Origin of the sequence: Bacillus sp. FSL K6-1338 (genome assembly GCF_038006965.1) — a bacterium.
GTDB classification, from domain to species: Bacteria; Bacillota; Bacilli; order Bacillales; family Bacillaceae_G; genus Bacillus_A; species Bacillus_A thuringiensis_S.
This window is the reverse complement of sequence record NZ_JBBOWI010000001.1, coordinates 696,199-753,869: the sequence shown is the minus strand read 5'-3', so window position 1 is coordinate 753,869 and position 57,671 is coordinate 696,199. Positions and strand designations below refer to the sequence as shown.

The window sequence follows — 57,671 nt, the reverse complement described above, 5'->3', positions numbered from 1 at the left end:
ACTAGCATAGCTACGACCAAAGCCGCAACCGCATAAAAGATACCCGTCCAAACTTTATTTACCGTTCTTGCATTCATTATTATCGCTCACCTCTTTGCCCAATCGCTCGAATTACTAAAATAAACAGGAATGAAATAACAAGTAAAATCATCGCTAAAGTCCATAGCGCATTATTCCAAGCAGTTCCGTTCAATGTATTTGTCATGTCCATTGTCAAAATACCAGTTAACGTTGCTGTCGGACTATATATTCCTTCTGGTAATTTAATCGTATTCCCGATTACCATTTGAACGGCTAGCGCTTCACCAAAAGCTCGCGCTAAACCTAAAACAACACCTGTTAAAATTCCTTTTTTCGCAGCAGGAACAATCACTCGGCTAATTGCTTGCCATTTCGTTGATCCTAGGCCATAAGAAGCTTCTAAATAATCAAATGGAACAGAGCGTATTGCATCAGAAGCGATACTAGCAATAGTAGGTAAAATCATAATACTTAATACAACGATACCCGCAATTAAACTAAAGCCCACTCCCCCGAACGAATCACGTAATAACGGAACTAAAATCGTAACCCCTAATAATCCGTATACTACTGACGGAATACCGACTAATAATTCTAAAACAGGCTTCAATACTTTATTTCCAAACTTCGGCGAAATTAAATTCATGAATATAGCCAGAGCTATAGCAATTGGTGCACTAATAATAACCGCACCTAACGAAACCACTGTTGAACCTACAATAAAAATTAAAGCCCCAAAAGATCCTTGATCAGCATTTGGATTCCATTTTGTCGATGTTAACATCTCAGTAAACGAGATACCACTTTGTGTAAAAGATTGAATTCCTTTGCCACAAATAAACGCAATAATAGCTAATGTAATTAAAACAATAAAAATACCACAAAACGTAACAAGTGATCTTCCTATATATTCACTTTTCACGTAATTAATTTGTTTTTTCCCCTTCATCACAGGACAGACCCCACTTCACAGATTGAAATGAACAGGACTGGCCTTGCAGCCAGCCCCATAAATTTGATTACTTATTTAATTTAGACATTGGAATGTAGCCCATATCTTCTACTTGCTTTTCAAAGTCTTTACCTTTTACATAATCGATGTAAGCTTTTGTTGCTTCTTTCGCTTCACCTTTTGTTACCATATACTCGTAAGACCAGAATGGATATTTACCAGACGCAATGTTTTCAACTTTTGGATCAGCACCATCAATTTTCACTGTTTGCAGTGCACCTTTTTTATCACCCACCATGTAAGACATTGCTAAATAGCTTACTGAACCTGGAGTAGAATTGATAGCTTGCTCTACTGCACCGTTAGAATCTTGTGTTGTTCCAGTTCCATCATTGATTTTTGCGTCTTTCATAATTGTTTTTTCGAATGTAGCACGTGTACCAGATGAAGCTGGACGATTAATTACGTTGATTTTTTCATCTTTTCCGCCTACTTCTTTCCAGTTTGTTACTTTTCCAGTGAAGATATCTTGTACTTGTTGCACTGTTAAGTTATCAACTTTTACATCTTTATTTACAACAAGAGCGAATGCAATACCCGCTACCTTGTTATCTACTAATTCTTTCGCCTTTTCAGCATCTTTTATTTTATCTCCGGACGGAACATCTGAATTACCAATTTGCACTGCACCAGATGCTACTTGGTTAATCCCAGTTCCACTACCGCCACCTTGAACTTGAATAGAAACTTTTGAATTTTTCTCCATGAATTTCTTTCCAGCTTCCTCCGCAAGAGGTAGAAGAGCTGTAGAACCAGCTGCTGCAATCGTACCCGATAATTCTTGTTTTGTATTATCGCTTCCTTTAGCAGTTTCTTTACTAGTTGTATCTTCTGCTTTTCCACACCCAACTAATGCTCCTGCTACCACTAAAGCTGCTAAAGAGAATTTAATACCTTTTTTCATAACCATGTCTTGTACCCCCATTTGGATTATCACTTTTCGAATTCATTTTCTTTCGAACACAAATTCATTGTAGGACAACAATATTATGTGAGTGTTAAGCAATTTTTAATTTTAAGTAAATGACGATAATAACCCTTAAAATCTATGAATCCCAACATTTACAGTTAAAGAATCCAACAAAAACCACACTAACTATGCTGTAATGTAAATTTATTCTTAACAATGTAAATTCAATGTAAATGTTTTTCTCTCTTTTTCCCTTTTAGTTAAAGTTATATTTACAATTCCGCTGTATTTTGTAACTTTTACACGCCTAATTTATGCACATTAAAAAGAATTTCAGTAATATTTTTTAGTACAACTAAATAAATTGGAACAATTCTAAAATTAAATGAATATTTTTAAAGTACTAATTGACAGCATCATCCAATGTAGTCTACTATATTACTAACAAAAAGTTTACCTAAGGAAACTTTTTAAACTAACACTAACAATATAGAGAAGAGGTAACTTTTATGGTATCGGCTAATACTAAACCCCTTTCCGATTTTAAAACAGGGGAATTTGTACAAATTGAGAAGATACAATTAGAAGGAACTATGAAACGACGTTTATTAGATTTGGGATTTATCCCTGGGGCAACGATTAAAGTATTGCAACGCAGTCCACTTGGAGATCCGGTCGCCTATCAAGTGAGCAACACAACTATTGCACTGCGAAAAGAAGAAAGTTCCCTTATTTTCGGGGTATTAATAGGAGATGATTTCAGATGAGCAAACATCGTATTGCTTTAGCTGGCAACCCGAATACCGGGAAAAGTACATTATTTAATACTTTGACAGGTTTAAAACAACATACTGGAAATTGGACAGGAAAAACTGTTTTAAAAGCTGAAGGAGAATATGAACATAACGGAAGTACTTATACATTAATAGATTTACCTGGAACTTACTCATTATACTCAAATTCCGCGGACGAAGAAGTGGCGAGGGATTATATTATATTTGAAAAACCAGAAGTAACTGTAGTTGTCCTAGACGCAACTGCTATGGAAAGAAATTTAAATTTAGCACTCCAAGTGATGGAAATGACAAACAACGTAGTCATTTGCATTAACTTAATTGATGAAGCCGAGAAAAAAGGTATTGTTATTGATGAAAAAAAATTAGCAAAATCACTTGGTGTACCTGTAGTTAAAATTTCAGCACGTAACCGAGTAGGCATTGGTCATTTACTAAATGTTATTGCAAAAGTATCAAATAAAAAACTAATTCCAACACCAATTAAAATTACTTACAGCGAAAAAGTCGAAAATATGATTCAAGAATTAGAACCACAAATTTATAAGGTGTTCGGTGATACGTATCCAGCACGTTGGATTGCGTTACGTATATTGGATGGAGATAAAAATTTCTTAACTACACTTCAAAAACACCATAATGAACCACTTGTAAGGGAGGTCATAATTAATGGAATCTCACTCAGCCAGTAAAGCTCTTCCATTAGACTATATTATTCAACATGCACAAACACTTTCAAATGAAGATATACGAGATGATATAGTCGGAGATATTTACCGAACATCTGCAAGCATATGTAAAGAATCCGTCCAATATACAAATACTGATAAATTATATCGTTCCGAAAAACTAGATAAAATTTTCACATCTCCAATCTGGGGATTCCCAATTATGCTCGGTATTTTATCTATTATTTTTTATCTTACAATCGCAGGCGCTAACGTACCATCTGATATGATTGCCGAATTCTTCGGATGGGCCGAAGGATATTTAACATCTTGGTTCCAAGCAGCGCATGCACCTGAATGGTTACATGGCATTTTAATACTTGGTTTATTCCGTGGTATCGGAGCTGTTATTAGCGTTATGTTACCACCTATGGCAATCTTTTTCCCTATGTTCGCGCTACTAGAAAACTACGGATACTTACCACGTGTCGCGTTTAATATGGACCGCTTATTCAAACGATCCGGCGCACACGGGAAACAATCTTTAACAATGGCAATGGGATTTGGTTGTAATGCAGCAGCCATTATGTCAACACGTATCATTGAATCACCACGTGAACGTATGCTAGCAATTTTAACGAACAACTTCGTTCCTTGTAACGGTCGCTGGCCTATGTTAATTTTAATGGCTTCACTATTTATGGCTGCTGGTTATACAGGCAGTATGCAAACATTGGTTACTGCTGGCGTTGTAGTTGGAATGGTTGTAATTGGTGTTATTATGACATTAACTGTTTCTTGGGTACTATCAAAAACAGCCTTAAAAGGGGTTCCAACTCACTACACACTTGAGTTACCTCCGTACCGCAAGCCAAAAGTTTGGAATACAATTGTTCGCGCAACACTCGATAAATCAATCTATGTTTTAAAACGAGCTATAGTTGTTGCTGCCCCTGCGGCTGCATTAACTTGGTTACTTGCTAACATTTTTATCGGTGACACAAGCTTACTTATGTATTTTGTAAACTTCCTAGATCCATTTGCTAAAATGTTAGGACTTGACGGGTTTATTCTAGCTGCATTCATTCTTGGACTACCCGCTAATGAAATTGTAATCCCAATTTTATTAATGTCTTACTTATCAACTGGGGCTTTAACTGAAATAGATGATTTTAATCAAATTAAAAATCTATTCCTAGAAAATGGTTGGACTTGGTTAACAGCGTTAAACACAATGTTGTTCTCACTTCTTCATTTCCCGTGTGGAACAACATTGGTTAACATATATAAAGAAACAAAAAGTGCAAAATGGACATTCTTATCGTTTGCAATCCCTACCGTTATCGCCATTGTTGTTACATTCCTCTCTACACAATTGGTACATTGGTTAGGGCTTGTATAAAGCAAAGCATACATAGAAGGTATCCCCCTTCACGTTTGCTTTGCACGAAAGAAACCTGAAAATCATTCAGGTTTCTTTTTTTGTACATCAGTATTCCACGGCTGTGCTCCATACGTTGTGAGTTTTTTATGAATAAAATATATAGCTCCTGGAAGAACTGCCATTAATATCGTGCAACTAATCCCTAAACCCGTAAACAACTTACATCACCTTATTTCACTCTTTTAGGTAAAGCCGAGCCTGAATGCTCAATCGTCGGGTGAACATGAACAGTAATTTCAGCTTTACTAAAGTAATTTTCGCCTTGATCCCAATTCTTACTTACCTTTTTCCACTCTTTATAATTATGTCGCTTATACACTTCCCCTAACTCTAATACATCTACCTTATATTTTTTTTGAACAAGTTTAATTGATTTTTGAATACGCTTCTCCATTTCTTCCGATATATCCTTCTCTAAACGCTTTTCATTCAAAACCTTTTTATGATCACTAAAATGCAACTCAGCTATTGTACCTTCCAGAGATAAATGAATATTAAACTTTGGTTTTGTAGCATTCGTTGTAGATACTTTAATTTTTCGACGCAACTTATGAATTTCATATGTAATAAGTTGATCCTTTTTACGAATGGTAAAAAAACCTCCAATTTTTTTACCTATTATATAATTCATCCCTAATGTTTCTTCCCCACTCAAGTTGCCTACACACTTATTATCCTTTCCACGAAACAATGCTGCACCGTCCATTTGCACCCCTTGTTTTGTTAGTTCAAGAATAGGTAATACAAAACTCCGGTTAGAGATCATCTTTTCCTGTACCTCACCAATTCTTGCAGCCTCAATCATTTGGGCATTTTTCGGAGGGTGTTCAGCTAACATATCAATATACTGCGCCGGTAAATTTTCAGGTTTTGCACTCTGTTTTAAAATAGATTCTGCATTTTTCTTTGAAACAAACAAACGAATATTTCTTCTCATTTCATGATCGCGAATATATACATCTAACGTATTTTGTAAAATGTATGGATGTGAAAGTAATTCTTCAGAGAAAATAATCACTTGTATATGAGGGAAAAATAATGTACGACTAATTTTTTTAGCGATTATTCTTATTTGTTCAAACACACTATCTGCTTTCGCACTAACATTAATATAATTTTCGCCATCTCCATCACCTTGTCCACCTTGCTGCGCTAACTTACTAGGAAGTACCATTTGATACGTCCCTTTCATAATTGGATTCGCTTTCTTCTCCTTCACGATATCATAAGCCGCTCCTACTACAAATCCTCTTTCTTCTATCTCTTCTAACTCAGAACACCCACTCATAAATCCAGTTAAAGTCATAACCATTATAATTTTAAGAAGGTGTTTCATTTCCACCATTCCTTCTTTTTATTTTATATACAATTAAAACGAGCAAAGGCGCTAACACAACAAACCCCATATCTATCCAAGCTAAATAAGTCCCATAACTTGATAAAGCATTCAAACTACTAGGTATCATATTCGCCATAAAAATAATAGGGGCACTTACGAAAATAAAAATATGTTTCTTCACTTTCGGAAACATAGCACAAAACAATAAAGATGCGACGTCATAATACATTGCTGTAGTGTTATAAATAGTAATAATCCAAGTCGTAAAAAAAATCGCATCGAACCTTTCTAAAAACCCTCCGCCAATTTCAATTTCTTTCCCTAATTCAATTGTTGGATATGTCAATCCACGTGTGGTCATATACGTAAAAACACTAATACAAGTTACATAAATTAAAATGTATGACAACACGTTTACCATCACCGCTTTCGCGACTGCCATTGGCGCTTTTTTCGCTGACTTATCATTCAGCAACACCGCATAAAATAAAGCTACTTCAAATCCAATAAACGTAAAAATAGAATTTTTAACTCCAACAGCATATTGACTTACTTTCGTTTGAAAAGCTGGTAGTAAATTATTTATTTCCATTAAATTTATATTCAATAAAGAAAGAAGTACTATCGCAATTAAAACAATAGGTAAGAATAAAACATTTAACCTTAATAAGGCTGCTCTTGATCCTGCTATTCCATAAATAACAACTAGCAAGAAGAAGAAAGACAGTAGTTGTATCGGTGTATCACTAAATAAATACGTTTGAGAAATAATTGAAATCATTCGCGATTCATATGCTGTCAAAGCAGCAAACGTTAATACTAAAATACTACTAATTGTGTATGCAACAGGCTTCGTCAAATGCGCACTCGTATATTGAACAAAATTTTGTTTCGGAAATAAGATCGCCACCCTCGTCACAAACCAACCTAAAACTGTACAGATCAATCCACCCAAAAGCAAAATAATCCAACCGTCCGAAAATAAAGTTTGGTTAGCGATATCTCTTGGCATAGACAATGCTCCTATACCAATAATGGTCGATGATACCGCAAACCCAATTTCCCGAGATCCAATCTCTTCATCGCCATACTCAAATGGTTTCAATTATTTTCGCTCCTTTGGACGTATTGTAGAATCTTTTGTTTGTAAGTACTCTGGTCTATCTTTCAACATCGATTTTGGCATGCGAATAAATTCTTCTTTCCAATCTTTATAAAATGCAGGAGCAATTGGAGTTGTATACGGTATACCAACGCTTGTTAAATTTGTAATATGAATAGCAAGTGCGATCAGAGCTAGAATAATCCCATACAAACCAAAAGCCGTTGCAGCTAATACAAAGACGAAAAGTAAAATTCGGAACGTAATTGTAATGCTATATACAGGAAGCGAAAATGTAGCAATCGCAGTAACTGCAATAATAATAACTAAAAATGGATTTACAATCCCTGCATTTACCGCAGCTTCTCCAATTACAAGACCTCCTACAATCCCTATCGTTTGTCCCATCGGTTTCGGCAATCGGATTCCAGCTTCTCGTATTAATTCCATAGTCAAGGCCATCATTAACGTTTCAATATACGCTGGAAACGGAACACCTTCCCTAGCACCTGCAATTGAATAAGCCAGTTTAGAAGGAATAAGTCCTTGATGGTAAGATACAAGTGCTACATACATAGCTGGTAACAAAACCGCAATTATACCTGAACCCATACGTAAAAATCGTAATAACGTTCCAATCACCCAGCGCTCGTAATGATCTTCTACAGATTGAAAAATATCAACAAATACGAGTGGCGCAATAAGAGCAAATGGGGATCCGTCTACCAAAATGGCTGCCTTTCCTTTCGCTAATGAGGCTATAATATTATCAGGCCTCTCTGTATTCAAAAACTGTGGAAATGGGGATAAATTATTATCCTGAATTAATTGTTCAATCGTACCTGTTTCCAAAACGACATCTGTCACTATTGATTGAAGACGGCGATCCAACTCTTTTACAATGTGAGGATTAATAATATCTTCTATATATACTAGGGTTACTTCTTTCTGCGATCGCTTCCCCATAATATAAGATTGGAACCTCAACTTTGGATCACGTAAACTACGTCGGATTAACATTTTATTCACATTAATATCTTCATTTAATCCGATCCTCGGTCCACGTATTAAATCTTCAGTTACTGGTGGTTCTAAACTTCTTTTTTCCCAAGCTCTACTATTAATCACGATAGCCGTTTGAATATTATCAATTAATATAACCGTATCTCCCGCTAAAATCGCATTCATAATGTCTGGAAACTTCGTCTTTACACCCACTTCTGCGATAGAAATAAAACGATCCAATAACGTTTGAACAACGGCTTCCTCACTTGGAATTTCTTCGTATTGCAGCGTACGAACGACATATTTATAAACATTATCCTTGTCTGTTAATCCACATAAAAACACAACCGCACAACGTGTAAAACTCCCAGCAAGAGCAACTTCTCTAATTGTTAAATCATTAGGTGAACCTAACTCATCCCTAATTTCTTTCATAACTTCAAATAAGTTACCTTCAAGCTCTAACAATTTCCCCACCTAACTTCCTTTTCAACAAGTTTTTAGTTAGATTCCGCTAATAGAAGAAAATATATACAAAAAAGAGCTATCTCTTTTCAAAGATAGCTCTAATAAACGAATTACTTTTCTACTATTATGCTGTTTTTCTTTATAGATACACTTTTTGTAAATCCACTAACTACAAACATCACAATCATATTAATTAACAATGCGACTATACCTACATTTAAATCTTTTATAGACTGCGGAAAACTCGGAAACATCGTAGCTATATTAGAGCCCGATAAAGTGGTATATGCAACAACTAATAACCCCATTCCCATTCCTGCAATCGCTCCTTGCTTTGTAATAACCTGACGTGGAAACAAGCTACATACAAGTGCAGGGAAAAGTTGTGTAACAATACTGTACCCCATTAATAGAAGGGCTCCTATTGTTTCTCCTCCTTTAAATGTAAATAAAACTGCTACGAGCGTTACTACAGGTACAAATAACTTTGCAGCTTTAGCAACTTGTCTATCTGAAGCAGATGGAACCATCGTTCGATAAATATTTTTCGCTAACAGTGTAGAAGCCGCCATAACAAGCATAGAGCCTGGAACTAACGCCGTTAATACTCCCGCACTACCAATAATTCCAATAAACCAAGGATCAAAAGTTTGTAAAGCAAGACGGAATAACGAAAGATCCACATCCGCTCCCTTTAACCCAGGAACTTGCAATATAGCAGCAAACCCTGCAAAAAATACGAAAAGTAACACTAAAGAATACAATGGCATAATTGCTGCATTTTTACGAAATACTTTTTCATTTTTTGCAGAAAAAGCAGAAGCAAATGTATGAGGCCACATATAAAAACCTAGGGCCGTTAATATAATAGTAGAAACAAACCAAGAAATACTCATTCCTTCTTCAGGTAAAGATAAAAATCCCGGCTTTGCTGCTTCTACAGCCTCAAACATAGGCTGAAATCCTCCATAATAATGATACGGTAAATATATACCTAAAAACATAACGATAAACAGTATCATAATATCCTTCAAAGCAGCCGTCCAAGCCGAACCGTGTATACCTGAAACCATTACATATATAGTTATAACAATAGCACCAATCCATACTGCAACAACAGGTGACACCCTTCCGTAAGAAGCTTCTGAAACGATAATCCCCAGTCCCTTTAACTGTAAAACAAGATATGGGATGATGGAAACAACACCAACAACTGAAACAATAAGTCCAAGCGCTTTACTTCTATATTTCTTCGCAAAAAAATCCGACTGCGAAACAAGGTTATGCTCTTTCGCATACTTCCAAATTGGTGGTAATAAAAAATACGATAAAAGATAAGCTAAAGCACCATATCCCAAAATATAAAAGGTAGGTGCTCCTTTACTATACGCCCAGCCGCTTCCCCCTAAAAATGTAAACGTCGTATAAATCTCACCTGCCATCAGGAGAAAAACAAAAATAGTGCCAAATCCTCTTCCCCCAACTGACCATTGCTCTAAATTCATATCTTTTCCATGTTGTGCCCGAATCCCTAAAAATAGTGCGAGAAACAAAAATAAAATAATGATAAGTAATGCAGTCATTTTACATCCTCCTTATTAGCGGGATCAAACACGTACACAAGCCCCATACAAAGAGATGTAATAAACACTGATAATAATACCCAAAATAATAAAAATGGCATCCCTAATACGTAAGGAGTAACTGAATTCGCAAATATTGGCCCAACTACTAAACAAAGAACTGGAATAAACGCTAGGATGTATATTTTCTTCATCTCATTCTCCTTTACTTATAAAATTCATAATGGCTGATACAAAGACTTCCACTCCAATCGGTAATGCATCTTCATCAATTGTAAAACGAGGATGATGATGAGGATATATAATACCTTTCTCTTTATTTCCCGCTCCGATAAAAAAGAATGTCCCTGGTACCTTTTGTAAAAACGCCGAAAAATCTTCTCCAGCCATCGTCGGCTGCAAACGAACAACTCTATCTCTTCCATAAAGTTGTAATGCCGTTTGTTCAATAAGCTCTGTAACTTCATAATTATTTACAACTGGTCGATATCCATATTCATAAGAAAACGTATATTTCGCTCCGTAAGATTCCGTAATATGCTTCACAATCCGCTCAATCTTCTTCTCTGTTTCACCTCGTAACTCATGTCTTAAACTTCGCACTGTCCCTTCAATCTCCGCTTGCTCTGGTATTACATTATGAGTTGTCCCCGCATGAAATTGAGTAACGGATATTACGAGAGAATCTAATGGATTCGTGAGGCGAGATACAATTTGCTGAAGTTGCGAAACGACTTGTGTACCGATTGCGATACTATCCACCGTTTCATGAGGGATTCCAGCATGTCCACCTTTTCCCTCTATCCTAATTTTAAAAACATCCGGTGCAGCCATTGCAGGACCATAAATAACGCCTATTTTCCCAACCTCTAACGACGCCCAAAGGTGAGCACCAATGATATAATCCACACCTTCCATTACACCTGCCGCAATCATCTCCTCTGCACCACCAGGAAAATTTTCTTCAGCATGTTGGAATAGAAAACGAATCTCCCCTTTAATCTTCTCTCTTGCTTCTACTAACTTATATACAACCCCAAGTAATATCGCTATATGTCCATCATGACCACACGCATGCATCACACCTTTATATGTAGAAATAAAATCAAACTCATTTTCTTCATGAATAGGAAGAGCATCCATATCGGCTCGAACCGCAACTGTTTTGCCCGGCTGTTTACCTACTAACTTTGCCATCACACTATATTTAGTCGGCCGTGACACTTCTAAATATGGGCATTTCCGAAGTATATCGAACACAAACTGCGATGTTTTTTCTTCTTGAAAAGATAACTCTGGATACTTATGAAAATGCCTTCTCCACTCAACTAACTGATTTTTTGACAAAACAAGTTCCTTTGCAACATCCATACCCCTTCACTCCTTCTTCACCAAGTTAAATGTTATTATAACGCGAATTGTTAACTTTTAAAAGAATATTCTGAATTTTAAATTATGATAAACCAAAAAGAAAAAGCCATCCAAAAGATGACTTTTTCTTTATTATAAAATAGTAATCGCTTGTTTTCCCATTTGCTCCCAAGCTTTCTCAAATTCTGCTCGTGGAACAGCCAAACGTGGATTATTTTTCAGAGGATCATTTACATATACAAAGTTTTGATCATATCCAATTACTACTGCACTATGCTCATAATATGTAATTTTCACTTCGCCTGAACTCGTATTCCATGTTTCAAAACTACTTTCAGCTAGCGGCTTAAACGTCGTATTAATAATGACCCATACCGGGGAGCCAGAACTAATTACTTTATATATATCTTGCATGTCTCTACCTGTTAAATTAATTACTTTTTCAGGAACATATTTTTCTGCTAAATCAAAGATTGGTTTATTGTATACACCATATCCAGGCTTTGCCTTTGTATAAATATTTCCTACAAACCCCTCGTAAGGATTTCCACGCAAACCATTTTGTTCAAATGGAACACGATAAATTTCGCTAGCAAGTTGCATCTTATCTACTTGTACACCTTTATATTGCAGCAACATAGCTAAACTTGTCACTTCACATCCTCGAGGTAATTCTGGTAATTGTTTAATAAACGGAACATCTTCAATCATAGCTGCTTCTTTCATTTCAGATAGAAACTCTAAGCGTAAAACTTGCGCCTTTTGCATGATTTTATCTTTCCCTATAAAAAATGCAGCAGCAAGTATAATACCAAAAACAAAAAGATATTTTAACTTTTTCATTATAAACAAAACTCCATTAATTATTATTTTACAGACACAACTCTTATCATTGTACCCTTCTTCTTACTAGTTTGCTAGAAAGATCATGTGAATTATCGCTCATAGAATTAATTATAAAAATTCTAATTATTTTTAATAAAAAGAAAAATAAATATACATTTCCAGAATATTTTGCTAAAATCAAAATTGTTAACATGGTGAAGATATCACCATGTTAACAAACATTCTTAGAGTATTTAGTCATAGTTCATTTTTTACATACTCCATTCATTTCATAGCAAATAAACCGAGTGTGTGTTGCATCCCCCACTAATGATTAAAAACTCAGAATAAAATGAAGTTCACACATTCAAGAAAATACGGGGTGAGGGGCATATGAATCAACAAATTGAACAAACAAATTTAAAACGAACAATGAAAAGTAGACACCTATTTATGATTGCACTCGGTGGTGTTATCGGAACCGGGCTATTTATGGGATCTGGTCAAATCGTCCATAATGCCGGACCTGGTGGCGCTATTCTTGCATTTTTAGTCGGTGGATTTGTTATGTATTTAACGATGTTATGTCTTGGTGAATTATCTGTTGCTATGCCAGAAGCAGGTTCATTCCAAAGCTATGCAAGCAAATTCATTTCACCTGGTTTTGGATTTGTTGTCGGTTGGATGTATTGGTTAAATTGGGCTGTTACAGTTGGCGTAGAGTTAACAACTGTAAGTATTTTAATGAAACGCTGGTTTCCAGACGTTTCTTCATGGATTTGGTGCGTTACATTTGCAGCAGCGCTCTTCCTCGTAAACGCTTTATCAGCAAAAGCATATGCAGAAGCAGAGTTTTGGTTCGCAAGTGTAAAAGTTGCAACAATCGTTATTTTCATCGTACTTGGTGGCGCTGTTATGTTCGGTTTACTAGACTTTAATGGAAAGCCAGCTCCGATGCTTCATAATTTCACTGAAAATGGCGGGCTATTTCCAAACGGTGCATTAGCTGTTCTTCTTACGATGATTACAGTAAATTACTCCTTCCAAGGAACAGAATTAATCGGAATCGCTTCAGGAGAAAGTGAAAATCCTGAAAAAACAATTCCAAAAGCGATCAAAAATACAATTTGGCGAACTCTCTTCTTCTTCGTCTTAGCGATATCAGTTGTTGTAGGTTTACTCCCATGGCAAGAGGCTAATCTAGTCGAAAGTCCGTTTGTACTTGTTTTTGATGTAGCCGGGGTCCCATATGCAGCAGACATTATGAACTTTGTTATTATTACAGCTGTATTATCCGTTGCTAACTCTGGTCTATACGCAAATTCTCGTATGCTGTGGGCGATGGCAAAACAAGGAATGGCAAGCCCAGCATTTACGAAATTAACTAAAAAAGGTGTACCGCTAAATGCATTAATTTTCAGTCTGATTTTTGCTAGCCTTTCCTTATTAACAAGTGTATTTGCGGCAGATACTGTCTTTCTAGTTTTAACATCTATTGCAGCAATGGCTGCCGTTGTCGTTTGGATGTCAATTGCCGCTTCACAGTTTTTCTTCCGTAGAAATTTCGTGAAAAATGGTGGCGACATAAATGATTTAAAATATCGTACACCGCTCTATCCGCTAGTTCCAATCGTGGCGTTCTTACTCAATTTCATTACATTTGTTAGTTTGGCTTTCATTCCAGATCAAAGAATTGCTCTTTATTGTGGCATTCCATTTATGATTATTTGTTACATTTTATACCAAGTTAAATATAAAAAAATTGTCACACTTGAACAGCCACGAACTATCACACAAAAAATAAACTAAATATACAAAATATTCAGCTATCTTTCTTATGATAAGATAGCTTTTTTCTATTTCTTGGATATCCTGGTATAACTTTATTTATCTTAAAATTTTCACAATCACGTTTTTCTCTGGAAAATAGTTTACAATGTAATCAAGTTACAAATGATATTCACCTTAAAAAGTGTGCATTTGTGTCTATTTTTTAACAATATATCAAAAACTATTGCCTTCTATAAATTAATAGGTTTATATTGTTTTATTGGCATAGTTTCAATCCAAGGAGAAAGGAGATTTTCAATCGTGCAACTAAAGAAAGCGTTTTGGAAGTTGGCTTCGCTTCTTCCGTTATCATTACTTCTGTTCCTCGGTGGCTGCGATAAAAAACTCGCAGTATTAAATCCGCAAGGACCTGTTGCAAAAGCACAGTATGATTTAATTGTTTGGTCATTCTTGCTTATGTCATTAATTATCGCAATTGTATTCATTCTGTTTACAGTCATCTTGATTCGTTATCGTGAAAAACCAGAGAATATGGACTATGAGCCACCTGAACAACACGGTAACACATTACTAGAAATTATTTGGACGCTTGTTCCTGTTATTATCGTTATCGCATTATCGATTCCAACAGTAAAAGCAACTTATGCTTCGGAAGAGGTTCCGAAAGAGTCCAAACATATTAAACCAGTTGAAATTTATGTTACATCTGCAAACTGGAAATGGTTATTCAGTTACCCAGAGGAAAAAATTGAAACCGTTAACTATTTAAATATCCCAGCTGGTGTACCAATTCAATTCAAACTGACTTCTGTCGGCCCAATGAATGCTTTCTGGGTACCAGAACTTGGTGGTATGAAGTACACAATGGATGGCATGATTATGGATCTTTATTTACAAGCTGATAAGCCAGGTTCTTACCTAGGCCGTAGTGCGAACTTCTCTGGTGAAGGATTCACACACATGGAGTTCGAAGTTGAAGCAAAAACTAAAGAGAAATATGACAAGTGGGTTAAAGAAGTACAAGAAAAGGCTGATAAGTTAACCGAAGAGAAGTACAACGAAATTATTAAACCTGGTGTAGTTGGACGCATGACGTTCTCTAGTCACCACTTAAGTTATGTAGATCCAAAATCACTTGAATATTGTGATTACAACTACTACAAAAACAAAAAATAATAGCTATTATTCCAACAGATTGGAGTGAACACAGTGAAGCTTGATGAATTCTTTGTCACAGGTGACCCGATTATTTACGGTGCAGACGCTTCTATCGTTCTTGTGACATTAGCAATCATTTTCGTACTAACAAAGTATAAAAAATGGAAATGGCTTTGGGACGAATGGTTGACAACTGTTGACCATAAAAAAATCGGAGCCATGTATATTATTTCTGCGGTTATCATGTTATTCCGTGGTGGTATGGATGGTTTAATGATCCGTGCACAGTTAACATTCCCAGAAACAACTTATTTAAACGCTGAACACTATAACGGAATCTTTACAACGCATGGTACAGTAATGATTCTTTTCATGGCAATGCCATTCGTTATGGGATTAATGAACCTTGTAGTACCATTACAAATTGGTGCTCGTGACGTTGCATATCCGTTCTTAAATGCTTTAAGTTTCTGGTTATTCTTTGTCGGAGCAATGTTATTCAACATCGCTTTCGTAATCGGTGGTTCTCCAGACGCTGGGTGGACTTCTTACTTCCCAATGGCAGGTACAGAGTTTACTTCAGGCGTAGGAAATAACTACTACGCAATTGCATTACAGATTTCAGGTCTCGGTACGCTAATGACCGGTATTAACTTCCTTGTTACTATCTTAAAAATGCGTACACCTGGTATGACTTTAATGAGAATGCCAATGTTTACTTGGTCAATCTTAATTACAACAATTATCATTATTTTCGCTTTCCCAGTATTAACAGTTGCTCTTGCATTAATGACATTTGACCGTCTATTCGATGCTCACTTCTTTACGATGGCGAGCGGCGGTATGCCGATGTTATGGGCCAACCTGTTCTGGGTATGGGGTCACCCTGAAGTATATATCGTTATTTTACCGGCATTCGGTATTTTCTCTGAAATCATTAGTACATTCTCACGTAAGCGTCTATTCGGTTACAGTGCGATGGTATACTCAATGGTTGCAATTTCTTTACTAAGTTTCGTCGTATGGCTTCACCACTTCTTCACGATGGGTGCAGGTCCAGCGGTTAACTCATTCTTCTCGATTTCGACAATGGCGATTTCGATTCCAACCGGGGTTAAGATCTTTAACTGGTTGTTTACACTGTATAAAGGACGTATTCGTTTTACAGTTCCAATGCTTTGGTCATTGGCATTTATTCCAAACTTCGTAGTCGGTGGGGTTACAGGGGTTATGCTTGGAATGGCAGCAGCTGATTATCAATACCATAACAGCTACTTCCTAATTGCTCACTTCCACTACGTATTAATCGCAGGTACAGTATTCGCTATGCTTGCTGGATTCACATTCTGGTATCCAAAAATGACTGGTCATATGTTAAATGAACGCCTAGGTAAATGGACATTCTGGATCTTTATGAGCGGATTTAACATCTGTTTCTTCCCAATGTACTTCTTAGGTTTAGACGGTATGACTCGTCGTATGTACACTTACTCTGAAAGTCTTGGATGGGGATGGCTAAACCAAATCGCATCTGTTGGTGCGGTAATGATGGGTATTGGCTTCCTACTTCTTTGCTACAACGTAATTTGGAGTGCACGTCACGGTGAACGTGACACAACTGGAGATCCATGGGATGGTCGTACACTTGAATGGGCAACTCAATCTCCTGTACAACATTACAACTTCGCAAAGCTTCCTGAAATTAAAGAAGCTGATGCTTTCTGGTACATGAAAAAACGCGGAGAAACAGTTACACCAGCAGCAGAAGATATCAAACCAATTCACATGCCAAGTAACTCTGGTGTGCCTATTATTGCGTCTTTATTCTTCGGTCTTGCAGGTTTCGCATTAGTATTTAGCTGGTTCTGGCTTGCAGCAATCGGTGGTATTGGTATTTTAGCTTGCTTAATCTATCGTTCATTCGATTATGACGATGGTTACTACGTAAGTGTTGATGAAATTAAAGAAACAGAACATATAGCATGAGAGGTGAAATGACATGGCGGCTTTAGATAAAAGCTTACCTTTGGAATATCAATCCGAACAAAGCAGATTGAATATCCTAGGATTCTGGATTTTTCTTGGGGCTGAAATTATGCTGTTCGCAACACTTTTCGCCTCTTATCTAGTCCTTGCTGGTCGTACGGCAGATGGCCCAACTCCAGCGCAACTGTTTGAACTTAAAACGCTTTTAATTCAAACATTACTACTTTTAACAAGTAGTTTCACATGTGGTATCGTAATTCACGAAATGCGTAAGCACAACCAAAAAGCGATGCTTGGATGGTTCGTCCTTACATTACTTTTAGGTGCAGGTTTCCTATTCTTCGAGATTGAAGAGTTCATTATGTATATTGGTGAAGGCGCAACAATTCAAACAAGTGCTTTCCTATCTGCATTCTTCGTTCTTCTTGGAACGCATGGAGCCCACGTAACAGGCGGTATCATTTGGGCAATTTGTGTTATTATCCAAATTTTAAAACGAGGTCTAACACCAGTTACAGCTCGTAAAGTATTCATTATCAGCTTATACTGGCATTTCCTTGACCTTGTTTGGGTCTTCATTTACACACTAGTTTACTTGAACGGGATGGTGGCGTAAATGGCTCAAAACAACAATCAAGCAAATGGGCATGCGCATAGCGGATTCCCTTGGTCACACGTTTTCGGATTTATTTTATCGCTTGCATTAACGTTTCTAGCGTTATACGTGGCACTTTACACAACATTGCCACTTTCAACAGTCTTAACAACTATTATCATCATGGCTGTTGCGCAAGCATTGTTACAATTAATTATGTTCATGCATTTAAAAGAAGGAGAAGGAAGAGTTCAAATTCTTACAATGATATACAGTTTCTTCGTTGCAACTGCAACAGTTGGTTTAACTGTATGGATCTTCTTCTCAATGTAATGTACATGAAAAAGACTGCTGAGATTCCTCAGCAGTCTTTTTTTATCCCCTCCCCTATTACATCCACATTACGGAATTAACAACAGAATCATGAAAAATATACTTATTATGACAAATGTTAAGAAAAGTCTTTCTTTATGAAATCGAATCCATATGCGTTGCTTTTCTACCTATTATATGGCTAAATAGGTACTATATTTATTTGAAGGGAGAGAACGCAATGGAACATCATACTTCTGTTCTATCACTTATGGTTATCGTTGCAATCGCGTTTTTCGTTCCCCTTTTGTTACAACGCTTTAAATTAAAAGCACTTCCTGTTGTCGTTGCAGAAATTATTGCAGGAATCTTTGTAGGTAAAAGTGGGTTTAATATTATTGAGCCAGATATATGGCTTCAAGTTTTATCAACATTAGGATTTATCTTCCTCATGTTCTTAAGCGGTTTAGAAATTGATTTTTCTATCTTTAAACAAAAAGGGAAAAAAAATACGACAAACGAGCCAAATACATTTCAAGCAGCAAGCATTATCTTCTTATTTATTTTCATCTTATCTTATGCCCTATCATTACTATTCGTATGGCTAGGATTCGTAGATAATGCAATGTTCATGACTTTAATTATTTCAACTATTTCTTTAGGTGTTGTTGTACCAACATTAAAAGAGAACAACCTAGGAAAAACTGCAATCGGACAAATCATTTTATTAGTTGCTGTTATTGCAGACTTAGTTACAATGATTTTACTCGCTGTTTTCGTCGGATTAAATTCCGAAAGCGGCCAAAGTATGTGGCTCTTACTTCTTCTATTCGGTGCCGGTATTGTCATTTACTTTATTGCAAAACGCTTTAAAAACATTCCATACTTAGATAGTTTAAAAGCTGGTAGTGTACAAATTGATACACGGGCTGTTTTTGCACTCATTTTAATCTTAGTTGGTTTATCGGAATCTGTTGGAGCAGAAAATATTTTAGGTGCCTTCTTAGCAGGCGTACTTGTATCGTTATTATCACCAAATGAAGATATGGTTGAAAAACTTGATTCCATCGGCTATGGTTTCTTCATCCCTATTTTCTTCGTAATGGTTGGTGTAAATCTAGAGGTATGGTCTATTTTCAAAGAACCTTCTAGCATGCTAATGATCCCAATCTTAATTGTAGGACTCTTTATTTCAAAACTCTTACCATCACTCGTCTTACGAAAATGGTATCCACGTAATATCGTACTTGGAAGTGCAATTTTATTAACATCGACACTTTCTTTAGTTATTGCGGCTGCACAAATTGGTGAAAAACTGGGGATTATCAGTCCAAGTTTATCTGCCTCTCTTATTTTAAGCGCAGTTATTACTTGTATTTTTGCACCTATATTATTTAAAAAAATGTTCCCAAAAGTAGAAACACCAAAACCAAAAGTAGCTATTATTGGCGCGAGCAGAATTACCCTTCCGTTATCACTAGATTTAAAACGAGAAGATTATGACGTAACGCTATATATGATGCGTCAAAACAAAATAAATGATGAAGAAGCGAAATCACATGACTTTCCTATCGTGAAATTAGATGACATCACAATTGCATCATTAACTGAACAAACAGCATTTGATGCAGATCGCGTCGTTGTTGCAACAAGCGATGATGAACAAAACTTATTATTGGCAGAACATGCAAAAGAGCTAGGTGTTGAACATGTTATTGCAAGTGTAGAAGATCCACTTCTACAAGAAAAAGCAACGCAAGAACATATCGCTGTATTCTCAACAATTAACTCTACACGTATTTTATTACGTGCACTTATTGATAAACCTAGTCTCGTTCGCTTAATTACAACAGCAAACGAAACAGTACGCGAAGTTGAACTGCGCAGCAATAAATATAACGGCATTGCGCTTCGCCGCCTCCCGTTTTTAGGTGATGTACTTGTCATTCAAATCTACCGCGGTAATAAAGCATTAATACCACATGGTGATACAAGACTACAACACGGTGATACATTACTTGTAACAGGTTCGAAAGAGCATATCGATACACTAAAAAACATATTAGAGTAAAAAAAATGCCCCCCACATAATTGAGGGGCATTTTTTAATTTTCATATGGTAAAATGTTACTATCACATATTATGAGGATGGATTACATTATGTCTATTGTAACTTTAGCTCTCTTATTATTAGCAGAAGTACTCGTCGCCATTATTCTCATCGGTGTTAGCATTGAAATTTGCAGCTATGGTTGGAAAAAATCAAATGGAGTTAAATACTCATGCCTTTTTCTTTCACTCCTTCTAGGAACCGCTAGTATACTCGGCCTTCTCGCTGCACCTGCATACTTCTTTATACAACTTATAGAAAAAGGTTTATAAGAAAGGATGATAATATGATTACTGTGCAGTATATTGATGCATCCGAGACACACTTATTACGCCAAGCGGTGTTGCGTCCCAATCAGTCCCTAGCAGACTGTAAATACTCTTCTGACTACGAAAAAGACACATTCCACTTAGGTGCCTTTATAAACGATGAGTTAATTAGCATCGCTTCCTTCTCAAAAGAAATATATCCTGATTTGCAAAATGGTATCCATTATAGACTACGAGGAATGGCAACATTACCTAACTTTCGGAACAAAAGAGCTGGAAGCTCCTTAATTCAGAAGGCAGAACAAATTTTAAAAGAACGGAAAGCAAACATTCTATGGTGTAATGGCCGTATTACTGTAACTGACTATTACAAGCGATTAGGCTTTCAGGAGCATGGTGAAATCTTTGAAATTGAACCGATTGGCCTTCATAAAGTTTTGTATAAAAAGATATAAGAAAAGCTTTCCTCAATACGGGAAAGCTTTTCTTATATTTCAATCTTCACTTTTTATCTTTTTCATATATATGTAGATAAATAAACTAGGAACTAAAAAACAAGCAAACATAATAAGTGCTGTTATACTTATTTCTTTTATCGAGATATCTGGTGTTACAATGATACAAACAGCTAATATCCCAATAATAATACCTACTGGAATTAATAATAATTTCATGAAATAGCTACGTGACACTCCGCCTGTGTGCTCATATACCTCTACAGAATGTTTTAAATTTAAGAAGTTAATAACTACGATCCCGCCAATAAATATCATTAATAAATCCGAAACACTTTCATATCCTGCCTCTTGCAAGACATAGCGGTAAAAGATGATAGCTAGTATGACGATATTTTGTAAGATGAAAGCCAATCTAATATGTTTTAACCCTTCAATCATTAAACGTTCATCTTTCACGATTTTCATCCTATCACTCCTTTTCCTCCCAAAACAACTCATTCAACGTTTTATCTACTGCATAACAAATTTTCAAACATAAATCTAAAGATGGATTGTATTTCCCCTTCTCAATTAAACTAATCGTTTGCCTTGTAACGCCTACTTTTTCTGCTAATTGTTGCTGTGTTAAATCTAACTGAACACGCGCGACTTTTATTTTACTTACAGCCATTCATGTTCCTCCTCCACCTTTATTGTAACATATATATTCCTTTAAGTAATTTATATTTTACAAAACCAATTAAGTTTTCACCTTATTCCAATTAGTGCGGGCTAATACACAGTGGGGATCCTCCCTACTGCCTATAGTCTCACTTTATTATACACAAAAAAGGAGCCTCTCATAAGAAGCTCCCTCTCCTATATCTATATTATAAGAATAAATGACATCCAAATAAAATTGTAAATAAGTATAGTAATGGATGTACTTCCTTTCCTTTACCCTTCACAATTTTCAAAACTGGATATACTAAAAATCCAATTGCGATTCCATTTGCAATACTAGATGTTAACGGAATACCTATAAAAATCAAAAATGCTGGTAACGCATCTTCAAATTCATTCCAATTAATATCTCGAATGCTTTGTGCCATTAAACTACCTACTATAATTAATGAAGGAGCTGTAATAGCGGCCACACTTGATAAAGAAGCAATAACAGGACTGAAAAATGCCGTTATAATTGTTAGACCAACAACTACAATCCCTGTTAATCCAGTTTTCCCACCTGCAGCAATACCTGCTGACGATTCAATCGTCGCTGCTGTTGGGCTTGTTCCAAAGATAGAACCTGTAGTCCCTCCAATTGCATCTGCAATAAACGCTTTACCAAAACGCTTCTCTGTATTGTCTGTAATTAAACCTGCTTGTTTAATTAAACCAAGTAATGCACCTGTTGTATCGAATAAAAGTACAAGTAAAAATGAAAATACAACACCATATAATCCGTATTCAATTACATCTGAAAATGCATTGGTTAGGTTTGAAACGATAATACCCTCTGGCAAATGAGGCATCGCCACAATTTTATCAGCAAACTTCAATTGCCCTGTAAAGAAGGCGATAATTCCTGTCACAATCATACTAATAAATAATGCACCACTCACACGTAATGCCATTAATACCGCCGCTAATATTAAACCAATTAAAGTTAAAATAACAGCTGGAGAATGAAAATCACCAATCGTAACTAAATTAGACGGATGATCTACGATAATTCCAGAAAGGCGCAATCCAATAAAAGCAATAAATAGTCCAATTCCACCTGCAATTGCATGCTTTAAACTATCAGGAATTGCTAAAATTAACTTTTGCCTAAACGAAGTAAAAGATAATAAAAGAAAAATAATCCCCGTTACAAATACAGCTGAAAAGGCAACTACATATGTAATCCCTTCTGCCTTCTGTACAACAGAATAAGCAAAATATGCATTCATTCCCATAGCTGGAGCAATAACAATCGGGTAATTCGCGAAAATTGCCATACCTACTGTTCCAACAACAGTGGCAATAATTGTTGCTGTAAACGCTTGGTCAAATGGTACACCTGCATCAGATAATATTTTTGGATTGATGACAAGAATATACGCAAATGTAAAAAAAGTTGTGATGCCAGCTAAAAACTCTTGCTTCACAGAAGTGTTATATTTTTGTAATTGAAACATGCTTATGTACCCTTCCTACACCTGAATTATTATCACACATTCTTTTCTTACTAGTATGTGAGAAAATATAATACTTAATCTTAACAATCAATAAAAAGAAGAGTCAATATATTCCCTAATAGTTCGAATTTTAAGTTTAAGTCTGACAAGTACAGATGTAGTACAGTTCATTATGATTATTTTTGTAGCATAACAGATAGAAATGTTTTATAATTTGAAATAGTTAAATATTTAGCAAACGCATTCAAATATCGTTCACTCTACAAGGGGGATTCTTCTTATGCAGCACACAAACAAATCTGGAACTTTAAATCGTGGTTTAAAAGAACGACATATTACTTTAATGTCACTTGGCTCAGCTATTGGTGTTGGGCTATTTTTAGGATCCGCTTCCGCTATTAAACTAGCCGGTCCTTCTATTTTACTAGGCTATATGATTGCCGGACTCGTTATTTTTTTCATTATGCGAGCTCTCGGGGAAATGGCAATTGAACAACCTGTTGCCGGTTCTTTTAGTAAATATGCATATGATTATATCAGCCCACTCGCTGGTTATATTACTGGTTGGAATTACTGGTTCTTATGGGTTGTTACTTGTATGGCTGAAATTACAGCAGCTGGTATTTACATGCAGTACTGGTTCCCAGATATCCCGCGCTGGACTTGGGCATTACTTGCTCTATTGTTAATGAGCGCTTTTAACTTCTTATCGGTAAAAGTATTTGGAGAACTTGAGTTTTGGTTTGCTCTCATTAAAATTGTCACAATTATCTGTATGATAGTAGTCGGAGCTGGTATTATTTTATTCGGATTCGGAAACGGTGGTATCGCTACTGGTATTTCAAACCTTTGGTCACATGGCGGCTGGTTCCCAAATGGTTTTTCTGGGTTACTACTCTCCATGCAGATGGTACTATTCGCTTATTTAGGCGTTGAATTAATCGGTGTTACAGCTGGTGAAGCTCAAAATCCGAAGAAAACACTCGCAAAAGCAATTGATAACGTGTTTTGGAGAATATTACTGTTCTACGTAGGAGCTCTATTCGTTATGATGGCAATTTATCCATGGAACGAACTTGGTGAGAAAGGAAGCCCATTCGTATTAACATTCCAGCAAATTGGTATCGCAAAAGCAGCAGGTATTATTAATTTTGTCGTATTAACAGCAGCTCTTTCTTCTTGTAACGGTGGTTTATTTAGTACAGGCCGTATGCTATTTACATTAGCTCAGCAGAAAAAAGCTCCTGAAAGATTTGGTCGTTTAAATAAAAACGGCATTCCAAGCCAAGGAATTGTAGCAACTGCTATCGTTTTACTCATTGGTGTTATATTAAACTATCTCGTACCTGCAAAGGTATTTACATGGCTTACTAGCATTTCAACTTTCGGCGCAATTTGGACTTGGGGAATTATATTAGTTGCTCAAATTAAATTCCGTAAAAGCTTACCTACTCAAAATAAACAAAAGTTATCATATAAAATGCCTTTATACCCATTAAGCTCATATTTCTCACTCGTTTTCCTTGTATTAGTACTAGGTATAATGGCGTATTCAGAAGATACACGAATTGCATTGATTGTCGGCCCAATTTGGCTTATCGGCTTAGCAATCGTATATTACATGAAAGGGTTTCATAAGATTGATGAAACACCTAACTCAAAAATTAGTTAAGCAAAACACCCCTTCCTTATTACTTGGAAGGGGTGTTTTTATATCTATATAAATATTTCTCAACAAAATTCACGGTATTTTTACAATCTTTTAATATTTTTTATGTTTTCCGTCTTTATTTTTACAGAAAAATAAATTACATTATTAAAGCACATATATTTATTATTAGGGGGATTCTTCTATGAAGAATAAAAAATGGATTACATTTTCTTTAGCAACAGCAATTACACTAAGTATAGGGACCTCGTTCATACCGTCTACTTATGCCGAAAGCTCTGTAGACCCAGCTCCTGAAATTGCTGCAAAAGTTGTAAATCAAAACAATGGGAAGAAAGTATTATTCGATAATACACACGGTCAAACTGCTGGGACAGCTGACTGGGTTATTGACGGCGGCTTTTCTGACTTCGGAAACGGCATTGCAAAAAACGGATATCACGTAAAAGAACTTCGTAAATCAACACCTATTACGTACGAAGACTTAAATGGTTACAATGTATTTATCGTTCCAGAAGCTAATATTCCTTACAAAAAATCTGAGCAGGACGCTATGTTACAATATGTAAAAAATGGTGGTAGTATCTTCTTTATTGCCGATCATTACAATGCGGATCGTAATAAAAATCGCTGGGACTCTTCTGAAGTATTTAATGGATATAGACGCGGTGCTTGGGATAATCCAGCAAAAGGAATGTCTAATGAAGAAGCAAATTCACAAGCTATGCAAGGAGTAGAAAGCTCTGATTGGCTATCTGACAACTTCGGTATTCGCTTCCGCTACAATGCACTTGGTGATGTTTCAGCGAAAACAATTGTATCGCCTGAACAATCTTTCGGAATTACAAAAGGTGTTTCTTCTGTAGCAATGCATGCTGGTTCTACTCTAGCAATTACAAACCCAAAACTAGCAAAAGGACTTGTTTACCTTCCAGAAAATCCATCAAAATGGAATAACGCTGTTGATAGTGGCGTTTATAATGGCGGTGGTATTGCAGAAGGCCCATATGCTGCAATTGCAAAAATAGGACTTGGAAAAGCTGCCTTTATTGGTGACTCTTCTCCTGTTGAAGATGCAACGCCAAAGTACGTTCGTGAAGATTCTGGCCAAACAAAGAAAACTTACGATGGTTATAAAGAAGAAAACGATGCGATTTTATTAGAAAACATCGTAAATTGGTTATCGAATAAAGAGACATTTACAAGTTTAGATCAAGTAAATGGTTTACAACTTGATTCACCTACAGCTCTACAAACATTTGAACAGCCAAGCTTATCAACAGAACCACAACCTGAACCTTGGAGTGCACCAAATGCAGGTTATCAATGGTTTAATACAAATACTTTTAAACCAGGTTCATACGGTTATAACGGTGCGGTAACAACAAGCGACTACGTCGTTACACACCCTAGCATTCTACCAAACAATGAAATTTTCCAAATGAAGATTCAAGTAAACAACTTACTACCTAATACAACTTATAACAACTATTCTTTAGGTATATTCACTACTGGTGGAACACAAGTAGCAAAAGTTCAAAATACAAACGGCACTTGGCCATCTGCTTTCGGATATAGTAGTGCATTCTCTTTCACAACAAACAGCTTAGGCTCTGCTGAAAAAGTTGTAAATGTACAGATTGATTCAAATACAACTGGACAAGCAACGCTTCGTCTACGTCAAAATACAACAGCGAAATATAATGAAACTGTAACGATTAATAAAAAATAATGAAAAAGGCAATCCATACATGGATTGCCTTCTTTTCACTTCTCTTCTTTTGAGAAAAACATTCTTGAAATAACGATACCTATACTACCGACGATTAGGAATAACACTGCCCTAATCATCATCGAAACCTCCGGTAAATCAAGTAGGAATAACTTCCCTACCGTTACTACTAATACGATTAATCCAGCATATAATATTTCATTCATCTGTCTATAACGGCCAAACCAAACTGCAAATAACGCATATATCATCCATAATAACGATACAGATACGCTAATTATACTTCCATCTGTAGAAAGAACTTCACCAATTCTAGTAATTGTAATAAATACAATGACCATTAACCAGTAGAGCGCTATAGAGTACACATACTTACCAAAACTCGCTAACACTTCTTTCGCTTGTCTCATGCAATAATAGAATGTTCCTATTAAAATAATATGAGCAACAAAGCCTGCCGAAATAAATTGATCAAACGGACTAAAAATCGTTTGTATCATTCCAATCGCGTAAATCGTTGCACTAACATACAATTTTATCTGTTGTTTTCCTTTAATAGAAGTAACCATTCCAAGGAAACCTTGTAATAATAGTACGATCGCTGCATTTACTAAACTATACTCGTATAAAATCGCTAAACTAAATGCTCCCATTGTGAAACCAAATAAGAGATTTGTAAATGTAGAATGTCTATTCTTCCTATACTCAAGCACAAACATAGCAGCGTGCACAATTGCACTAATAATTAATCCCCATGTTGTAAAATCAGGTATTTTTGAAATAGCTAGTATAAAGAACACTGCATTCGCACTAAATATCGCCAAACGCGGTTCTGGTATAAAACTTCTCTCCGTAAACATATGCCAAAATAATAGTAAATGAATCAAACCATATACAATCGTTAACTGTATTTGCAAGTTCTCTACTAATATTGACATAACAGCAAAGAAGACAAAAAGAACAATGGCCGCAACAGCGTAAGAAATCATATATAAATATTTATAACGATTTTTCAATCCATACCATAATAAACTAAGTGTTAACACTGTCTCATATCCAAAGAAAATATAAGGATTAGGAGTCGTACTATTTAACAAGAATGGCACGAAGAACGCTCCTACCGCTACGAAGATAGTAAGGTATTCCGAGTTATATCTTTTCGCTAAATAAATCCCTAAAATAACCCATGTAATATTAAAGAGAAACGCGATACTTGCCGGAATAAATGCATACAAATAATGTGCCGCAAACGTCGTTAAAACAATCCCCGAAATACTTCCTCCAACCAATACTAATCCTAACGCCTGCCGCTCTCTTTTAATTTGAATATCTCCTATATAATACAAACCGATAGATAATGCGATACCAAACACAATTCGTATTGCTGGTGTTAATAAACCAGCATCTACCCCTGCTTTAAATAACCAGATCACTCCAAGCAACATAATACCGACAAATACACGCGGTAACCACGTTTGACAAAACTTAATAATATTAAATGGCTCTGGTTTAAAAGCAGATATATCTACTTGTTTTACCTCACATTCTTGCAAAGGCTCTTTTATCTTAACTATTTCTTCTTTTGGCTTTTCCTCCATTACCGTTTCAATATATTCTTTCTTATCCTTACTAACATGTTGCTGAGCGTTTTCTACTTCTATTTCCCTTTGCTTCACCTTTAATTCAGCAAGTGCTTCTTGAATCGTTTCAATTGCCGTTTCGAGTGCTTCTATTTTCTTATCCAAATCCTTCTTCATATGCTACCCCCTTATTCGTAACTCTCATTAAACCTATATATTACCAATTACCTTTATCATACTCTTAGTCTATTCATTTTCAATAGTATTTTTCCAAAAAAAGAAAGGTGTCTTCCCAAAATAGGAAAACACCTTTTTACTCATTTATTCTTATTTAAAGCAATGCTAACGATGAAACCAAGACACATGCCTACAATAGCTGGAACAATCCATCCAACACCTTCTGTATAAAACGGAATGTATTTTAATACTGACGTCCACTGATTCATCATTACATTTTTATTTAAAATATCAATTGCACTAAATATTGCTACAATCCAAACAGTTACTGTATATACGTATGCATACTTCCCAATATACTTATGGAATAACCCTAGAATAATAAGCGTTAATGCAATTGGATAAATAAATCCAAGAATTGGTACTGATACTTTTAAAATTTGCGTTAATCCTAAATTAGCTAAGATCATACTAACAACGCTTACTATAAATGCCCACACTTTATAAGATACTTTCGGAAATGCACTCGAAAAAAATTGACTACAAGACGTAACAAGTCCAATTGAAACACATAAACATGAGATAGTAAAAATAAGACCTAATAAAACGACTCCGCCCTGTCCAAATAATGTAGTCATAACTTGTGCTAACACTTTGGCACCGTTATCAAATGTTCCTAATGAGCCACTAATTGCCCCCACATATCCAAGGATGACATAAATAATCGATAATAATAGTCCTGCCCCGATTCCAGCAATACTCATATATTTCGCTAAACCTTTATCATCTTCAATACCCTTTGCACGTAATGCATTTGCAATAACAATTCCAAAGATTAAAGCAGCTAACGCATCCATTGTTAAATATCCATCTAAAAACCCTTGAAACATAGGAGCTTGGCCATAGTTCCCTATTGGTTCTTTCATATCTCCTACTGTTGTAAACATACTCTTTATAAAAATAAGTGCAATCATACATAATAATAACGGCGTCAAGACTTTTCCAAACAACCCCATTAGTTTAGATGGTGATAAACTTAACCAGTAAACAATACTAAAGAAAATAACTGTGTAAAACAATAATACTCCGCTTCCTGCTTCAGGGAATAACTGACCTGGCCCCATTTCAAAGGCTAAACTTCCCGCACGTGGTATACCAAGCCCAGGTCCAATAAATACATACACGATACATGGAAAAATAATTGCAAATGAAGAATGAACTCTACCCGCTAACGTTTGAAAACTTCCTGCTTTTGCAATAGAAATAACACCTAATATAGGAAGACCTGTTGCTGATATAATAAATCCTACTAACGAAATCCACACATGTTCTCCTGCTTCATATCCAAGAAAAGGTGGGAATATAAGATTCCCTGCTCCAAAGAACATCGAGAATAACATAAGACTAATAAGTAAAATTTCTTTTTTCTGTAACAATTTCATTTCTTTCTCCTTCTTTAATTTCATCTTTTATGAAATCAATTCCACATATAAAAAAAGTACAATAACCCGCTTCCTTACAAAGAAAACATAGTCCATAGTCTATCACAAAAGAAACACCCCTTCTATAGCTATTCCCTTTTTCCAATCTCTTCTGAAAAATCAACCTTTATTGACTTATAATAGTTAATAAAGTAAAATATTAAATGTACAAAATTATTAACTTTGTTTTTGTTTGTGTCAGGAGGAAAATAACATGGAATCAGCGATACAACTAGAAAGAGAACAACAAAGAAAAAAGAAACATCCTCCAGGTTTATACTTACTCTTCTTTACAGAAATGTGGGAAAGATTTAGTTACTATGGATTACGAGGATTATTAACATTATATTTAACGACAGCTTTAGTAAGCGGTGGTCTTGGGTTTAGTCCCGCATGGGCACTCTCTATTTACGGATTTTATACTGGAGCCTGTTATTTCACACCAATGATTGGTGGATACTTAACAGACCGTTTTCTAGGTAGACGAAAAGCAATCACAATTGGTGGTATAACAATGGCAATCGGTAACCTTACACTATTTGCCTTGCAAAACCAATTAGGCCTATACCTCGGATTAGCGCTTATTATTATCGGTAACGGATTCTTCAAACCGAACATCTCTACACTGGTTGGAGAATTATACGAAGAGAACGATCCAAAACGTGATAGTGCATTTACCATTTTCTATATGGGTATTAACGTCGGGTCATTTTTAGCTCCACTCGTTTGCGGGTTTTTATCAGAAAATTTATTCAAAACAACAGTTGATGGCGTTGTACATTACGGATTCCGTTACGGTTTCTTAGCCGCTTCAATCGGAATGATTATTGGACAAATTTTATTTACAACATTATCAAATCGCTTCCTTGGTGATATCGGTAAAAAACCAACTCGCGATTTACAAACAACAGATGGACAACCATCAGTAGGAGATACACCGTTAACAAAAAAAGAAAAACAACGTACCGCAGTTATCGTCATTTTAACATGCTTCGTTGTCTTCTTCTGGGCTGGCTTTGAACAAGCTGGTAGCTCGTTAACATTATATACAAACAAATTTGTAGACCGCTCTGTGTTCGGATGGGAAGTTCCAACATCTTGGTTCCAATCGGTCAATCCATTATTTATTATTTTACTTGCTCCAGTCATTTCTGCATTATGGGCAAAACTTGCAACTCGCAAGCGCGGTGATTTAAAAATCCCAACTAAAATGGGACTTGGTATGATCTTGCTTGGTATCGGTTATATCATTCTCGTTATCGCTACATTAAAAACAGGTAGTGATGAACATAACATTACAGAAAAAGCAAACTTACTATTTATCGTCTTTACGTATCTTTTCCATACGTTAGGTGAGCTATTCTTATCACCTGTCGGACTATCAATGGTTAGTGCGCTTGCTCCGGTAAAATTAGCATCTTTACTAATGGGTGTATGGCTAGCAAGTTCAGGTATCGCCAACATTTTAGGCGGACAACTTGCAAGCTTCACAACCTCACTTGGATACGCTGAAGTATTCACGGTTATTGGCGCTGTGGCAATTGTATTAGGTTGTGTTTTATTATTAATTTCTAAGAAATTAGTGAAATGGATGGATTAAAAAAGATGAGGAATTTCTCCTCATCTTTTTTTATGCCGTTTTACCTTTTTCTATTGCTTGTTCGTACAGCTCTTTATGTTCTTTATATTCACTTGGTACGAAACTCTTATAGAAGAATGAGAACCAGCTGTCTCCCTTTTTATACCCTTCTTCTCGAATTTCTGCTGCTTTTTTATTCAATTTAAACCCTTCAGTAAACCATTTCTTTAACAATTCATTTCTTTCATACTTAGCAGGAACTTTTAAATTATAGTTTTCAAATGCATACTTATAGCCAGCCTTTTCTACTGCCTTTTTTGTAGACTTATAGCCTTTTTCATACGCTGTTTCATATGCCTTCACGTATACTTCTTTCTCTCTATTTCCAGGATTCTTTTCAGCTAGTTCTTTCCCTGTCTTTTCTCCTAATTCAGCTTGTTCTTTTTCAATTTTTTCTGTTCTTTCTTTATTCCCTACTTTGAACCCGTCTACAAAGTTTACCTTAAACTCTGGAGCAACTTGACTATCGTCCATCGTCTCTTGTGCTAAACCTTGTTCTTTTCCTTTTTCAAAATGCGTTTTCTTCTGCTCTTCTAAAGACCATGCGGCTGCATAAGTCGCTTTAAACGCTTGTTTATATGCATCAGATTTTCCAGCTACATGCACTTCTGCATCATTTTTTCCTGCTTTAAAATCAGTTTCTCCATTCTTTTGACCTTCAAGTTGACCTTTTTCCATATCAGCTTGGCGCTGCGCTTCCTCTTGCTTACGTGCCTCTTCAGCTTTTCTTTGTTCTTCGGCTACACGTTGTCTCTCTTCTTCAGCTTTACGCTGTGCTTCTGCTTGTCTCTCAGCTTCTACAGCACTATTATTATTCTGGCTAGGAGCTGGGCTCGTTGCACCACTACTAGAAGCTGGTTTATTGTGATAATGATATTCCCCGTACTGTAATCCCCATTTCTCACAATTTGTACGACACGTATGTCCGCCATTAGCATCTGTACGCCCTGGATGCGCATAAGCTGAAATTGGAGCTACCAATAACGCTATACTCGTTGTTAAAAGAAGTTTCTTCACCTGTTGTCTCACTCTTGTTCCTCCCAAAATATAGAATTATAACTTTATTATACATAAATAGAAGAATACTTAAATACAAACCAAAACATTCTATTTTTTCTCAACATTAGTAAAAAAGAAGGTGAACTCTTTAAAGAGTTCACCTTCTTTTTTACTTCTTCGCCTTCGTTCCTACTAAATCACCAGCAACAACATAACGCTTAGAATTATCCTTTACAGATACACATGTAATAAGCGTTATCTCATCTTTCCCATGATCCTCCACAACTTCCCACTTATCAGGAGTTACTTCAGATACACCAGTAACCGCATACTCATATTCATTTTCATTGTCATACAAATAAATTTTATCGCCTTTTTTCAAAGAAGCTATATCACTAAATAAAACACCTTTTTTAGACATGTTATGTCCTGCTAGTGCGTAATTTCCTTTTCCCATAACTTGATTCTCTTTTACTGTCGCTGCACCTGTTAATAAGTTTTTTTCAGTAGAAGCTTTCAAAACAGGCAGTTCTACTGAAACACTTGGAATCGAAATACGACCAATTACTTGTTTCTTATCTAATGATGCATTCGCTACTTCCGCCAAGTCTGGTTGATTAATTTTGGAAGCATCTACAAATTCCGTCTCATGCTTTTCATAATCCATCTTTTGAACAGCCTGCACATTTTCAGTCTGTTTCTTTTCAGCCTGATATCCATCATAAAATGGCTTTCCAATTAACACCCCACCTACAACAAATAGCAGGATTGCTACTATACTATAAATTCTTTGCTTATTCATATACAATTCCTTTCCCTTACAAAATCTTACTCTATATAAAATGATAAAATAATATCGCCATATGTACAAGTATTAGCTGAAAAGAAACCTTCTTGCCGGTGCAAGAAGGTTTCTTTTTAAGCTAATTTATTTCTGTATAATGATACGTGAAATACTGTCATTTGAATAAAGAAAATAGAAAATAGAATATATAATGGGTATCCAGGAAGATATTCATTAATAATAGGCGAAAAAGTTAAAAATCCAACTGCACAAGGTAACACAAACCATAACGATACAAATGTTGTTCGACAAGCTTTATCCGTAATCGCTTTTTCACGTTCATCTTCTAGTGGAAATAATAATGGATACATCCAAAAAGATAAATTCTTATATTTTTTCTTTTGAATTCTATAAAAAATTGTAACTATAATAGCTCCAATAAATAATAAAATAAATGGTACTCCATTAACCGCTACTTCAAACGGGAATTTCTCGTTTTTAAATATGTCTGCTAACTCTGTAATAACACTATAAAATTCAACAAATGTCCAGCATGCTAGTGCAGTATAGAGTACATTTATAATATAAGAAAAACCAATTCTACTCATCCTCTTCCCCCTCCTTATTTAAAACAAACACGTCTTCCATCTTTAACTGGAATACATCACAAATCATCAATGCTAGTAACAATGAAGGAACGTAATCCCCTTTTTCAATTGCAGCAACTGTTTGTCTCGTCACTCCAACCTTTTCTGCTAATACACTTTGTGAAAAATTAAAACGAGCTCTTAATTCTTTTACTCTGTTTAAAATGGTCAAATTTACCACCTCTCACCATTATTGTATGCTATCCTTAACAAAATGTAAACTTAACTTAACATTAATATTGTAAAAAATCCAACTCTACGTATTGTAAAGTTGGATTACGTTTTAGTTTAAAATTGTAACTTTAACGATTTTTCTTCCCCATTGACTAGAAGACCCTTTATCAGGCATTAACACATCAATTCTGTTACCTTTAATCGCTCCACCAGTATCTGCTGCAATTGCGACTCCATAACCTTCAACATTTACAGTTTTGCCTAATGGAATAACACTTGGATCTACAGCAATTAATTTCATTCCTGGGTTTGCAGTTAGATTATAACCTTTACCACCTGGTCCCCATGCAGAAAATACTTGTTGACCTGACGCATAACCATTTTCCGCTGGATCAGCTGTATAAGCTGTAGCTTCTACATAAATTTCTTTCCCACCAGCAGTTGGCTTAGAAGGTTGTGCAGGTTCTACCTTCGAATTATTATTAGCAACTGGTTCTGCCGGTTTACTAGCTTTTTCTTGCTTTTGCTTTTCAGCAATTTCTGCTTGTGCTTTCGCTAAAGCTTCTTGCTCAGCCTTTGCAGCCGCTTCTGCTTTTGCACGCTCTTCCGCTGCGATTCTTGCTGCTTCTTGTTCACGAGCAATTGTTTCTTGTACTGCCTTCATATTTGATTCAATTTTAGCTTTCTCTTCCGCTGCTAAATTAAGCTGACTTGCAACCTCATTATATTTAGCTTGAACTGTTTGTAAGTTATCTTGACGTTTTTTCAAGTTATCTTGCAGTTCAGCTTGCGCTTTTGCTAATTTTTGTTTGTCTACTACTAAAGATGCTTCTTTTTCGTCAATTGTTTTCTTATCTTCTTCAATTTGACGAAGATCTTGTTCTTGTAGACGTAAAATTTCTTTATCAGCTTCTAGAATAGTAGAAACTGCGTTCATACGTTGTAAGAAGTCTGCAAAGTTTTTTGACTCTACTACAACTTCTACTACTAAACTTGTATTTGAACTGTTTTGAACAGAAACCATACGTTTTCTCATAATGTCTTTACGAGCAAGGACTTTATCCTCTAAAACGACAATTTCTTCCTTTTTTTGTTCAATCTGCTTATGTGTTTCATCGATTTTACGTTGAATAGCAGCTTGATCCTCTTTATTTTTTGCAATTGTATTATTTAAATTATGTAGTTCGTTTTCAATACCTTTAATTTCTTTACTAACAGCTTGCTTCTCTTGCTCTTTCTTTTGCATTTCTGCATCGTTTTGTTGCAATTGCTGTTGCATGTTGTTAAGTTTCTCGTCGTTTGACTCTGCTTTAACAGCGACTGTACTAGAAAGACCGATAATTCCTGCTAATACTAGACAGCTGATTCGCTTAAAATAGTTCATAATCCGACTCCCTTCTTATACAGTTATACATGATTTATTTTACAGTTTGTTTACAAAACGATTAAATACAGTTTATTTTTCGTGACAAAAAAAAGAGAATTATGAATAAAATGTAATAGATTCTTAAATATTTAACAATTCCTATATTTAAAAAATACAAAAGATGCTAAAATCCAAATATAGAGAAAATATAACTTTCGAAGGCGGTTGAAATAAATACATGTTTACTCAAAAGAAATCACTCCAACATACAATTGCTCAATTAGAAGAGCGTATACAAGAATTAGAAGCAGAATTGAAACAAAAAGATATTGAAAAACAAGAGACTATTTCGACTATCCACGATCGTGTACAAAGCGTTGTACAAGAGCATCAACTTGTAAATAACCAACACAATACACTCCAAAATTTAGTTCAACAATTAAGTTCATGTTTCGAAAATGTTTCAACACGTACGACACATTCCAATGAGTTAAATAATGAAATGTTGCAAAAGGAACAAAGCTTAATTCAGTCTATTGCAGAAATTATTGACTGCTCTAATGAAGGAAAAGAATCCGTTCACCGCTTACTTATTGTAATTAATAAATTAGGTGAACAATCTCAACGCACGTCTAATAGTATGAATCATCTAAGCGAACGCTCAAAGGAAATCGAGCAAATTGTAGAAGTCATTCAAAACATTGCAGCACAAACAAATTTACTTGCCTTAAATGCGAGTATTGAAGCCGCACGTGCTGGAGAGCACGGTAAAGGATTCGCTGTCGTTGCCAATGAAGTAAGAAAACTAGCGGAAAGTACAGCAGAAAGCACAAAAAACATCGGCAACTTAACGAAAAAAATTCAAGAAGAAATTGAAAAAGCATACGATAATACAAAAGATAATTTACATTTAGTCGATGAAGGTGTAGAAATGAGCGCCGATACAAACGCTAGAATTGAAAATATTTTAGTTATGATTCAAACGTTACAAAATGGCGCTACAAATGTTATTAAGGCTATTGAAAACCAAAAGTCTTGTAATGATGACATATTACGAGAATTCGCTAATACACAACAAATGTTCCAAAAATTAAATACTACTATTATGAATCATATTCATGATGCTGAAAAAGTCGATGTTCAATTGTCTAAAAGTCTTCAAGGAACAGTAACTTCTTAATTAAAAATAAAAATCCCTTATACTGCTATAAGGGATTTTTATTTTATTTCGAATATTTATTTCTTTTCAATATTCATCCATATCTTTGTTATAATGGAAAAGTTGTTTCTTTCAACTAATAAACAAGGAGGTTATTATGGAACAATTTTACTACGTTTTAAAATATTTAATTCTCGGTCTGTTCCAAGGACTAACAGAACCAATTCCGATTTCTTCAAGTGGTCACCTCGTTTTAGCACAACATTTGCTAGGACTAAAAATAGAAGGATTTAGCTTCGAACTACTTGTTAATTCAGCTTCATTATTAGCTGTATTACTTATTTATAGAAATGATTTAATTCGTCTGACGAAGAATGGTCTCTCTTATATATTTACAAGAGCAGAAGACGCGAAATCAGATTTCTTCTTTATTATTTATCTTGTTATTGCAACCATTCCAGCAGGTGTTATTGGTGTTTTATTTAAAGATTACATCGATCAGTACTTAAAAGGTGTGAAGATGGTTGGGATTTCCCTTCTTATTACTGCTGTCGGCCTTTGGATTATTAGAAATTTACGCGGTCGTAAAAATGATGGCGACCTTTCTATGAAAGATGCAATCATCGTCGGATTAGCACAAGCTTGCGCACTGATTCCTGGAATAAGCCGATCTGGTGCCACAATCGTAGCAGCAATGTTACTTGGTATGAAGCAAGAAACAGCTCTTCGCTTCTCATTCTTACTATACATTCCTGTTAGCTTAGGTGGCTTATTGTTAAGCATTACAGACATTGCAAATGATCCAAATCTAGACACATTATTCGTACCATATGTCGTTGCATTCATCGCAACATTTATCATGACGTATATTTCACTAAAATGGTTTATGAACATTATGGCAAAAGGAAATTTAAAGTATTTCTCTTTCTATTGTATTATCGTAGGTGTACTTACTCTTATTTTCTTATAAAGTGAAACTTACAAATCGAAAGCGAGTCATTCTATTACACTAGATGACTCGCTTTTTTATACCTTTATTAAGTTAAAACCTATCATTTACTTCGAATTTACAGAATAGTATAATAACGATCAAGTTCACTATTATAGTAATTCTATCTTTCCTACTATTATCGTAAAAGAGGTGTTTATATGCTTATAGTTACTAAACTCATTCACATTAAGTACGGATATGAAAGTGAGCTACTTTGTGAGCTTAAACAATATTATCCTTCCCCTGGAACGAACGGTTTTATTAACATAGAGTTTTCACATGTTCATCGTACAAATGATAAGACAGAATATATGTTTCGTATGTTATGGAAAACACAACAAGATTACCATACATGGCTTTCTCAAAGAGAAGGCCATGTAACTTTGAAGTACAAAATACAAGGCTATATCCTTTCTTCCAAATCAAATGCTACCTATGTGCATTAACTCTTCTCTTTTTATTCCTTGCGAGGAGAAAAATGATAAAGTGAAACTTTAATCCTCACCAATCGTGCTTCCCACAAATAGCGGGATAAAGAGCCCTCTTACTTTTCATACTGTAAGAGGGCTTCTCTTATGCATACACTTTCTTTTCTTGACAATACAAACGAATAACATGTTTATTTTGTTGAAATACATCATGCGTCAGACGAATAATAATAAAGTTTCTTTTTGTTTGATCATCATGAACAAAAATCTGTTCTCCCTCCTGAAAACGCCATGCACTTTCAAAAGTCGTAATATGATCCCCACTTACAGAAAAAAGTTCATATCGCATCTCTTGTACCCTCTCTCAACTTACATAATCATAATATCCTTATATTAAATTTATTATAACTTAATTCCTATAAAATTAGTAATTATTTCTATTTCGAAAGATTTTAACTTTGTATTTAAATATTTTTAGCGCTATAATGATAAACGAATTTTTATTGAAAGGAGTTTCACTTTGACTGCATATTTATTTCCAGTAAAAACAGCATTTATTTTATTTCCTTTTTTAGCAATGTTTCTTTTAATCCCTTTTCTAATATTTAATTATCGAAAATACGGTTATTTAAATAAATGGCGCTCATTTATTTTATACTCATTATTACTTTACTTATTAAATGCCTATTTTCTTGTTATTTTGCCGTTGCCACAAACGTTTGATACTTGTAGCCTACAATCGGCTAATACACAACACATGCAACTCTCACCATTTTATTTCATACAAGAGATTAGTAGTCATACATCGGCAGTTTTAACGAAACCGGCTACTTATTTCTACTTATTAAAAGAGTCTGCTTTTTTACAAGTTGCATTTAATGTTCTATTAACTGTTCCATTCGGTATTTACTTACGTTATTATTTCCGACGTAGTTTCCTACAAACAATTTGCATTTCCTTTTTCCTTTCACTATTTTTCGAGCTAACACAAGTGACTGGATTATACGGTATATACAATTGTGCATACCGATTATTTGATATCGATGATTTGTTTTTAAATACATTAGGTGGCGTAATTGGTTTTATCATTGCACCAATATTTACGTACTTCCTTCCAAAAACAAACGAGTTAGATAGTCATATTGATTTGGAAACGAAACCAGTCGGATTCATTCGTCGTCTTATCGCGATGCAAATTGATTGGATTTCCTTATCTATCGTTGTACCTGTCATTAAAAACAAAGGAAATTCTTTCTTCGTTTCTAATATGCAATCTTACACCAATATGTATGAACTCATTTTCATTACGTGTTCAATCCTTATTTACTTTATTATTATTCCATACTTTACGAATGGAAAAACAATTGGGAAAGCATTGCTTCGCATTAACCTGAAAGGAAAATCAGATCGTATTACATTAAAAGAACTATTTATTCGATACGGTATATTTTATTTTGCGTTAGGCGGAATCAATTATATTCTTTCTAGTAGTTCTATGTTAAATCATACAGAACCTTTAGTATTACTCGTTACATTGTTATTCCTATTCATCATTAACGGCCTGTTTATTATTCATGTTTTACTGCATGTATTTAGCCGTGATAAACTACTATTTTATGAGCATATTAGTCATACAAGAAATGCAATTACACTAAAAAAAGCTGACAAATAATTATTTGTCAGCTTTTTCATATACATAATGTGAAACTTTAATCAACCCTCCCAAAACGAGCGGTTATCTCCCACCGAATTTTGAGATGGGAGTATTACTGCCCGTTAATGCGGGATAAATAACTTTTCTGCATAAGGATTAAAAAACATTCCAAGTTCATCTAGAGACTTCCTCGCCTGTAAAAACGAATGAAACTCTGGATATATATCTTGTAATTGCTCATACGATAATGTATGCATTTTCCCCCAATGCGGACGCCCTTCATACTTCAGAAAAATTTTTTCCACTTCGCCAAAGTAAGCAGCATATTTCATACCTTTATACATATGAACAGCGATATACGCTGAATCTCTTCCATAGGCTGGACTAAGCCATATATCATCACCTTTCACATAGCGGCATTCGATCGGGAAGTGCACCTTATACTTTTTCTTTTCAATAAGATTTGAGATTTCTTCTACCACAGTCCTCATATACTTTGAAGGAATGCTATACTCCATTTCATAAAATGGTACCGTACGTGATGTAGCAAATACTTCATAGCTCGGGCCAATTATTTTTGTGTTTGGTACAGCCTTAGCTGATAATCGACTCACTCCTTTACTTATAGAAGGAAACCATTTACACCCTTTAGATAGTAAAGAGAACATCCTATTTTCAAGTAACTCCACCTTTAGTTTATGCCATTTCAAATCACTGCCTGTATTCGTTGTTTCGTTCGTAAGTTTTACTTGTACTTCATCAGAATAAGGAAAAACGAAAAATTCAAAGTGACGATGCTTCTTATACTCTTCTAGTTTGTTCATTACAGTAGATAATGACTGTTTTTCACTTTCATAAACGAGTGAATACGCTGGAATAACCTTCAATTTTATCTTTACAATGATACCTAACATTCCAAGTGACAACTGAAACGCTCTCCAATATTTTACGTTCTCAGCTTCCGAACAAACTATACTCTCACCATTAGATAAAACTGCCGTAATCTCTATAACTTGTGTTGATAAGCTCCCAAAGGTAATACCCGTTCCATGAGTCCCCGTACTAATCGCTCCTGCAATAGATTGCGAATCAATATCCCCTAAATTTTCTTGCGCATAACCTTTTTCCTCAAGTAACTTCCCTAAATCATATAACTTTGTTCCTGCCCACACTTCAGCGACCATCTTCTCTTCATCAATATTCACAATGCCCTTCAATTCATCTAAAGAAACTAAAACTTCTTCCGTTTGCACAAGGGGTGTAAACGAGTGTCCTGAACCAACAACACGAATTTTCTGCCCCTTTTTTCGTGCAACCCCCACTACTTCTACTACATCTTGTATACTTTCTGGATACATCGTATAATGCGGCGTTCCTTCTACATTCCCTGTCCAATTCCTCCACCTTTGTCCCTTTATAGAAAGCATTGGCCATCCCCCCGATATGTTGAATACTCCCCAACAATCTCTCCTTGTTTAACACGATACAAAAAAGGAAAGCGTTCACATAATTCACCAGCCTTACTATGACGAAACAAAATGGACTCTCCTATGTCCACTCGTTCCTCGCCGTTATAAAAAATTGGCGTTTGTACCTCGCCAGCACCTTCTAAAGCTAATAGTTTTGCACCCTTTGGTCTCCAAACTTCAGGCTCTTTATCTTTTCCAACTGCTCCTGAAGCAATATATCCACCACCTAGGCAAGTGTAAATAAACGGGACTGGTTTACGCACAACTGATAAGGCAAATCCGATCGCTGGATGAAATTTCACCTCTTTATAATAATCAAACAGCTTCGGAGAATAAAAAGCAGAACCTATTGTAATCTCTGAAACTGAATTATCTTTCTCAGTTGTTTTTATGCTTCCTGTTCCGCCTCCATTTACAAACCTTAGCTCAATACCAAGGTTTTGTATTGCTTTTACAATATGTTCTCTTCTTTCTTTAACTTCTAACACTGATTTCTTCTTTAAATACGAAATCACCTTACTTTTCAGCCATTGATTTGGTATACGATCGCCTACCCCAGCAATTTGAGCTTCATAACCCATCACACCATCTAACATTAAATATGATGACCTTCTCACCTTTTCTACTACTTTCAACGCATCCTGCACATTTTTTACTGGGGATCTTTGTACACCAAAATGAAATTGAAAGAAACGACTACTCATATCAATATCCAAACAAACACGAAAACATCCTTTAGATTTCTCAGCAATTTTTTCTAAATACACAATATGCTCTTCACAATCCACCATACAAGTTATAATGAAACCTTTCTTTGTTAGCAAACTAATTTCATACAAAGCTCTTTCATCATAAGCAGGATATCCAAGCAATAAATCATTAAATCCTTGTTCTATTAAAAATAAAGTCTCTCTAGGTGAAAAGCACATAATACCTTGAAATCGATCATTTGCAGCTAAAATCTTTTGCATAATCGGAACAGAACGTAACGATTTACTCGCTATACGAATCTTCTTATTTCCACTTAACTCTATAATTGATTGAATATTTCTATCTAAAGCCACTTCATCCAAAAATGCACACGGTAATGGAACTTCTTTAAAAATTCCTCGATCCACATTTTTCTCTCCTCTTCTCAATATGTCTTATACATATTGGAAAGAAAGTGTGATTTTCCTGTTTGCAAATAAAAAAAGTTTCTTCTTTACGAAGAAACTTTTTGAAACTACTTCATAGAAATAGTCGCCTCTACTGGATAATGATCAGAGTAATCATTATACGTATATTTTTGGAACCATGATGTAACAGTCCATTGTGGAGATTTCGGCTGTAACACCTTATTCTCTATATACGGTGGGTTCGCATGGTCTTTACTTGAATAATATAATCTAAATACTCAGCAGGACTATCAGGGAAATTATATTTTGCAATACTGTTTGTCGTTGCATCCCAAGTCGCTGTATGTCCAGTATAAGATGGTACAGAAGCGTTCAATGTTTTAAACATAGATGCATACTCTGAATCATTCTTGTTCTCTGTATTTATTTTATTTACGTTCATATCACCACCAATTAACACATACTCATTATTTGGTATATTTTTATTTTTAATAAAATCTTGAATTTCTTTTAATTGGTTCGTACGTACAGATGCTGGTGAAGTTTTTCCGCACATACTATCTTCCGCCTGCAAATGCGTCCCAATTACGTGAACGAAGCGATCATTTTTCTTAATTTTCGTATATACAAATCCTTTATTCGATAAATTATCTGGCCCGCATCCTTTTGCAAATACATATTGAATCTTTTCAGCGATTGGCCATTTGCTGACAATCGCAACGCCACCATCTTCAGGAGTTGAAGATGAATAGTTCCCTAACGTTTTATCCCATTCGCTTCCACTACTACGACCTAATACTGCTGTTTGATTTGGATATTCTTTCTTCAAATTGCCTAATAAACGATCTGATGCGCTATTATCAAACACTTCATTTAATATAACAACATCTTGATTCTTTATATAATCTGCCGCCCCAATTAAATCAGCACGCTCAGTTTGTCCCCAGTTTGGATATAAGTTTGTTGATAGCATATATACATTATGCGTCATCACTTTTAATGTATCATTTTGATTTGTAGATGCTTCTGCTTGAGCTGACGTTCCGCTATATAAAGCTCCTAAACCAACACCTAAGCTAAGTACACCTTTTAGCAATTTACCTTTCACGTTTCATACCTCCATGTATTGTATAGTGATAAAAAGGCCAAATACTTAACGATTTCCGTACGTATCAAACCAAAGCTGAATATATCCAGCAGTAACACGTTGTGCATCCATTAAACGCTTACCTGTCATTGGTGTAACTTCAGCGCGCCATTTATCTGCATATTCTTGTGATACAGCTGCTCTTACGAACCAATCTTTCGTATTATCATTTACAATGCCAGCATAATCTTGCTTCGCAACTACTGCCGCTCCATGAATCCAATCTTCTGGATTCGTACCTTTCCAGTTCCAATACCCATTTCCATCCGTTACTTTATAATTATCTTTTATCGTATCTACAAAGTTTTCATATTTAGAATGGAATCCTTGTGGATACGAAAGATTCGTAAAGTTTGCCGCATGCATCGGTTGGTTTACATCACCTAAATAATGAAGAGATAATCCTAAATAGAAGAATGCTTGTTTCATATCTTTATTTTTGTAAGACTCACCAGCTAATTTAAAATATTTAGCTCCAGTTTCCTTTGCCTGCTTTGCATACGGAATATAAGTTTTCCCATTGTCAGGGTCATAGAAATGTGAAGCAAATGTGCTATTATCATAATAAGGATTTTCATAGTCAGCAGCATAAATACCGTTCTCTAACTCAGTACGCCATTCATTTAATAGTGCAACTCGATCTTGTTTTACAAGTGTTGTATTACGAGACATAATATCAATTGCACGATTTACAATCCATAAATGAGAATTCACGCCTTCTTTATGTTTATCTTCAGCAGACCAGCGCGGAATAACTCCAAATCTCTGTCCCCCATCATTTTCATGAGCAAATGCAACACTTTGTAATGGAGCAACTAATGTAATAGCTGCCGCTAAAGCAAGTACTTTCTTTTTCATATAAAATCCTCCATTTTATAATTGAATTATTGTAAAAATTTTGTTAGGATCCTATGATGTCATCCGGTTAACCTATGACTAGAATATCCCACCTTTCATGAAAATTCTATCACTAAATCAAAATATGCAAATGTTCATATCATTATAACTTTATACACAGTGAATATAATGAATGAATACACTTTCATTTTAATAAACTATTATTAAGGCTTGTCTAAACTAATGTAAAAAAAGAGTAAAGCATCTGAATGCTTTACTCTTTTTTTCTATTTGATAATATCGTTGGTAATTGTACATTAGTTGCCAGCTTACGAATAAATCCAAACACTAATCCCATTCCAATAAATATATATAATATCGTGAAAACCTTTCCAAAATCTGTCTGAGGACTAAAATCTTTATCTCCTACAGTTGTCAATGTCACAACACTAAAATATAACGCATCTAAAGGACGTAACCCTTCAACCGTACTATAAAAAATCGTACCCGATATTAAAGTCAAAATTGTTAATACGAATAATACTTGAAATTCTTTATCTTTCCACGCTCGTAAACAGGCTCTTAACATTCGCTTTAAAGTTAACAAAAATGAAAGCATTAGATTCTCCCTTCCAAACAAAAATACATTTAGTCAAAGGAAAGTCTATCACCTTTCAGTATAGAAAAAAAGTAGCCCTCTTCTATTTCTAGAAAAGGGCTACTCTTTTCGATTCTATCTTATTTAGGTGAAACAAGAATTTTCACTTGTGTTTTATCTTTTACAAGTGCTTCAAATCCTTCTTCAACAACTTGATCCACTGTAATTTTTTTCGTAATTAATTTCTCTGCTTGAATTTGACCAGAGCTAATTAATTTAATAACAGCTGGGAAGATGTGACGGTATCCTAAAATACCAATAACTTCTTTTTCTTTTAATACTAAATTATTCGGAGTAATTGTTGCGTCTTTTTCCCATACACTAACAATTACAGTTTGTCCTTCGAAGCTTGTACTTTCAATCGCTTGGCGTAATACAACTTCAACACCTGTTACTTCAAAGCTAACATTTACACCTAAACCATTTGTTAAGTTACGAATTTCAGCTAGCACATCTTGAGTTGCTGGATTTAATACATAGTCTGCACCTGCTAATTTCGCTAACTCTTGACGTTCTTTAGAAAGTTCAACTGCAATAACAGGAGTTGCTCCTGCTGCTTTAGCTGCTTGGATAACAAGAAGTCCAATTGGACCGCAACCAAATACTGCTACAGCTTCCCCTTCTTTTAATTTACTTTGACGTACTGCATGAACTGCTACTGCTGCTGGTTCTACAAGCGCACCTTGTTCATACGTCATTTCATCTGGAATGTGATGAACCATATCTTCTGGTACTACTGTATATTCAGAGAAACCGCCGCCTTCTCCGCCAAGACCGTGGAAAACAAGTTGTTCACAAACATTGTAATGTCCATGTTTACAAGCTTCACATTTACCACAAGAATAAATTGGTTCTACAACAACGCGGTCTCCCACTTTATGAGATGTAACTCCTTCACCAATCTCTATTACCTCACCACTAAACTCATGACCTAAAATAACAGGTGCTTTCACATGTGTTAATGGATGTTCTTCTGTTGGAATAAAAATAGGCCCTGCTAAATATTCATGCAAGTCTGTCCCACAAATACCACACCATTTAACTTTGATTTTCACTGTTCCTGGTTTTACTGTTGGTTCTGGTACTTCTTCTACTCGTACATCACGTTGATTATGCCAAAGTAGTGCTTTCATTTTATACATCCCTCTCTATGTATATACTTAACCTGGTGAAGTTTACAAATCTATTATAATACTTCTATCCATATATTTCAAAAAAACAATCACATCACTACTAATTTTTTACAAATAACGTTCAATATTTTGTCACTTTGTACTTTTTTCCACATCTGTTAATTCAATTTCATTGCAGGTGAAATTAGCATTGTGCCATAATAGCATTGGAGAGGTGAATATCGCTTGAAATATTTTATTTACTTTATCGTTATCGTGGCATTTTTAGATACATTTTCACAATTACCTATTATGAGTACTTTCGCTCAAAGCCTTGGAGGAACTCCTCTTATTATCGGGCTAGTTGTCGGTATGTACTCATTCGCTAATATGATTGGTAATATTATTGCTGGAGCCGCTGTCGATAAATTTGGTGCAAAAAAAATCCTTTATATAAGCATGGGAATTACGAGTTTCATAGTCTTGTTATACACCGTTGTTCAAAGTGGTGAACAACTATTAGTTGTGCGCTTTATGCATGGATTTAGTGATGGCTTTTTAATTCCTGCTGCCTTTACATTTTTATCAAAACAAACAAATGCAAAAAGACAAGGAAAAGCAATGGCTCTATCTGGTGCTGCTGTTGGAACAGCGGCAATCGTAGGACCTGCTTTCAGCGGTATTATGAAAGCAACAGCTGGCGTAGAATGGGTCTTCATTACTATTTCTATTTTAATGGCTCTTGGTACAATCGTATCTCTATTCTTCTTACCAAATAACGTATCAAGAAAAGATACATCAAGAACGCAAATGATGAACAAAGAAGATATGATTGAACTGTTAAAATCAGAACCGTTATTACAAGCATATATTGGTGCTTTCACATTAATGTTTTCACAAGGAATTGTCACTTATATGTTACCAGTAAAAGTTGAGGCATTAGCGCTTAAAGCATCTACAACAGGCATGATGTTAAGTGTATTTGGTATTACTGCTATCCTCTTCTTCTTGCTTCCAACAAATCGTATTTACGATCGATTTAATCGTTCGAAACTAATGCTAATCGGAATTGCAGTTATGGCATTCGCATTATCTTTACTCGGATTATTTGCTACAAAAGGTATGCTCTTTATTGTAATGATGATTTATGGAATTGGATTCGCAATCCTCTTTCCGTCTATTAACGCTTTACTCGTTGAAAATACTACAGACGATAATCGCGGAAAGGCATTCGGATTATTTTATGCCTTCTTCTCATTAGGAGTTGTTGCTGGCTCCTTTACAGTCGGCGCAATCGGAGCATCACCTAGCATCAGCTTCATTATCGGGACAGCATTTTTATTAACATTTGCTGGGATGATTTATGTAAGAAGCAAAGTAAAAAAGACAATGATGGGATAATCCATCGTTGTCTTTTTTAAAATGCATATTGATATAATCCGTAATATAATGGAAGCGTTGGAATAATGCCAATTAATTTAAATATAAAAGGTAATGGCTCATCTCGCTCTTCATATAAACGAAAAACAAAAACTGCAGTTAAAGTCCAAATGACGCTAAACAAGAAGATACATTTCCAAACAATCGAGGTTAATATTTGTATATCAAATACAAAACCAAAGAGCCCTATCCACGTAATAATAGATACTACAAAGTCAAACTTTTGAATTGGTGTTTGAAACATACCCCTTACTAACGAAATAATAGCTAACATTGCTACAATAACTAAATATATTTTCCAAAGCATAATGATAATCTCCTATTCAATTCAACTTTTAACTTTCAGCAAACCATATTTAATAAACAATATAGCATTATATTTTTCATAGAAATAATACAATGGATAACAAAATAAAAAGAAAATAAGTACAGTTGGTACATTGTCTACAATAGAAAAATATTTTACTAGTAATTCCTTAATACTCTCTCCAATAATAATAAACAATGGAATTATACAAATCATCGCTAATATTAAACATGACGTTACCCTTATTTCTTTCAACTTCACCTTACAATGTGGACACCTTAATGAAAAAGGATGTGGGAGATCAATAATATGTTGTACAGTAATATCCCCTTCACACTGTGGACATCCAATAACTTCTTTCATTTATCGCTTACTCCTTTCTATCTATAAAAAGAGCCATATTGAATAGAACTCTTTTTTGCCCAATATATTACTTTTGTGTATAACCAAATAACAATGTAAATAAATTGAGCCGTAAAGGCAATAATACATTACTTCTTTTAAAAAGAAAGTTTATAAATAACGACGATACTTCGACAATTTCCTCGGAAATATTTCCTTTCTCCACATAATTTGATACACTACACATGAATAAACATTTGTATTACATAAACTAAAATAATAACTTACTGTACAAATTAAAAAGCACACTCTTCATATGAAGAATGTGCTTTTATGTTATTAACGTTTAATCCAAACAGCGCCTGCCGATTTATCTTCTGCCTGTCCAACAACTTGGAATTTAAGTCCAAGGTTTGGAACTTTTCTTCCTGCATCTACAATTTGCTTGTTACTATATACTTTTGAATCATCAAAAGTTGTAACACCTTGTAATCCAGAATAGTTAAACTGGCCACGTGTTAATGAATTTACACTCCATGCTGGTGTTTTATCAAATGAAAATGCAGCGTCTGCAATTTGCATGCCCGTATTACCGTACGCTGGTTTCCCGTTCAGATTACCAACAAGTGCTTCTGGATGAGAATCTACAACCCCAAGGAATCCTTCACCTGGATGCACCCCAACCCAGTTATCTTTAAAGCTATCATCTGCATACCAAACGACAAGACCTGTATTATACACTGGACCTTTTCCTGCTTTTAATCCATTATCTGATCCCGCATAGTTTCTCCATTCTAAGTAGTAATAATGAGCTTTCTTCTCTGTCCCATCAGAAACAACAAAACCATTTAAATTCATTTTAGACTGTCCTTCTGCATCATCAGAAAATACAACTTGTCCATCAACAGTTACATTTACATCGTCCATCGCAAAACCTTTATATGTTACAGCCGGATCTGTAATATAGTCGAATTGTAGTTTCACTTTTTTGCCTTTAAATTGACTTAAATCATATGATTTATCAATCCATTTCCCATCTGTTGTATCTTTATCTCCTTGGACTACTTTTTCTCCAAGTCTATCAATTAATGTTTTCGTTCCATCTTCTGTTACTGCATGTACTTCGACGAAATCGCACTCTGCTTCTAACTCATAATTTGCTTTATAATCGAATTTTGTATTTGTTCCTTTTGTTAAGTCAAAGAATGGTGTCTCTAACGTTGTATGCATATCATCGCCTCTTGTACTATAATATGCATGCTTTCCAAACGCCGGTTTAATCGTTTCAACACTTTTACCTGGTAAGTTAACACGTACAACGCCTGGACGATTTGATTTCGTAACACTTTGATCAATATATGTAGGAACTCCCACACCACTCTTAATTTTATCGTAATCTACTTCTAATATTTTTGCCCAGTTGCCACCCATATTCTTTTGTAAGAAGTCTTTATTTTGTGGTGAAAAACTTGTCGGCTCCGTTCCTGCGATTTTTCCTGTCCAACTACCTCCACTCATTAATGACCAAGCTTCGACAGGTGAACCATTTCCAGTATATTTCGTGTCATATTCATCTGGTAATCCAAGATCATGTCCAAATTCATGCGCAAACACACCTACAGCTCCATCTTCTGGTTCAATTGTGTAATCATGTGCTGCTACTTTTCCACCAAAGTAATCTACCTTTGATTTTGTACCTTCAATCGCTACTGGATCTACTGCTAATTTTGAACGATGTGACCAGATCGCATCATCACCTAATTTACCGCCACCAGCTTCTTGACCAACACCAGCATGGATTACCATTAAATGATCAATTACACCGTCAGGTTCGTTTTGATTCCCATCCCCGTTTGTATCATATCTATCAAACTGATCAAACTGAGATAAATCTAGTCCTTTCTCAGCAGCTGCATGCAAAGCTTCTTTCACTAAATCACGTGCACCTTTCGGACCTTTATTATCGTGACCACTGCTACCATCAGCTCCATAATCAGATGCTTTTCCTGGAACTGTTAGCCACTCCGTTACATATCCGTCTGTCGTATAACTACCACCAGACTGCTCTTCATAGTATTGTTTAAATGTTTTTACTTTTGAACCATCAAATAATGTATAAGGCTCCTTACCAAACAACATCTTTTGATAATGTTCTCTACTAAAGTCTTTCGAATACATATAACCTGGTGTTTGATCAATATTATTATGTTTATAATCACTAAATTCAACGAGTAGCACTAATACTTTATCTGATCGAACAGATCCTTTATATGGAGCTTGCTTTGCTTTTGAAGTTGGAACTTGCCCATTCAATTGCTTTTTATTTGGTTCTGGCTTTTGCTCAAGATTAATATTTTTTTCAGTCTTTTTTACATTTTCCTTTTCTTCCATCTTTTTCTCTTTTACTTTTTTTGTGAAATCAGACGTTTCTTGTGAGGGAGCATCTGGAAGAATTTCTTTGTTCGCCTGATCTCCTTGTTTCTTTTCAATATATTGCTCGACAGCCTTTTTCGTCTCTTCTTTAGAAGATGCTGGATTAATTGTTCCTCTTTCTTTCAAAGCTTCCGCTAAACGATCTTCTTGAATTAAATTGTAATCAATTGGCGTTGTAGACACATTCTCTTTCTCTTTTGCTGGCGTTTCTGCATATGCTAACGGCGCACTCATTACAGATGTGCATCCGATAATTGCTGCAATTGCTAATGATGACAACACTTTAAATGGGGCTTTTCTTCTCATTCCATTTCTCTCCTTTTATAAAACTTAAAATTCAGATAAATCGGTACGTTTTTGTCGAAATCTCTGTTTACTACCCTCCCTATATAAAAAGACATAATTCTATAAACATTGAACTTTCTGTTATAGAATCATGCCCTCCAGTTTTCTGGTCAGACCCTCTATCTGTTTATCCCTTGGTTCAACTAATAATCAGTGTGCTGATGAACAAAGCCCCCACTGATTAAAGTTTCACTTTATATCGAAATATGAAAAATAAAGAGTTATGTGATATATATTAAATATCTTATATAACAAATTTAAAAGACAATATGCAAAATTGCATGAAAATTCTTTTAAATAAAAAAGAATCCTAGTCAATTAAACTAGGATTCTTGATTTTCTATTATTTCTCTTGTGTTTTTTCCCAATCAGCTAAGAATTTCTCAATTCCTTGATCTGTTAATGGGTGCTTCACTAATGAAGCAATTACGTTTGCTGGGATTGTTGCAATATGTGAACCGTTTAATGCTGCATCAGTTACGTGAACGCTGTGACGTACAGATGCTGCAATGATTTCTGTTTCGATGCCATGAATTGCAAAGATTTCTGCGATTTGACGAATTAAATCCATACCGTTATGACCGATATCATCTAAACGACCTAAGAATGGTGAAACATATGTTGCACCAGCGCGAGCTGCAAGTAATGCTTGAACTGCTGAGAATACTAATGTAACGTTTGTACGAATTCCTAAATCAGAGAACGCTTTTACTGCTTTTAAACCTTCTGTTGTCATTGGAACTTTTACAACAACGTTTGGAGCAATCTTCGCTAATTCTTTTCCTTCTTCAATCATTTTATCAGCTTCTAAGCTAATTACTTCTGCACTTACAGGTCCTTCTATAAAGCTGCAAATTTCACGAATACGCTCATGGAAATCTACGCCTTCTTTTGCTACAAGTGATGGGTTTGTCGTTACTCCAGCTACTACGCCTAATGCATTTGCCTCTTTAATTTCGTTAATGTTTGCTGTATCAATAAAGAATTTCATTTGTTATTCTTCCTTCCTAATTTTCATTTTATATTTATTTATTTTTCTTAATAAGCTCTAATTCAATCGGAATAGATTTGTCCACTTTTTTACCTTGTGTTATCTCTTTTGCTGTTTGCATCGCCTTCTCTCCGATTAATTCCGGTTTTTGAGCGACTGTTGCAGCCATACGCCCATCGTTAACCGCTTTCACAGCATCTTCAGTTGCATCAAATCCAACAACGACTACATCTGTTTTTCCAGCAGACTTCAATGCTTCAAGTGCACCTAATGCCATCTCGTCGTTATGCGCAAACACGGCTTTAATATCGCTATTTGCTTGCAAAATGTTTTCCATAACAGATAATCCTTTCGCTCTATCAAAATCAGCCGCTTGTTTGGCAACTACTTTTAAAGACTTATCGGCTACGTTATGGAATCCTTTCCCACGTTCACGAGCAGCAGACGATCCAGGGATTCCTTCTAACTCAGCAACGTTTGCTCCTTCGCCGACTAATTCACGAATGTAATCACTAGCCATTTGACCACCTTCGATATTATTAGATGCAATGTGAGAAACAACCTTACCTGAATTCGCAACGCGGTCTACTGTAATAACAGGAACATTTGCTGCATTTGCCGCACTTACCGCTGAAGCAACAGCATCTGAATCGGTCGGATTAATAACAACTACATCGACACCCTTTTGAATTAAATCTTCAACATCGTTCGTTTGCTTCGCTGCATCATTTTGCGCATCAACAGCAATCAATTCGATGCCGCTATCTTTCGCTTTCTTTTCTGCACCCTTTTTCAAAGTTACAAAGAAGGGATTATTTAAAGTTGAAACAGAGAATCCAACTTTAATAGTTTTATTTCGACCTTTATCGCTAGAATCCTTTGCCCATTCTGGTGGTTCCATTGAACAACCAGCAGTAATGACCATAATACATGCAACGAGTATAAGTAACCATTTCTTCATGAACTGTCCCTCCATTACGCTTCTTTTCGGCGATCAATTAATACAGCTAGTAAGATTACAAGTCCTTTTACAACTTGTTGGAAGAAAGAAGATACACCTAATAAATTTAAACCGTTATTTAGTACACCGATAATTAGTACACCGATGAATGTACCAACAATCCATCCTCTTCCCCCAGAAAGACTTGTTCCACCTAATACAACTGCTGCAATTGCATCTAATTCGTAAGAAGTACCTGCAGTCGGCTGTGCAGAATCTAGTCGTGATGTTAAGACAATACCTGCAAGCGCTGCCAAAATTCCGGAAAGACCGTAAATCATTACTTTAATTCTCGTAACATTAATACCTGATAGTGCTGCTGCTTCTTCATTTCCACCAATTGCAAATGTACGACGGCCAAATGTCGTTTTCTTCAAAATGAAGTACAGTACTGCGAAAGCGATCATCATTGTAACAGCTGGTACCGGAATACCAAGAAAATAACCGCGGCCAAACATTTGGAACATTAAATGATCACCAAGACCAGTGATCGGACGTCCGTCCATATAAACAAGCGTCAACCCACGAAAAATAGTCATTGTTGCTAAAGTTGCAATAAATGGAGCTACTTTTCCTTTCGCAATGATGATACCGTTTACAACCCCCATTACAAGACCTGCTAATAGTCCAACTGCCATTGCAAGGAACGGATCCATGCCACTTGCCATCATTCCAGCAACAAGTGCACTTGATAATGCTAAAATAGAACCTACCGATAAGTCAATACCCCCTGTTAAAATTACGAAGGTCATTCCGAATGCAATAAGCGCATTAATCGATACTTGACGCAGTATATTAAATAAATTTGGAATTTCAATGAACGCTGGATTTAAAACTGTAATTACGACGATAATTAATACTAAACCGATTAAAGAACCGAGTTGTTGTAATACATTCCCCTTCTTAGCCATCCTTACTCTCCCCCTGTAGCTAGTGCCATAATAGACTCTTGTGATGCCTCATCTTTCCCTAAAATGCCGCCGACTTTTCCTTCATGAATAACAAGAACTCGATCACTCATTCCTAAAACTTCCGGAAGCTCAGATGATACCATAATAACGGCATCGCCTTGCTCAGTAAGCTTATTCATGATAGAGTAAATTTCTTTTTTCGCTCCAACATCGACACCTCTTGTTGGCTCATCTAAAATGAGTAATTGCGGATGAATGCCTAGCCATTTTGCGATTACAATCTTTTGCTGATTTCCACCAGAAAGAGATTTCACTGCCTGCTCTCCGCTAGATGCTTTCACATTAAGAAGCTTCATCATATCCTCTGTAAACTGTTGTTCTAGCTCGTTGCTTAGAACACTTCCCTTTGAAAGACTTTCTAAATTCGGTAAAGCTAAATTTTCTCGAATTGAAAAATCTAACACTAATCCTTCAGACTTTCTATCTTCTGTAATGAAAGCAATTCTTTGTCTAATTGCATCTATCGGACTATCAATCTTTACTTCTTGTCCATTTATAAAAATTTGTCCAGAATCTAAAGGTTCATAACCAAATATCGCTTTCATAATATCAGTGCGACCAGCTCCCATTAAACCAGCTACACCAAGGATTTCACCTTTCCTTACTTGAAACGAAACATTTTCAAATTTCCCTTTCTTCGTTCCGTTACGCATTTCAAAAATGACATCACCAATTTGACTATTTCGCTCTGGGTAACGTTCACCAATGCTGCGCCCCACCATCATACTCACTACTTCATCAAATGATGTTTCTGGAATTAATCTCTTTCCAACGTATTCTCCATCACGCAAAATCGTAATGGCATCACATATCGAGAAAATCTCTTCCATACGATGCGAAATGTACACGAATGAAACACCTTCTTTACGTAACTTATTGATTACTATAAAGAGCGTTTCGATTTCACGATCCGTCAGTGCCGCAGTAGGTTCATCCATAATAATAACGCTCGCGTTTGTCATTAACGCTTTCGCAATTTCGATAATTTGCTGTTGTCCAACCGATAGTTCCTCTGCTAACATAGCACCTCTTACATGCAATCCTAGCTCTGCTAGTTGCTGCTGCGCAATCGCGTTCATTTGTCGAGTGCGTAAAATACCTGTTTTCCCATACATTAACTCTTTACCAAGAAACATATTTTCAGCTACTGTTAAATTCGGCAATATGTTTAGTTCTTGATGTATAAATGCGATGCCGTACTCTTCAGCTTCTTTCGCATTTTTAAAGGTGCGCTCTTGCCCATCAATCGTGATTGTCCCATCATCTTTTTTGTATACACCTGTTAAAATCTTCATGAGCGTTGATTTACCCGCTCCATTTTCCCCCATCAATGCATGGACTTCTCCTGTTTCAATCATAAACTGTGCATTCTTCAAAACAGGATTGCCATTGAACGCCTTTGAAATGTTTTTCATTTCAATATGCATTCCCATCACTTCCCTTTATTAAAAAATCACGCCTGCATGTAAAATTACATTTGCATAAGGCGTAGCCTCGCCTGTACGAATAATCGCCTTCGCTTTCTTTGTATGCTCTTTAAATTGTTCATGAGATACATACTCAAATGCTGGCTCTATTAATTTTTGCTCGATCTCTTTATTTACTTCCGCATTATTTATAATGACTTCTTCTGCTAACGTCACTTTTTCGATTGCCATATCATCAGCTACAACTTGTAACACCTCTAAAAAACTCGGTTTTCCAATCTCAACAGCTAAATCAATTCGTTTTACTCCATCCGGAATCGGTAACCCGCAATCAGCAATTACAACCGTATCTGTATGCCCAAGTGAAGCAAGGACTGCCGCGATTTCACTGTTTAATACACCATGCTTTTTCATCCAACAATCACCTGCACTTCACGTACTCGATCTCTCGTTGGCATACCGCCCTGTGCTCCAAGTTTCGTTACAGAAAGACCACCGGCAATATTCGCGAAACGAATTGCTTTTTGAAGTGTCTCTCCTTCAGAAAGTGCAACTGCTAACGCACCATTAAATGTATCACCAGCTCCAGTTGTATCCACTACATCAACAGCAATGCTAGGAACATGTACAATCTCTGTGCCATTATGGAAACGAACACCGTTAGAACCTTCTGTCATCAATAATTTATTTGGATACTTCGCCAATAAATCTTCAATTGGTGATGTAAAATCATCTAATACAATGCGGCACTCATGTTCATTTGGCGTAATATAAGTTGCTTTTTCTAAAATTTCTTCTGATAAAACTTGTGCTGGCGCTGGATTCAACATAACAGGAATATTATGTTCCTCACAAATAGCCAATACATATTTTACTGTTTCAAGTGGAATTTCTAGTTGAAGAACAACCATATCCGCTTTTACAAGAAGGTCTTTGGAGCGATCTACAACTGACTTATTTACAAGAGCATTTGCCCCTTGTACGACAACAATACTGTTATCTTCTTCTGCTAAAACGATATGAGCAATTCCTGTCGTTCTATCTGTAACCGGTACCACATAATCGATAAAAATGCGTTCGTTCTCTAAATTTTTTCTAACTACTGTTCCATAATCATCATTTCCTACCGCTCCAACCATCGCTACATTTGCTCCTAACCTAGCTGCAGCAACTGCTTGGTTTGCCCCTTTCCCTCCTGGGATTGTATGAAACGCTTCACCAATTACTGTTTCTCCTGCTTTCGGCCGTTTTTTTGAAACAGCCACTAAGTCCATTGAAATGCTTCCTACTACTGCAATATTTGGCATCTGTTTCATCTCCTTACTTCGTTGTATTTCGTTCTATAATTTCAATCGGCAAACGATAGTGTTTCTCTTCTAATGTATTTCCTTCCATTTGCTCTAACAACAACTCTGTTGCAATTTTCCCCATTTCATATATCGGTTGTGCAACTGTTGTAATAGATGGATACATCATTTCTGTTAAAGAAATTCCATCAAATCCAATAATTTGTAAATCATCTGGAATGGCAATCCCCTTTTGAAGTGCAGCCTTTACAATACCAATCGCAATTAAATCATTCCCAGCAACAATACCATCAATATGCGGGTATTCTTCTAATAATTCCATCGCTACACGCTCACTATTTGCTGGATCAAACGTACTCTCTGCAATCATATACGAAAGATTATTTTGCGTAATAACGTCTACAAAACCTTCAAAACGTTCATTTGCAGTACTCACATCACGTGGACCGCGAATATGTGCAATATGTTTACATCCTTTATCTAGTAACAACTTTGTCGCAGCCTGACTTCCTGCATAGTTATCTGCATATACAGTAGGAATACGCTCATTAAACATACGGTCAATCGCAACAACCGGGACAGATAAATTCATGTAATTAACACTATTTTGTGGATTCGTTGCTACAATAAATCCATCTACATTATTTTGTCTAAGTACATCAATGTATTGTTTCTCTTTTTCTAAACTTTCATCAGAGTTACAAAGGACAACTGTGTAACCTTGTTTATGTGCTACATCTTCTACGGCACGTGCAACTTCTGGAAAGAACGGATTCACGATATTTGGAACAACTAAGCCAATTAAACGAGACTTTTTATTATACAGTGAACGCGCTACTGTACTAGGCTTATAATCTAACATCTCAATTGCACGCTCTACCTTTTTTAATGTATCTTCGTGAAC

General features: G+C 35.6%; 55 protein-coding genes and 2 pseudogenes (2 of these 57 only partly in view). 19 read left to right on the top strand and 38 right to left on the bottom strand.

The features are described from left to right. The 3 genes from pstA to NZ044_RS03870 form a co-directional block, all read right to left on the bottom strand. Positions 1–77 carry the 5' portion of a phosphate ABC transporter permease PstA gene (pstA, locus tag NZ044_RS03880; protein WP_000994151.1) on the bottom strand. 844 nt of this gene lie to the left of the window's left edge, so only the first 77 of its 921 coding nucleotides appear in the window; it begins with the start codon at positions 75–77; the stop codon falls past the left edge of the window. A gap of 2 nt (positions 78–79) precedes the next feature. Then, complete coding sequence (gene pstC / locus NZ044_RS03875; protein WP_000676676.1) at positions 80–970, bottom strand: phosphate ABC transporter permease subunit PstC; 891 nt, start codon at positions 968–970, stop codon at positions 80–82. Between the two features lie 70 nt (positions 971–1,040). Further along, on the bottom strand, positions 1,041–1,943 hold the full coding sequence (locus tag NZ044_RS03870) for a phosphate ABC transporter substrate-binding protein PstS family protein (protein WP_000245111.1): 903 nt from the start codon (positions 1,941–1,943) through the stop codon (positions 1,041–1,043). A 509-nt stretch (positions 1,944–2,452) separates the two neighbouring features. Between NZ044_RS03870 and NZ044_RS03865 the strand changes: the two genes are divergently transcribed. Genes NZ044_RS03865 through NZ044_RS03855 form a run of 3 tightly spaced genes read left to right on the top strand, consistent with a single transcriptional unit; the run spans position 2,453 to position 4,807 of the window. Further along, a complete protein-coding gene (locus NZ044_RS03865; protein WP_000252988.1) occupies positions 2,453–2,710 on the top strand; it encodes a FeoA family protein in 258 nt (85 codons plus the stop codon). Then, positions 2,707–3,429, top strand: a complete 723-nt coding sequence (locus NZ044_RS03860) for a FeoB small GTPase domain-containing protein (RefSeq protein ID WP_000033874.1) — start codon at positions 2,707–2,709, stop codon at positions 3,427–3,429. Before NZ044_RS03865 ends, NZ044_RS03860 begins: the two co-directional genes overlap by 4 nt. Next, positions 3,407–4,807, top strand: coding sequence for a nucleoside recognition domain-containing protein (locus NZ044_RS03855; protein WP_000443621.1), 1,401 nt, complete (start codon positions 3,407–3,409; stop codon positions 4,805–4,807). The genes NZ044_RS03860 and NZ044_RS03855 overlap by 23 nt, the downstream gene beginning before the upstream one ends. A 62-nt stretch (positions 4,808–4,869) precedes the next feature. Here NZ044_RS03855 and NZ044_RS03850 read toward each other — a convergent pair whose 3' ends face one another. The 8 genes from NZ044_RS03850 to NZ044_RS03815 form a co-directional block, all read right to left on the bottom strand. Next, the gene (locus NZ044_RS03850) at positions 4,870–5,007 is read right to left on the bottom strand and encodes a hypothetical protein (protein ID WP_000493991.1); all 138 of its coding nucleotides are present in this window, start codon (positions 5,005–5,007) and stop codon (positions 4,870–4,872) included. An 11-nt stretch (positions 5,008–5,018) separates the two neighbouring features. After that, positions 5,019–6,185 carry a spore germination protein GerLC gene (gene gerLC, locus NZ044_RS03845; protein ID WP_000681639.1) on the bottom strand — a complete coding sequence of 389 codons (1,167 nt, stop codon included), beginning with the start codon at positions 6,183–6,185 and terminating at the stop codon, positions 5,019–5,021. Further along, complete coding sequence (gene gerLB / locus NZ044_RS03840; RefSeq protein WP_000802019.1) at positions 6,169–7,293, bottom strand: spore germination protein GerLB; 1,125 nt, start codon at positions 7,291–7,293, stop codon at positions 6,169–6,171. The genes gerLC and gerLB overlap by 17 nt, the downstream gene beginning before the upstream one ends. Beyond that, positions 7,294–8,772: a spore germination protein GerLA gene (gerLA, locus tag NZ044_RS03835; protein WP_003309092.1), complete on the bottom strand. Its 1,479-nt coding sequence runs from the start codon at positions 8,770–8,772 to the stop codon at positions 7,294–7,296. A gap of 101 nt (positions 8,773–8,873) precedes the next feature. Next, complete coding sequence (locus NZ044_RS03830; RefSeq protein ID WP_118961709.1) at positions 8,874–10,346, bottom strand: sodium:solute symporter family protein; 1,473 nt, start codon at positions 10,344–10,346, stop codon at positions 8,874–8,876. After that, a complete protein-coding gene (locus tag NZ044_RS03825; protein ID WP_098505634.1) occupies positions 10,343–10,540 on the bottom strand; it encodes a DUF3311 domain-containing protein in 198 nt (65 codons plus the stop codon). The genes NZ044_RS03830 and NZ044_RS03825 overlap by 4 nt, the downstream gene beginning before the upstream one ends. 1 nt (position 10,541) lies before the next feature. Continuing rightward, on the bottom strand, positions 10,542–11,717 hold the full coding sequence (locus NZ044_RS03820; protein WP_000382123.1) for an amidohydrolase: 1,176 nt from the start codon (positions 11,715–11,717) through the stop codon (positions 10,542–10,544). A 132-nt stretch (positions 11,718–11,849) separates the two neighbouring features. Beyond that, positions 11,850–12,560: a C39 family peptidase gene (locus tag NZ044_RS03815; protein WP_000734492.1), complete on the bottom strand. Its 711-nt coding sequence runs from the start codon at positions 12,558–12,560 to the stop codon at positions 11,850–11,852. A gap of 375 nt (positions 12,561–12,935) precedes the next feature. On the opposite strand from NZ044_RS03815, the gene NZ044_RS03810 reads away from it, so the two are divergent. From NZ044_RS03810 to NZ044_RS03775, 8 genes are all read left to right on the top strand, one after another. Then, positions 12,936–14,351 (top strand): amino acid permease, encoded by a 1,416-nt coding sequence (locus tag NZ044_RS03810; protein WP_001075767.1) that lies wholly within the window; start codon positions 12,936–12,938, stop codon positions 14,349–14,351. 282 nt (positions 14,352–14,633) lie between these two features. Then, positions 14,634–15,509 carry a cytochrome aa3 quinol oxidase subunit II gene (locus NZ044_RS03805; protein ID WP_001176164.1) on the top strand — a complete coding sequence of 292 codons (876 nt, stop codon included), beginning with the start codon at positions 14,634–14,636 and terminating at the stop codon, positions 15,507–15,509. Positions 15,510–15,542: 33 nt separating this feature from the next. Further along, the gene (qoxB, locus tag NZ044_RS03800; RefSeq protein ID WP_000762373.1) at positions 15,543–17,477 is read left to right on the top strand and encodes a cytochrome aa3 quinol oxidase subunit I; all 1,935 of its coding nucleotides are present in this window, start codon (positions 15,543–15,545) and stop codon (positions 17,475–17,477) included. A gap of 13 nt (positions 17,478–17,490) precedes the next feature. Continuing rightward, the gene (qoxC, locus tag NZ044_RS03795) at positions 17,491–18,093 is read left to right on the top strand and encodes a cytochrome aa3 quinol oxidase subunit III (protein WP_000729316.1); all 603 of its coding nucleotides are present in this window, start codon (positions 17,491–17,493) and stop codon (positions 18,091–18,093) included. Further along, positions 18,094–18,405 carry a cytochrome aa3 quinol oxidase subunit IV gene (qoxD, locus tag NZ044_RS03790; protein ID WP_000068425.1) on the top strand — a complete coding sequence of 104 codons (312 nt, stop codon included), beginning with the start codon at positions 18,094–18,096 and terminating at the stop codon, positions 18,403–18,405. A gap of 220 nt (positions 18,406–18,625) precedes the next feature. Further along, positions 18,626–20,455 carry a monovalent cation:proton antiporter family protein gene (locus NZ044_RS03785; protein WP_000399955.1) on the top strand — a complete coding sequence of 610 codons (1,830 nt, stop codon included), beginning with the start codon at positions 18,626–18,628 and terminating at the stop codon, positions 20,453–20,455. Positions 20,456–20,508: 53 nt separating this feature from the next. Further along, positions 20,509–20,766, top strand: a complete 258-nt coding sequence (locus NZ044_RS03780) for a DUF4022 family protein (RefSeq protein ID WP_003260542.1) — start codon at positions 20,509–20,511, stop codon at positions 20,764–20,766. A 14-nt stretch (positions 20,767–20,780) separates the two neighbouring features. After that, positions 20,781–21,218, top strand: a complete 438-nt coding sequence (locus tag NZ044_RS03775) for a GNAT family N-acetyltransferase (protein WP_095691398.1) — start codon at positions 20,781–20,783, stop codon at positions 21,216–21,218. A gap of 39 nt (positions 21,219–21,257) precedes the next feature. On the opposite strand, the gene NZ044_RS03770 is transcribed toward NZ044_RS03775, so the two are convergent. The 3 genes from NZ044_RS03770 to NZ044_RS03760 all read right to left on the bottom strand — a co-directional run bounded on the left by NZ044_RS03770 (position 21,258) and on the right by NZ044_RS03760 (position 23,383). Further along, positions 21,258–21,686: a hypothetical protein gene (locus tag NZ044_RS03770; RefSeq protein ID WP_000706625.1), complete on the bottom strand. Its 429-nt coding sequence runs from the start codon at positions 21,684–21,686 to the stop codon at positions 21,258–21,260. A 4-nt stretch (positions 21,687–21,690) separates the two neighbouring features. Beyond that, positions 21,691–21,891 carry a helix-turn-helix transcriptional regulator gene (locus NZ044_RS03765; protein WP_000301184.1) on the bottom strand — a complete coding sequence of 67 codons (201 nt, stop codon included), beginning with the start codon at positions 21,889–21,891 and terminating at the stop codon, positions 21,691–21,693. A gap of 199 nt (positions 21,892–22,090) precedes the next feature. Next, positions 22,091–23,383, bottom strand: a complete 1,293-nt coding sequence (locus NZ044_RS03760) for an NCS2 family permease (protein ID WP_098505635.1) — start codon at positions 23,381–23,383, stop codon at positions 22,091–22,093. 280 nt (positions 23,384–23,663) lie between these two features. On the opposite strand from NZ044_RS03760, the gene NZ044_RS03755 reads away from it, so the two are divergent. Together NZ044_RS03755 and NZ044_RS03750 are read left to right on the top strand one after the other, a co-directional pair. Next, the gene (locus tag NZ044_RS03755) at positions 23,664–25,055 is read left to right on the top strand and encodes an amino acid permease (RefSeq protein ID WP_001164901.1); all 1,392 of its coding nucleotides are present in this window, start codon (positions 23,664–23,666) and stop codon (positions 25,053–25,055) included. 181 nt (positions 25,056–25,236) lie between these two features. After that, on the top strand, positions 25,237–26,784 hold the full coding sequence (locus tag NZ044_RS03750; RefSeq protein ID WP_000791516.1) for a DNA-binding protein: 1,548 nt from the start codon (positions 25,237–25,239) through the stop codon (positions 26,782–26,784). 35 nt (positions 26,785–26,819) lie between these two features. On the opposite strand, the gene NZ044_RS03745 is transcribed toward NZ044_RS03750, so the two are convergent. Next, complete coding sequence (locus NZ044_RS03745; protein WP_000710904.1) at positions 26,820–28,541, bottom strand: DUF2339 domain-containing protein; 1,722 nt, start codon at positions 28,539–28,541, stop codon at positions 26,820–26,822. A gap of 140 nt (positions 28,542–28,681) precedes the next feature. Next, positions 28,682–29,983 carry a branched-chain amino acid transport system II carrier protein BrnQ1 gene (brnQ1, locus tag NZ044_RS03740; protein ID WP_000771705.1) on the bottom strand — a complete coding sequence of 434 codons (1,302 nt, stop codon included), beginning with the start codon at positions 29,981–29,983 and terminating at the stop codon, positions 28,682–28,684. 253 nt (positions 29,984–30,236) lie between these two features. Here brnQ1 and NZ044_RS03735 point away from each other — a divergent pair, with 253 nt between their 5' ends. Further along, positions 30,237–31,622 carry a peptide MFS transporter gene (locus NZ044_RS03735; RefSeq protein WP_000443141.1) on the top strand — a complete coding sequence of 462 codons (1,386 nt, stop codon included), beginning with the start codon at positions 30,237–30,239 and terminating at the stop codon, positions 31,620–31,622. A 30-nt stretch (positions 31,623–31,652) separates the two neighbouring features. Here NZ044_RS03735 and NZ044_RS03730 read toward each other — a convergent pair whose 3' ends face one another. The 5 genes from NZ044_RS03730 to NZ044_RS03710 all read right to left on the bottom strand — a co-directional run bounded on the left by NZ044_RS03730 (position 31,653) and on the right by NZ044_RS03710 (position 35,649). Then, positions 31,653–32,690, bottom strand: a complete 1,038-nt coding sequence (locus tag NZ044_RS03730) for a YHYH domain-containing protein (RefSeq protein ID WP_001249807.1) — start codon at positions 32,688–32,690, stop codon at positions 31,653–31,655. A gap of 139 nt (positions 32,691–32,829) precedes the next feature. Then, positions 32,830–33,462, bottom strand: a complete 633-nt coding sequence (locus NZ044_RS03725) for a class A sortase (protein ID WP_001041729.1) — start codon at positions 33,460–33,462, stop codon at positions 32,830–32,832. Between the two features lie 116 nt (positions 33,463–33,578). After that, positions 33,579–34,052, bottom strand: a complete 474-nt coding sequence (locus tag NZ044_RS03720) for a hypothetical protein (RefSeq protein WP_000086544.1) — start codon at positions 34,050–34,052, stop codon at positions 33,579–33,581. Further along, entirely contained in the window at positions 34,045–34,263 is a 219-nt protein-coding gene (locus NZ044_RS03715; RefSeq protein ID WP_000154017.1) for a helix-turn-helix transcriptional regulator, read from the bottom strand. The genes NZ044_RS03720 and NZ044_RS03715 overlap by 8 nt, the downstream gene beginning before the upstream one ends. 111 nt (positions 34,264–34,374) lie before the next feature. Then, on the bottom strand, positions 34,375–35,649 hold the full coding sequence (locus NZ044_RS03710; protein ID WP_001105781.1) for a 3D domain-containing protein: 1,275 nt from the start codon (positions 35,647–35,649) through the stop codon (positions 34,375–34,377). Between the two features lie 631 nt (positions 35,650–36,280). Between NZ044_RS03710 and NZ044_RS30795 the strand changes: the two are divergent. The 3 genes and pseudogenes from NZ044_RS30795 to NZ044_RS03695 all read left to right on the top strand — a co-directional run. Next, positions 36,281–36,811 (top strand): annotated as a pseudogene (locus NZ044_RS30795) (methyl-accepting chemotaxis protein); the annotation flags it as partial. Positions 36,812–36,947: 136 nt separating this feature from the next. After that, positions 36,948–37,760: an undecaprenyl-diphosphate phosphatase gene (locus tag NZ044_RS03700; protein WP_000434794.1), complete on the top strand. Its 813-nt coding sequence runs from the start codon at positions 36,948–36,950 to the stop codon at positions 37,758–37,760. Between the two features lie 179 nt (positions 37,761–37,939). Then, on the top strand, positions 37,940–38,227 hold the full coding sequence (locus NZ044_RS03695; protein WP_000909751.1) for a hypothetical protein: 288 nt from the start codon (positions 37,940–37,942) through the stop codon (positions 38,225–38,227). Between the two features lie 127 nt (positions 38,228–38,354). Here the strand turns inward: NZ044_RS03695 and NZ044_RS03690 are convergent, their stop codons facing one another. Beyond that, on the bottom strand, positions 38,355–38,558 hold the full coding sequence (locus NZ044_RS03690) for a hypothetical protein (protein WP_001268332.1): 204 nt from the start codon (positions 38,556–38,558) through the stop codon (positions 38,355–38,357). A 171-nt stretch (positions 38,559–38,729) separates the two neighbouring features. Here NZ044_RS03690 and NZ044_RS03685 point away from each other — a divergent pair, with 171 nt between their 5' ends. Then, on the top strand, positions 38,730–39,881 hold the full coding sequence (locus NZ044_RS03685) for a VanZ family protein (RefSeq protein WP_340949566.1): 1,152 nt from the start codon (positions 38,730–38,732) through the stop codon (positions 39,879–39,881). 104 nt (positions 39,882–39,985) lie between these two features. Here the strand turns inward: NZ044_RS03685 and NZ044_RS03680 are convergent, their stop codons facing one another. From NZ044_RS03680 to bdhA, 6 genes and pseudogenes are all read right to left on the bottom strand, one after another. Further along, on the bottom strand, positions 39,986–41,290 hold the full coding sequence (locus NZ044_RS03680) for a D-arabinono-1,4-lactone oxidase (protein WP_098505637.1): 1,305 nt from the start codon (positions 41,288–41,290) through the stop codon (positions 39,986–39,988). Continuing rightward, positions 41,278–42,450: an amino acid deaminase/aldolase gene (locus NZ044_RS03675; protein ID WP_000373751.1), complete on the bottom strand. Its 1,173-nt coding sequence runs from the start codon at positions 42,448–42,450 to the stop codon at positions 41,278–41,280. Before NZ044_RS03675 ends, NZ044_RS03680 begins: the two co-directional genes overlap by 13 nt. 107 nt (positions 42,451–42,557) lie before the next feature. Beyond that, positions 42,558–43,558: pseudogene (gene sph, locus NZ044_RS03670) on the bottom strand (sphingomyelinase C). 45 nt (positions 43,559–43,603) lie between these two features. After that, positions 43,604–44,455: a phospholipase CerA gene (cerA, locus tag NZ044_RS03665; protein ID WP_000730997.1), complete on the bottom strand. Its 852-nt coding sequence runs from the start codon at positions 44,453–44,455 to the stop codon at positions 43,604–43,606. A gap of 253 nt (positions 44,456–44,708) precedes the next feature. After that, positions 44,709–45,053, bottom strand: coding sequence for a potassium channel family protein (locus NZ044_RS03660; RefSeq protein WP_000948213.1), 345 nt, complete (start codon positions 45,051–45,053; stop codon positions 44,709–44,711). 119 nt (positions 45,054–45,172) lie between these two features. Next, the gene (gene bdhA, locus NZ044_RS03655; protein WP_000645827.1) at positions 45,173–46,225 is read right to left on the bottom strand and encodes a (R,R)-butanediol dehydrogenase; all 1,053 of its coding nucleotides are present in this window, start codon (positions 46,223–46,225) and stop codon (positions 45,173–45,175) included. A gap of 225 nt (positions 46,226–46,450) precedes the next feature. On the opposite strand from bdhA, the gene NZ044_RS03650 reads away from it, so the two are divergent. Beyond that, positions 46,451–47,605: an MFS transporter gene (locus NZ044_RS03650; RefSeq protein ID WP_000873268.1), complete on the top strand. Its 1,155-nt coding sequence runs from the start codon at positions 46,451–46,453 to the stop codon at positions 47,603–47,605. Between the two features lie 16 nt (positions 47,606–47,621). Here the strand turns inward: NZ044_RS03650 and NZ044_RS03645 are convergent, their stop codons facing one another. The 10 genes from NZ044_RS03645 to rbsR form a co-directional block, all read right to left on the bottom strand. Then, positions 47,622–47,951 (bottom strand): hypothetical protein, encoded by a 330-nt coding sequence (locus tag NZ044_RS03645; protein WP_000964465.1) that lies wholly within the window; start codon positions 47,949–47,951, stop codon positions 47,622–47,624. 21 nt (positions 47,952–47,972) lie between these two features. Then, complete coding sequence (locus NZ044_RS03640; protein WP_000665762.1) at positions 47,973–48,314, bottom strand: hypothetical protein; 342 nt, start codon at positions 48,312–48,314, stop codon at positions 47,973–47,975. 318 nt (positions 48,315–48,632) lie between these two features. Next, on the bottom strand, positions 48,633–51,032 hold the full coding sequence (gene inhA2 / locus NZ044_RS03635) for a M6 family metalloprotease immune inhibitor InhA2 (protein WP_097891592.1): 2,400 nt from the start codon (positions 51,030–51,032) through the stop codon (positions 48,633–48,635). A gap of 382 nt (positions 51,033–51,414) precedes the next feature. Further along, positions 51,415–52,062 (bottom strand): fructose-6-phosphate aldolase, encoded by a 648-nt coding sequence (fsa, locus tag NZ044_RS03630; protein WP_000667667.1) that lies wholly within the window; start codon positions 52,060–52,062, stop codon positions 51,415–51,417. 34 nt (positions 52,063–52,096) lie between these two features. Beyond that, on the bottom strand, positions 52,097–53,023 hold the full coding sequence (gene rbsB / locus NZ044_RS03625) for a ribose ABC transporter substrate-binding protein RbsB (protein WP_000758976.1): 927 nt from the start codon (positions 53,021–53,023) through the stop codon (positions 52,097–52,099). A 14-nt stretch (positions 53,024–53,037) separates the two neighbouring features. Continuing rightward, positions 53,038–53,973 (bottom strand): ABC transporter permease subunit, encoded by a 936-nt coding sequence (locus NZ044_RS03620; protein ID WP_001074650.1) that lies wholly within the window; start codon positions 53,971–53,973, stop codon positions 53,038–53,040. 2 nt (positions 53,974–53,975) lie between these two features. Beyond that, positions 53,976–55,460, bottom strand: a complete 1,485-nt coding sequence (rbsA, locus tag NZ044_RS03615) for a ribose ABC transporter ATP-binding protein RbsA (RefSeq protein WP_002162933.1) — start codon at positions 55,458–55,460, stop codon at positions 53,976–53,978. Between the two features lie 18 nt (positions 55,461–55,478). Beyond that, positions 55,479–55,874, bottom strand: coding sequence for a D-ribose pyranase (gene rbsD / locus NZ044_RS03610; protein WP_000716151.1), 396 nt, complete (start codon positions 55,872–55,874; stop codon positions 55,479–55,481). Next, positions 55,871–56,767: a ribokinase gene (gene rbsK / locus NZ044_RS03605; RefSeq protein ID WP_001132865.1), complete on the bottom strand. Its 897-nt coding sequence runs from the start codon at positions 56,765–56,767 to the stop codon at positions 55,871–55,873. Before rbsK ends, rbsD begins: the two co-directional genes overlap by 4 nt. A 13-nt stretch (positions 56,768–56,780) precedes the next feature. After that, positions 56,781–57,671, bottom strand: the 3' portion of a protein-coding gene (gene rbsR / locus NZ044_RS03600; RefSeq protein WP_000104047.1) for a ribose operon transcriptional repressor RbsR. Its footprint extends 81 nt past the window's final position; the window shows 891 of its 972 coding nt (coding positions 82–972); the start codon falls outside the window, past its right edge; its stop codon occupies positions 56,781–56,783.

Bases quoted from the DNA above. Each gene is read 5' to 3' on its own strand.
- pstC (WP_000676676.1), bottom strand. From the start codon at position 970: ATGAAGGGGAAAAAACAAATTAATTACGTGAAAAGTGAATATATAGGA.
- NZ044_RS03870 (WP_000245111.1), bottom strand. From the start codon at position 1,943: ATGGTTATGAAAAAAGGTATTAAATTCTCTTTAGCAGCTTTAGTGGTA.
- NZ044_RS03865 (WP_000252988.1), top strand. From the start codon at position 2,453: ATGGTATCGGCTAATACTAAACCCCTTTCCGATTTTAAAACAGGGGAA.
- NZ044_RS03860 (WP_000033874.1), top strand. From the start codon at position 2,707: ATGAGCAAACATCGTATTGCTTTAGCTGGCAACCCGAATACCGGGAAA.
- NZ044_RS03855 (WP_000443621.1), top strand. From the start codon at position 3,407: ATGGAATCTCACTCAGCCAGTAAAGCTCTTCCATTAGACTATATTATT.
- gerLC (WP_000681639.1), bottom strand. From the start codon at position 6,185: ATGAAACACCTTCTTAAAATTATAATGGTTATGACTTTAACTGGATTT.
- NZ044_RS03830 (WP_118961709.1), bottom strand. From the start codon at position 10,346: ATGACTGCATTACTTATCATTATTTTATTTTTGTTTCTCGCACTATTT.
- NZ044_RS03825 (WP_098505634.1), bottom strand. From the start codon at position 10,540: ATGAAGAAAATATACATCCTAGCGTTTATTCCAGTTCTTTGTTTAGTA.
- NZ044_RS03820 (WP_000382123.1), bottom strand. From the start codon at position 11,717: ATGGATGTTGCAAAGGAACTTGTTTTGTCAAAAAATCAGTTAGTTGAG.
- NZ044_RS03815 (WP_000734492.1), bottom strand. From the start codon at position 12,560: ATGAAAAAGTTAAAATATCTTTTTGTTTTTGGTATTATACTTGCTGCT.
- NZ044_RS03810 (WP_001075767.1), top strand. From the start codon at position 12,936: ATGAATCAACAAATTGAACAAACAAATTTAAAACGAACAATGAAAAGT.
- qoxC (WP_000729316.1), top strand. From the start codon at position 17,491: ATGGCGGCTTTAGATAAAAGCTTACCTTTGGAATATCAATCCGAACAA.
- qoxD (WP_000068425.1), top strand. From the start codon at position 18,094: ATGGCTCAAAACAACAATCAAGCAAATGGGCATGCGCATAGCGGATTC.
- NZ044_RS03785 (WP_000399955.1), top strand. From the start codon at position 18,626: ATGGAACATCATACTTCTGTTCTATCACTTATGGTTATCGTTGCAATC.
- NZ044_RS03780 (WP_003260542.1), top strand. From the start codon at position 20,509: ATGTTACTATCACATATTATGAGGATGGATTACATTATGTCTATTGTA.
- NZ044_RS03775 (WP_095691398.1), top strand. From the start codon at position 20,781: ATGATTACTGTGCAGTATATTGATGCATCCGAGACACACTTATTACGC.
- NZ044_RS03770 (WP_000706625.1), bottom strand. From the start codon at position 21,686: ATGAAAATCGTGAAAGATGAACGTTTAATGATTGAAGGGTTAAAACAT.
- NZ044_RS03765 (WP_000301184.1), bottom strand. From the start codon at position 21,891: ATGGCTGTAAGTAAAATAAAAGTCGCGCGTGTTCAGTTAGATTTAACA.
- NZ044_RS03760 (WP_098505635.1), bottom strand. From the start codon at position 23,383: ATGTTTCAATTACAAAAATATAACACTTCTGTGAAGCAAGAGTTTTTA.
- NZ044_RS03755 (WP_001164901.1), top strand. From the start codon at position 23,664: ATGCAGCACACAAACAAATCTGGAACTTTAAATCGTGGTTTAAAAGAA.
- NZ044_RS03750 (WP_000791516.1), top strand. From the start codon at position 25,237: ATGAAGAATAAAAAATGGATTACATTTTCTTTAGCAACAGCAATTACA.
- NZ044_RS03745 (WP_000710904.1), bottom strand. From the start codon at position 28,541: ATGAAGAAGGATTTGGATAAGAAAATAGAAGCACTCGAAACGGCAATT.
- brnQ1 (WP_000771705.1), bottom strand. From the start codon at position 29,983: ATGAAATTGTTACAGAAAAAAGAAATTTTACTTATTAGTCTTATGTTA.
- NZ044_RS03735 (WP_000443141.1), top strand. From the start codon at position 30,237: ATGGAATCAGCGATACAACTAGAAAGAGAACAACAAAGAAAAAAGAAA.
- NZ044_RS03725 (WP_001041729.1), bottom strand. From the start codon at position 33,462: ATGAATAAGCAAAGAATTTATAGTATAGTAGCAATCCTGCTATTTGTT.
- NZ044_RS03720 (WP_000086544.1), bottom strand. From the start codon at position 34,052: ATGAGTAGAATTGGTTTTTCTTATATTATAAATGTACTCTATACTGCA.
- NZ044_RS03710 (WP_001105781.1), bottom strand. From the start codon at position 35,649: ATGAACTATTTTAAGCGAATCAGCTGTCTAGTATTAGCAGGAATTATC.
- NZ044_RS03700 (WP_000434794.1), top strand. From the start codon at position 36,948: ATGGAACAATTTTACTACGTTTTAAAATATTTAATTCTCGGTCTGTTC.
- NZ044_RS03695 (WP_000909751.1), top strand. From the start codon at position 37,940: ATGCTTATAGTTACTAAACTCATTCACATTAAGTACGGATATGAAAGT.
- NZ044_RS03690 (WP_001268332.1), bottom strand. From the start codon at position 38,558: ATGCGATATGAACTTTTTTCTGTAAGTGGGGATCATATTACGACTTTT.
- NZ044_RS03680 (WP_098505637.1), bottom strand. From the start codon at position 41,290: ATGCTTTCTATAAAGGGACAAAGGTGGAGGAATTGGACAGGGAATGTA.
- cerA (WP_000730997.1), bottom strand. From the start codon at position 44,455: ATGAAAAAGAAAGTACTTGCTTTAGCGGCAGCTATTACATTAGTTGCT.
- NZ044_RS03660 (WP_000948213.1), bottom strand. From the start codon at position 45,053: ATGCTTTCATTTTTGTTAACTTTAAAGCGAATGTTAAGAGCCTGTTTA.
- bdhA (WP_000645827.1), bottom strand. From the start codon at position 46,225: ATGAAAGCACTACTTTGGCATAATCAACGTGATGTACGAGTAGAAGAA.
- NZ044_RS03645 (WP_000964465.1), bottom strand. From the start codon at position 47,951: ATGCTTTGGAAAATATATTTAGTTATTGTAGCAATGTTAGCTATTATT.
- NZ044_RS03640 (WP_000665762.1), bottom strand. From the start codon at position 48,314: ATGAAAGAAGTTATTGGATGTCCACAGTGTGAAGGGGATATTACTGTA.
- inhA2 (WP_097891592.1), bottom strand. From the start codon at position 51,032: ATGAGAAGAAAAGCCCCATTTAAAGTGTTGTCATCATTAGCAATTGCA.
- fsa (WP_000667667.1), bottom strand. From the start codon at position 52,062: ATGAAATTCTTTATTGATACAGCAAACATTAACGAAATTAAAGAGGCA.
- rbsB (WP_000758976.1), bottom strand. From the start codon at position 53,023: ATGAAGAAATGGTTACTTATACTCGTTGCATGTATTATGGTCATTACT.
- NZ044_RS03620 (WP_001074650.1), bottom strand. From the start codon at position 53,973: ATGGCTAAGAAGGGGAATGTATTACAACAACTCGGTTCTTTAATCGGT.
- rbsA (WP_002162933.1), bottom strand. From the start codon at position 55,460: ATGCATATTGAAATGAAAAACATTTCAAAGGCGTTCAATGGCAATCCT.
- rbsD (WP_000716151.1), bottom strand. From the start codon at position 55,874: ATGAAAAAGCATGGTGTATTAAACAGTGAAATCGCGGCAGTCCTTGCT.
- rbsK (WP_001132865.1), bottom strand. From the start codon at position 56,767: ATGCCAAATATTGCAGTAGTAGGAAGCATTTCAATGGACTTAGTGGCT.